This window comes from Catellatospora sichuanensis (genome assembly GCF_007483665.1).
Lineage (GTDB): Bacteria > Actinomycetota > Actinomycetes > Mycobacteriales > Micromonosporaceae > Catellatospora > Catellatospora sichuanensis.
Genome location: NZ_VIQO01000047.1, coordinates 1 through 57,671, shown reverse-complemented (window position 1 = coordinate 57,671; position 57,671 = coordinate 1). Strand labels below are relative to the sequence as shown.

The 57,671-nt window shown below is 68.1% G+C and carries 42 protein-coding genes (1 of these 42 running past the window's edge); 16 read left to right on the top strand and 26 right to left on the bottom strand.

The genetic code is table 11. The annotated features are described in order from the left end of the window. The 7 genes from FLL47_RS40320 to pglW all read right to left on the bottom strand — a co-directional run. On the bottom strand, positions 1-583 hold the 5' portion of the coding sequence (locus FLL47_RS40320) for a hypothetical protein (RefSeq protein ID WP_144127962.1). The gene continues 581 nt to the left of window position 1, outside the view; only the first 583 of its 1,164 coding nucleotides appear in the window; the start codon lies at positions 581-583; its stop codon lies off the left edge, out of view. A 209-nt stretch (positions 584-792) separates the two neighbouring features. Beyond that, positions 793-2,916: a DEAD/DEAH box helicase gene (locus FLL47_RS40315; RefSeq protein ID WP_144127977.1), complete on the bottom strand. Its 2,124-nt coding sequence runs from the start codon at positions 2,914-2,916 to the stop codon at positions 793-795. A gap of 5 nt (positions 2,917-2,921) precedes the next feature. Then, positions 2,922-4,235: a BREX system ATP-binding protein BrxD gene (brxD, locus tag FLL47_RS40310; RefSeq protein ID WP_144127961.1), complete on the bottom strand. Its 1,314-nt coding sequence runs from the start codon at positions 4,233-4,235 to the stop codon at positions 2,922-2,924. Between the two features lie 25 nt (positions 4,236-4,260). Next, positions 4,261-6,981, bottom strand: a complete 2,721-nt coding sequence (gene pglZ, locus FLL47_RS40305; protein WP_144127960.1) for a BREX-2 system phosphatase PglZ — start codon at positions 6,979-6,981, stop codon at positions 4,261-4,263. Then, on the bottom strand, positions 6,963-10,631 hold the full coding sequence (locus FLL47_RS40300; RefSeq protein WP_144127959.1) for a BREX-2 system ATPase PglY family protein: 3,669 nt from the start codon (positions 10,629-10,631) through the stop codon (positions 6,963-6,965). Before FLL47_RS40300 ends, pglZ begins: the two co-directional genes overlap by 19 nt. After that, positions 10,628-14,155, bottom strand: a complete 3,528-nt coding sequence (gene pglX / locus FLL47_RS40295) for a BREX-2 system adenine-specific DNA-methyltransferase PglX (RefSeq protein WP_144127958.1) — start codon at positions 14,153-14,155, stop codon at positions 10,628-10,630. The genes FLL47_RS40300 and pglX overlap by 4 nt, the downstream gene beginning before the upstream one ends. Further along, positions 14,155-18,309, bottom strand: a complete 4,155-nt coding sequence (pglW, locus tag FLL47_RS40290; protein ID WP_144127957.1) for a BREX system serine/threonine kinase PglW — start codon at positions 18,307-18,309, stop codon at positions 14,155-14,157. Before pglW ends, pglX begins: the two co-directional genes overlap by 1 nt. A 503-nt stretch (positions 18,310-18,812) precedes the next feature. On the opposite strand from pglW, the gene FLL47_RS40285 reads away from it, so the two are divergent. After that, positions 18,813-22,205, top strand: coding sequence for an AAA domain-containing protein (locus FLL47_RS40285; protein WP_144127956.1), 3,393 nt, complete (start codon positions 18,813-18,815; stop codon positions 22,203-22,205). A gap of 133 nt (positions 22,206-22,338) precedes the next feature. Continuing rightward, positions 22,339-23,637, top strand: a complete 1,299-nt coding sequence (locus tag FLL47_RS40280) for a phospholipase D-like domain-containing protein (RefSeq protein ID WP_144127955.1) — start codon at positions 22,339-22,341, stop codon at positions 23,635-23,637. A 734-nt stretch (positions 23,638-24,371) separates the two neighbouring features. On the opposite strand, the gene FLL47_RS40275 is transcribed toward FLL47_RS40280, so the two are convergent. From FLL47_RS40275 to FLL47_RS40250, 6 genes are all read right to left on the bottom strand, one after another. Beyond that, complete coding sequence (locus FLL47_RS40275) at positions 24,372-25,088, bottom strand: hypothetical protein (RefSeq protein WP_144127954.1); 717 nt, start codon at positions 25,086-25,088, stop codon at positions 24,372-24,374. A 404-nt stretch (positions 25,089-25,492) separates the two neighbouring features. After that, on the bottom strand, positions 25,493-25,933 hold the full coding sequence (locus FLL47_RS40270) for an SRPBCC family protein (RefSeq protein ID WP_144127953.1): 441 nt from the start codon (positions 25,931-25,933) through the stop codon (positions 25,493-25,495). Between the two features lie 2 nt (positions 25,934-25,935). After that, positions 25,936-26,415, bottom strand: a complete 480-nt coding sequence (locus FLL47_RS40265; protein WP_144127952.1) for an SRPBCC family protein — start codon at positions 26,413-26,415, stop codon at positions 25,936-25,938. Next, positions 26,412-26,735 carry an ArsR/SmtB family transcription factor gene (locus tag FLL47_RS40260; RefSeq protein WP_186316215.1) on the bottom strand — a complete coding sequence of 108 codons (324 nt, stop codon included), beginning with the start codon at positions 26,733-26,735 and terminating at the stop codon, positions 26,412-26,414. The genes FLL47_RS40265 and FLL47_RS40260 overlap by 4 nt, the downstream gene beginning before the upstream one ends. A 158-nt stretch (positions 26,736-26,893) precedes the next feature. Then, the gene (locus FLL47_RS40255; protein WP_144127951.1) at positions 26,894-28,165 is read right to left on the bottom strand and encodes an MFS transporter; all 1,272 of its coding nucleotides are present in this window, start codon (positions 28,163-28,165) and stop codon (positions 26,894-26,896) included. Beyond that, positions 28,162-29,520, bottom strand: coding sequence for an MBL fold metallo-hydrolase (locus FLL47_RS40250; RefSeq protein ID WP_144127950.1), 1,359 nt, complete (start codon positions 29,518-29,520; stop codon positions 28,162-28,164). The genes FLL47_RS40255 and FLL47_RS40250 overlap by 4 nt, the downstream gene beginning before the upstream one ends. A gap of 68 nt (positions 29,521-29,588) precedes the next feature. Here FLL47_RS40250 and FLL47_RS40245 point away from each other — a divergent pair, with 68 nt between their 5' ends. From FLL47_RS40245 to FLL47_RS40235, 3 genes are read left to right on the top strand one after another with little or no spacing between them, the layout of a single operon-like run. After that, positions 29,589-30,254 (top strand): ArsR/SmtB family transcription factor, encoded by a 666-nt coding sequence (locus FLL47_RS40245; RefSeq protein ID WP_144127949.1) that lies wholly within the window; start codon positions 29,589-29,591, stop codon positions 30,252-30,254. 26 nt (positions 30,255-30,280) lie between these two features. Continuing rightward, positions 30,281-31,390 (top strand): cysteine desulfurase family protein, encoded by a 1,110-nt coding sequence (locus FLL47_RS40240; RefSeq protein WP_246159304.1) that lies wholly within the window; start codon positions 30,281-30,283, stop codon positions 31,388-31,390. A gap of 50 nt (positions 31,391-31,440) precedes the next feature. Continuing rightward, on the top strand, positions 31,441-31,680 hold the full coding sequence (locus tag FLL47_RS40235) for a sulfurtransferase TusA family protein (protein ID WP_246159303.1): 240 nt from the start codon (positions 31,441-31,443) through the stop codon (positions 31,678-31,680). A gap of 305 nt (positions 31,681-31,985) precedes the next feature. Here FLL47_RS40235 and FLL47_RS40230 read toward each other — a convergent pair whose 3' ends face one another. From FLL47_RS40230 to FLL47_RS40220, 3 genes are read right to left on the bottom strand one after another with little or no spacing between them, the layout of a single operon-like run. Next, a complete protein-coding gene (locus FLL47_RS40230; RefSeq protein WP_144127946.1) occupies positions 31,986-32,798 on the bottom strand; it encodes a phosphotransferase family protein in 813 nt (270 codons plus the stop codon). After that, complete coding sequence (locus FLL47_RS40225; RefSeq protein WP_144127945.1) at positions 32,795-33,457, bottom strand: class I SAM-dependent methyltransferase; 663 nt, start codon at positions 33,455-33,457, stop codon at positions 32,795-32,797. The genes FLL47_RS40230 and FLL47_RS40225 overlap by 4 nt, the downstream gene beginning before the upstream one ends. After that, on the bottom strand, positions 33,454-34,086 hold the full coding sequence (locus tag FLL47_RS40220) for a TetR/AcrR family transcriptional regulator (protein ID WP_222106418.1): 633 nt from the start codon (positions 34,084-34,086) through the stop codon (positions 33,454-33,456). Before FLL47_RS40220 ends, FLL47_RS40225 begins: the two co-directional genes overlap by 4 nt. 79 nt (positions 34,087-34,165) lie before the next feature. Here FLL47_RS40220 and FLL47_RS40215 point away from each other — a divergent pair, with 79 nt between their 5' ends. The 3 genes from FLL47_RS40215 (at position 34,166) to FLL47_RS40205 (ending at position 37,656) form a co-directional block, all read left to right on the top strand. Continuing rightward, positions 34,166-35,116: an ATP-binding cassette domain-containing protein gene (locus FLL47_RS40215; protein WP_144127943.1), complete on the top strand. Its 951-nt coding sequence runs from the start codon at positions 34,166-34,168 to the stop codon at positions 35,114-35,116. Further along, positions 35,113-35,940 (top strand): ABC transporter permease, encoded by an 828-nt coding sequence (locus FLL47_RS40210; RefSeq protein ID WP_144127942.1) that lies wholly within the window; start codon positions 35,113-35,115, stop codon positions 35,938-35,940. The genes FLL47_RS40215 and FLL47_RS40210 overlap by 4 nt, the downstream gene beginning before the upstream one ends. Before the next feature lie 171 nt (positions 35,941-36,111). Further along, entirely contained in the window at positions 36,112-37,656 is a 1,545-nt protein-coding gene (locus tag FLL47_RS40205; protein WP_425457825.1) for an ISL3 family transposase, read from the top strand. A gap of 799 nt (positions 37,657-38,455) precedes the next feature. Here FLL47_RS40205 and FLL47_RS40200 read toward each other — a convergent pair. Beyond that, positions 38,456-39,409, bottom strand: a complete 954-nt coding sequence (locus tag FLL47_RS40200) for an alpha/beta fold hydrolase (protein ID WP_186316213.1) — start codon at positions 39,407-39,409, stop codon at positions 38,456-38,458. Between the two features lie 125 nt (positions 39,410-39,534). After that, positions 39,535-41,010: a thrombospondin type 3 repeat-containing protein gene (locus tag FLL47_RS40195; protein WP_144127939.1), complete on the bottom strand. Its 1,476-nt coding sequence runs from the start codon at positions 41,008-41,010 to the stop codon at positions 39,535-39,537. 845 nt (positions 41,011-41,855) lie between these two features. Here FLL47_RS40195 and FLL47_RS40190 point away from each other — a divergent pair. Together FLL47_RS40190 and FLL47_RS40185 are read left to right on the top strand one after the other, a co-directional pair. Beyond that, entirely contained in the window at positions 41,856-43,121 is a 1,266-nt protein-coding gene (locus tag FLL47_RS40190) for a sensor histidine kinase (protein WP_144127938.1), read from the top strand. Next, positions 43,118-43,765: a response regulator transcription factor gene (locus FLL47_RS40185; RefSeq protein WP_144127937.1), complete on the top strand. Its 648-nt coding sequence runs from the start codon at positions 43,118-43,120 to the stop codon at positions 43,763-43,765. Before FLL47_RS40190 ends, FLL47_RS40185 begins: the two co-directional genes overlap by 4 nt. A 547-nt stretch (positions 43,766-44,312) precedes the next feature. Here FLL47_RS40185 and FLL47_RS40175 read toward each other — a convergent pair. Beyond that, positions 44,313-44,555: an alpha/beta hydrolase fold domain-containing protein gene (locus FLL47_RS40175; RefSeq protein WP_222106417.1), complete on the bottom strand. Its 243-nt coding sequence runs from the start codon at positions 44,553-44,555 to the stop codon at positions 44,313-44,315. A gap of 239 nt (positions 44,556-44,794) precedes the next feature. Here FLL47_RS40175 and FLL47_RS44940 point away from each other — a divergent pair, with 239 nt between their 5' ends. Beyond that, positions 44,795-44,917, top strand: a complete 123-nt coding sequence (locus FLL47_RS44940; protein ID WP_281286791.1) for a hypothetical protein — start codon at positions 44,795-44,797, stop codon at positions 44,915-44,917. Positions 44,918-45,465: 548 nt separating this feature from the next. On the opposite strand, the gene FLL47_RS40170 is transcribed toward FLL47_RS44940, so the two are convergent. Further along, complete coding sequence (locus FLL47_RS40170) at positions 45,466-45,861, bottom strand: hypothetical protein (protein WP_144127936.1); 396 nt, start codon at positions 45,859-45,861, stop codon at positions 45,466-45,468. A gap of 292 nt (positions 45,862-46,153) precedes the next feature. Between FLL47_RS40170 and FLL47_RS40165 the strand changes: the two genes are divergently transcribed. Continuing rightward, entirely contained in the window at positions 46,154-47,122 is a 969-nt protein-coding gene (locus FLL47_RS40165; RefSeq protein ID WP_186316212.1) for a sulfotransferase domain-containing protein, read from the top strand. Here the strand turns inward: FLL47_RS40165 and FLL47_RS40160 are convergent. After that, the gene (locus FLL47_RS40160) at positions 47,117-47,296 is read right to left on the bottom strand and encodes a hypothetical protein (protein ID WP_144127934.1); all 180 of its coding nucleotides are present in this window, start codon (positions 47,294-47,296) and stop codon (positions 47,117-47,119) included. The two genes, FLL47_RS40165 and FLL47_RS40160, sit on opposite strands and share 6 nt — an antisense overlap. Before the next feature lie 250 nt (positions 47,297-47,546). Then, complete coding sequence (locus FLL47_RS40155) at positions 47,547-48,809, bottom strand: ferredoxin reductase family protein (protein ID WP_186316211.1); 1,263 nt, start codon at positions 48,807-48,809, stop codon at positions 47,547-47,549. Positions 48,810-49,100: 291 nt separating this feature from the next. Between FLL47_RS40155 and FLL47_RS40150 the strand changes: the two genes are divergently transcribed. Together FLL47_RS40150 and FLL47_RS40145 are read left to right on the top strand one after the other, a co-directional pair. Beyond that, positions 49,101-49,274, top strand: coding sequence for a CBS domain-containing protein (locus tag FLL47_RS40150; RefSeq protein ID WP_186316210.1), 174 nt, complete (start codon positions 49,101-49,103; stop codon positions 49,272-49,274). A gap of 322 nt (positions 49,275-49,596) precedes the next feature. Next, positions 49,597-50,394: a hypothetical protein gene (locus FLL47_RS40145; protein ID WP_144127932.1), complete on the top strand. Its 798-nt coding sequence runs from the start codon at positions 49,597-49,599 to the stop codon at positions 50,392-50,394. An 821-nt stretch (positions 50,395-51,215) separates the two neighbouring features. Here the strand turns inward: FLL47_RS40145 and FLL47_RS40140 are convergent. Together FLL47_RS40140 and FLL47_RS44935 are read right to left on the bottom strand one after the other, a co-directional pair. Continuing rightward, complete coding sequence (locus FLL47_RS40140) at positions 51,216-52,643, bottom strand: hypothetical protein (protein ID WP_144127931.1); 1,428 nt, start codon at positions 52,641-52,643, stop codon at positions 51,216-51,218. A 546-nt stretch (positions 52,644-53,189) separates the two neighbouring features. Continuing rightward, entirely contained in the window at positions 53,190-53,315 is a 126-nt protein-coding gene (locus FLL47_RS44935; RefSeq protein WP_281286790.1) for a hypothetical protein, read from the bottom strand. A 118-nt stretch (positions 53,316-53,433) separates the two neighbouring features. Between FLL47_RS44935 and FLL47_RS40135 the strand changes: the two genes are divergently transcribed. Together FLL47_RS40135 and FLL47_RS40130 are read left to right on the top strand one after the other, a co-directional pair. Next, the gene (locus tag FLL47_RS40135) at positions 53,434-54,768 is read left to right on the top strand and encodes a hemolysin family protein (RefSeq protein WP_144127930.1); all 1,335 of its coding nucleotides are present in this window, start codon (positions 53,434-53,436) and stop codon (positions 54,766-54,768) included. Next, positions 54,765-55,853, top strand: a complete 1,089-nt coding sequence (locus FLL47_RS40130) for a hemolysin family protein (RefSeq protein ID WP_144127929.1) — start codon at positions 54,765-54,767, stop codon at positions 55,851-55,853. The genes FLL47_RS40135 and FLL47_RS40130 overlap by 4 nt, the downstream gene beginning before the upstream one ends. Positions 55,854-55,995: 142 nt before the next feature. Here the strand turns inward: FLL47_RS40130 and FLL47_RS40125 are convergent, their stop codons facing one another. Then, positions 55,996-56,967, bottom strand: a complete 972-nt coding sequence (locus FLL47_RS40125) for a universal stress protein (protein ID WP_186316209.1) — start codon at positions 56,965-56,967, stop codon at positions 55,996-55,998. A 117-nt stretch (positions 56,968-57,084) separates the two neighbouring features. Next, positions 57,085-57,671 (bottom strand): cation:proton antiporter regulatory subunit (locus FLL47_RS40120; RefSeq protein ID WP_144127927.1); only part of this gene is annotated, 587 nt, incomplete at its 5' end.

Sequence of the window (57,671 nt, the reverse complement as noted above, 5' to 3'; positions counted from 1 at the left end):
GCTTTCGCTCGCGGATATGGTTCAACCCGGCCAGCTGGGCGTCGAACGCCTCGCCCGCGAGTTCCTCGCGAGGTCGGGGGCCTGAGACGCTTCCGGTCTCATCGACGAACTCGAACCCGATCCGCTCACCGAGCAACGCCCATAGCGCGGAGTGGTACAGCAGCGGCATTGGGACATGGCTGGCCGGAATGTCGTACATCTTGTCGAGGCCAGCAGCGATCTCCATCCGCACCAAGTACGGACGGCCGAGCAGGTAGGCGAAGTCGGACAGCTCTTCCATGACGTCGGTGACGTGGCCGCGCTGACGTGGGCTCGGCACTGCGTGCGCAACCTCGATGAAGTGGACGCCTGAGAGCGGAAACCGTGCTCGTCCTTCAGCCTTAGCGCGACGAGCTGCGTCCAACAGGTCTGCATAACCGGGTAGAACGGCGATTGGCCGGCCACCCTCACCCGCGTGGCCAGCGGCAGACCGGCTCGCCTTCGCCAGCTGGATGTAGTGGTTCAAGTCGAGATAGACGAGCGGAACCGGCGGACGAGTGACACTCGCCCACACCAACTCCTCAGCGACCGGTGCCTTCAACATAACGGGACAACCGTACGACCCCCTCATGGCGGACGCCTAACACATTTCCCGGCACGGAGTAACCCGGCGTTGGCGGCGCAGCTGGCATCACCTGTCCCGCGGCGGCCGAGAAGCCCATGCCTCAGAAGGTGAACGCATCCCGCGTTGTGACGCGTGGGGGGACCGCTGATCTGAGCACACCGGCCCTGTACAACTACACCTGAGCCAAGTCATCCGCTGTATCTGACGAGAAAGCGATGATCCTCTAGGAGGATCGCTCGGGCAGCGTCGACGTCGGCCAGTCGGGCGGCGATCGTTGCGATCGCCAGTCGCTTCGGCAAAGCATCGCTGAACTTCAGGCCCACTAAAGCCTTGTCGTTGACCTCCGGCAGGCAAACCCGTTCCGCCGCGTCGGCGATCCCGTCGCGCCACATGGCCGGGGTGAGGTCGTCCCGCAGCCGAATGTGCCGGTCGTCGAAGCGCTGCATGGGGTCGACAACGCCGCCCAGCGTGGCGGCCAGCGTCGCGTTGGCCCGGTACCCGGCCCAGGTCCACCAGCGGACGTCATCGCCCTGGCGGTCCCGCACGATGACGTTGCCGCCCGGGTGCACGACCGAGGACTGCTCGTCCCGGGCATGCGCCAGCCGCTCCAAGGCACGTTTGGTCAGCCGGACCGGCGGGTCGGCACCCAGCAGCACGTCCCGCATCGCCCGGGTGAGCGCAAAGGACAGCCCAGCCCACCCCAGGTTCGTCCAGCGGGCGCGGCCGCCGCCGTCGGCCGGTTCGACAAAGCACCGGCGCCGCCGCCAGTCGATGTAGGTCACCGCCCAGCTGCGCCCGCCGAGCAGAAGCCGGCGCTCACCCTGAACCTCCTCCGTGAGCAGGCTGGGGTCGATGCGGCCGAGCTCGGTGCGTCCCGTCAAAACCGTGAACTCCGGCGGCCCGGTGAACACCGCCGTCATGTCCATGAAGTTGCGGCGGCCGAAGCGCAGCTCGGCGGCGGGACCGATGAACAGCATGCCCTGGTCGGTGTCGAGGTAGCCGTTGTCGACCAGGTAGCGCACGATCGGGGCTGCGCTGGTGTCGAATGGCACCAGGCCGTTCCAAGACCGCTGCCAGCTTTGGTTGCCGACACGGTGCTGTTGCAGGCACAGGGCGAGGACTTGTTGGGCGACGATGTGGCGCGGCTCGGGCGGCGCTGTCACGGGCTCGACCCAGTGCCTGCCCCATAGCACCAGTAGCGCGGACGCTTCGACCAGCGAGCCGGTATCGACAGCCAAGAACAGGCAGTTGCGGATACTGCCAGGACGCCGTCCGGTCCGGCCTAGCCGCTGCAGGAAAGACGCGACGGTCGACGGTGTGTTGATCTGGATCACCCGGTCGAGGTCACCGACGTCGATGCCGAGTTCGAGGGTGCTGGTCGACACGATCACACAATCACGCGCCTCGGCGAACGCCTGCTCGGATCGGCGGCGCTCGTCGGCTGAAAGCGAGGCGTGCGACAGGAAGACAGTTAGGCCGCGTTCGCGCAGCAGCTGGCCGAGTTCCTCAACTGTCTGCCGTGACTCGCAAAAGACCAGCCGTTTCTGCCCGGCGTGCAACGAGGCGATGATCGTGGCGGCGTTGTTCAGTGATCCCACGTAGTCCAGCTCGATGTCACCAGGTGGCGGCCCGGCCGGTTCGGCGCTTGCCGTATGCAGTTCGGGCGCGACCACGCGTGCCTGGCGTTGCCCAGCGTTGGAGCCCTGCAGCCAGTGAAGCAGCTGGTCGGGGTTGCCGACGGTCGCAGACAGGCCGATGCGTTGCAGTGGCCGACCGACCAGCGCGGTGAGCCGTTCGAGCACGGCGAGCAAATGCCAGCCCCGGTCGTCGCCGGCGAAAGCGTGCACCTCGTCGACGACCACAGCTTGCAAGCCGGAGAAGAACGCAAGGTGGTCGACATTGACGCTGACCAGCATCGATTCGAGGGACTCGGGTGTGGTCAGCAGGATGTCGGGGCGCTCGGTGAGTACATTGCGGCGGGCGCTGCCGCGGACATCGCCGTGCCAGACGGCGGCGCGGCGTCCCACCCAGCCCGCATACCGCTCCAGCCGCGGCTCCAGGTTGTTGAGCAGCGCTTTCAACGGGCACAGGTAGAGCACCGAAGTGCCCTGCCAGCGCTGCGCGGTCATCCGGGACAGCAGCGGGAACATCGCGGCCTCCGTCTTGCCGCCGGCGGTCGGCGCCAGTAGTAGCGCGTCGTCGCCGCCGGTGAGGGGCCCGATCGCATCCTGCTGCAGCGGGCGCAGGTCAGGCCAGCCGAGCGAGTTGACGATGTGGTGCACGAGTACCGGGTCGAGCCTGTCCAGCGACATGGCGCTCACATCGGCAGCTGGATGTCGTCGGCCGAGGCGGCGTTGCGTTCGATGTCGGTGAGTTCGTCGCCGCGGATGGTCAGCTTGTAGTCGCGGCGCGGGTCGAAGTCGGGGAACTGCTCGACGCGGTCGAGCACGTCGGCGACGAGCTTCTTGAGGAATACGCGGGGTGCGACGCCTACCTGCCCGCCCAGCCTGCCGGTCACGGCCGCGGCGAGATCACCGATGTAGGCCGCGTCGACGACCTGGGTCACGCGTGGAGCGGCGTAAGCGTCGGCGTAGAGGCCGGTGACCTTGCCACCGAGCTCCACCAGGGTCTCGATGGTGAAGCCGGGCAGGCGGATCTGCGTGGCGCGCGGGTTATCGAAGCGCGGGTCGGGCCCGAAATCGGTGGCCAGCCGTTGCGCCAGCGGGGCGAGCCGCTGCATGCCCTGCTGGCCGTCGTAGAAGGCCGGGGTGCCGGTGATGACGAGGTACAGGCCAGGGAAGCGCCCGGAATACACCTCGTCGACGAGCTGGCGCAGTGCGTTGAGGGCCTTGTCGCGGGCGTCGGAGCGTACGCGCTGGAGGGTTTCGACCTCGTCGAGGACGAGCAGCAGTCCGGGGTGGCCGCTGTCGCGCAGGACGGTGAGCTGGCCTTGCAGGAAGCTGAGCGCACCGAAGTGGTCGAGGTCGCCTTTCACCCCGGCATGACGGCGGGTCGCGGCGGCAACGTGCGGCTGCCCGCCGAGCCATGCCGCCAGGCCGTCGGCGGTAGCCTGATCGCCTGCGGCGTTGGCGCCGCGGTATCCGCGCAGCGCCGCGGCAAAGGCCGGGGTACTGCGGGAGATCTCGGCCAGGCGCCGTTCGAGGAGCTCCCCGACGGCCTTGTCGAGGCCTTCGGCGTCTTCCTCGGCCACGGACCCGCTGGCCAGCACGTCCTCTTCTAGGGCGAAGATCCAGCCGTCGAGGATGGGGCGCAGCGCGCTGGGCGGGAACTGCTCGGTCGACAGGTGCTCGACCAGGCGCCGGTAGACGGTCTCCATGCGGTGCAGGGGCGTCTCGGTCTCGGAGATCTGCACCTCGGCGGCGGCGAAGCCGCGGCGTTTGGCACGTTCGGCCAGCCAGCGGGTGAAGAACGTCTTGCCGGCACCGTACTCGCCGCGGATGGCTTTGAAGACGCTGCCGCCACCGGCGACCCGGTCGAGGTCGTCGTCCATAGCGGTGGTGAACCGGTCGAGGCCGACAGCAAGGACGTCGAGCCCGTTGCCGGGCACGGCACCGCGGCGCAGCGCGTCGATGATGTCGCGCCTGCGCCGGGCCGAGACGTCTGGTGTCATGGTGCGGGCTCCTGGTGGTGCGGGTTTACTGCGGGTCGAGTTCGAACTGCTCGGTCAGCAGGCTGGTGTCGAGTTTGACGGTCTGCCCGTCGGCGTCGACGGTCAGGACGGGGTAGCCCTCGATCTGCAGCAGCTTGCGCAGGGCAGTGATGGTGCCGGCGATGCGGTGGGCGGGGACGTTGGCGTGCGCTGCGAGCGTGTCCGTAGTCGCTCGGCCGTTGCCGGCCATCAGGGCGGTCAGTAGTGCGGCGACGCGTTCGTCGGGCAGCGGTGCGCGGGTGTCCTTGCGCTGCTGGTAGACCTTGCTAGCCAGTAGCCGCTCGACCAGCGGCGCCTGAAAGGGGACCGGTGCGGCCGGTGTGGCGGCTGGTGCCATGGCGGGTGTGAGGTCGAACAACACCGTGTCCTGAACCGGTTGTTTCGGCTGCTTCGACCCCGAACGCGGCCGGACGCTCGCCGCGGGCGCGGGCGGCTCAGGGTCGGGCACGGTTTCGCGCCACCACGCGGGGCTTGCGACCGGGGCGCCGGACCAGCCGGGGATGGCGGCCTCGTCAGTGGCCAGGACGATCAGCGGGATGACGGCCTCGGCTGGTGCGGCGCCGCCGTGGTAGCCGGCCTTGCGTGGCCCGTAGCGCAGCTGTTCGCGCCAGGGCAGCACGACGCTGCCGCCGCCCTTGGCCACGCGTGCGCCGTTGACGGTGATCTCGCCGTCGCCGGGTGCCGGGTCGGCGGACCGCCATCGGTTGTCGCGGTCGGGTGTTGTTCGGATGATGGCTTCGGGGCCGCGGTCAATGACGTGCCCATGGTCGGACACGATCACCACGACCCGGTCTTGTGCCAGGGTGAGCAGGTCCTTGACGGCGAGGATGGTGTCCTCGCCCCACACGATCGTTCCGGGGTCGCTGCGGTCGAGTGCGTCGTCGACCGTGTTGATGACGGCTGCGACGACGGACGTGGATGCGTCGCCGACTGCGGTCCGGACCTCGGTGTCGAGCGCGGCGCCGGCTCCGGCGCGCAGGTCGGCTTTATGCAGCAGAACTCCGTCGGGGAAGCGTTTGCGGAAATTCGCCTGCTCTTGGGCTTGGCCGCCGACCGCGATCCGGCCGGACAGCAGACTGCACCGGCTGACTTCGGTGATGGTGGGCAGTGCGGCAAGTACGCCGGTGCGGACGCCGCCCGCGGGGGTGAGTTCGAGCCACGAGCCTGAGCGGGTCAGAGACTCGGCGAGTTCGGTGGAGGCGGCGACGCTAAGGCCGTCGAGGATGAGCAGCAGGACCCGGCGCTCGTTGGAGACGATCGGTTGGACAACCCTTGCTAGCACGTCCTCGACCCGCAGCAGGGCGCCAGGCTCGGCGTCGGCGGCGGTGTCGGCTGCAAGCAGCCGGGCGAACTGCTCGTCATGGCGGGCCCGGCGCGTGTCGACGGCCCGGTGAAGCCGCCCGTATGCGTCAGCGACGTGCGGGTCGACGTCCCCGGCGAACACATCAAGGCGGGCACGGTCCACCCAACCATCGGTGGTGACCTGCCGGTCGAGTGCAGCGAGCAGCGTCGCAGGTGCGGCGCTGTCGGCCTCGGAAAGCCAACGCAGCAGCCGCACCGCCATCCGGGCGGCCTCGACCCGGCTGGGGGTGCCGGCACGATGCTGCTCGACCGGGCCGAGTGTCCTCTGCGCGGCGGCGACCATGTCGGGCATTGCGGTGTCGGAGGCGGGCACGGCCAGGCGCACGGCATCGGCAAACGCCCGCAGCCGCTGCGTAAAACCTGCCGGCAGCAGGTCCGAGCCGCCAAGCAGCGCGTCGGCGTCGATTTTGGCAGCGAGGGACTCTGCTCTAGTCAAGATGCGCCCTACTTCGGTGCGGGCACCGGAGTCCAGCGCCCGGTCGACCCAGGCCTCGGCCGCGGCGGCGAACGCGCGTGCCTGCGTGTCGGTCAGCCGGTTGCCTCCGAAGTACGGCTCCAGCCGGGTGCGCGCTACGACGACCTGCGTGTTCGGCTCGGCCGAGGCGCGTTGCGGCCACAGCGCCGAGGCGAGCAGGCCCAGCGCGATGGCGTCGACGCCGTGGCTGGCGCGGACGGCGCACATCACCGGTGTGGCCGCCGGTCCGGCCGCGTCAGCGATAAACCGGGTCACGCCGTCGATGACCGGGGCTGGCAGCGCGATGAAGTCGAGCTGCGGCTGGGGCAACGTGGTCCACTGCAGCAACCCGGCAATGTCGAGGTCGTCATCGCTCAGGCCCAGCAGTTGGGTGGTCAAGCAGCGCAGTGCGAAGTCGCGGGTCAGCACCGTGCCCGGGGGCACCGGCCAACCTTCCGCCGGGGCGTACTCGGTGAGGGCGTCGGCGATCCACCGGCCGCCGCCACGAGCACGGTCGGTGAACGTCGGGTCCAGGTGCTTGAGACGGAACATCTGCCGTACCAAGTCCCACTGGTCGATGCTGCGTACCGTGTGGCGGCTGAGGTGGGCCAGGATGCCGTCACCGAGTTCGGTGTCGTTGAGCTCGGTAAGTAACACCACCCGCTCGCCGTCGGGGATCTCATGCAGTGCCGACCGTGCGGCCAGTGGCGTCGGACAAGGCACTACCCGGGTGATCGCGCCGCCGATTGTCAGCAAGGGGTCGCCGTCCCAAACGGGCCGGGCGCGCAGGGCGATCGCTGGCTGCTCGTCGTTCTCCTGTAGCCAGCCCTCGATCTTCCGGCGCACGGCGGCCGGCCGCACCGCCTCCTGGCTCACCTGAGGATCTCCCATGTCACACGGATGGTGCCGCCGTCTGTAAGGTCGCCCTGCAAGGCGCTAAGAAGGTCGTCGAGGTCGGCCCGACGCCTGACCTCAAGCACCTTAGGCGGGTTGACCGGATCATCGCCGTCTTTGCCATCGGGAACCGGATCCGGATCGGGGTCCACCACGACCGACGGCAGGTCGGCGAGGAAAGCCGTCGCGGCGATCGACGCCTCGTGCAGAGCCGCAACGAGGTCACCGGCGTGCTGGTCGTTCGCGGCGACGATGCGCAGCTTGTCGACGATCACCCGAGCGCGTTCGTTGGCGGCACTGTGGCTGATGACGGCGTCCACCAGAGGCCAGTTCATCCGGGCCAACGCAGCCGTCACCGCGCTGGCCTTCTTGTAGGCGACGCTCGCGGCCAGGTCGTCGATGTCACCGACCTCGGCCTCCGCGACGTAGCTGACGAGCACGACGTCGTCGGTCTCATTCGAGATCTGGTGGAGCAGCTTGGCCACCCGCCGAGCGGTCGCAAGCCGGCCGGATTTCGCTTCCTGGTCCAGCCCGAGCACCTTGGCATGCCCGGACAGCTCCTTGAGTAGCACCTGCGCGTCCGGGGCGTGGGTCTTCGCCTCGCCTCGGACCATCGCGGCGAACTCCGCCAGCGCGGCCGGGCTGCGCCACTCCGGCACCTGCTTGCCGAACAGGGGACGGGCCCGTTTCACAGCCTGGTCCCATACCTCCGGCTCCGGCATGGGCGGATGGCGCAACTCCAGCTGGTCGCTGATCTCTTGCAGCGAGCTCAGCTCTAGCTTCCCGCCCTGGCGATACCAGGCCAGCTGCTGCTCCAGCGCGAACACTGCAATGACCATGTTCTGTAAGTCCCGTTCGAATCCCCGGGGAGCGGGCTCGTCGAGCAGGTCGCGCAGTACATGCACGGGGAAGTGGTCGCGGAAGTCTTGCTTGGCGGCCTCCTGCAGCAGATGCTGACTCCACCAGCAAGTCGCGTTCGTGAGCACGTAGCGGTTCTCGACGAGCTCGCCGAGGCGCAGGTGGTTGCAGATGCGCTGCAGGATGCGCCGGTCGGCCTGCTCAATGGTGGCGGCCCGGTCCGGGGCGGCCGCGGCGATCTTGGCGTAGTGCCAAACCTTCGCCAGCTCGGCCTTCGTGACGGGCTTCTCGTCTTCGGGCAGCGCAGGCGTTCCAGGGTAGGACCAGCGCAGCACATCGGCCGTGAGGTGTGCGAACGCCGAGTCCATGGTCCCGCCGCGTGGATCGCCCAACTGCAGGCCGTCGGCGAGAGTGTGGAACACAGGTATCTGGTCGAGCTCTACATCCGCGGCCTGCGACTTGATCACGCCATATGCCTGTTTGAGGCTATCGGCCAGCGAGGAGCGCAGCTGCTGCTGGCGCTGCTGCAGGTAGATCCTGCCCTGCTGCCGATCAGCCTGCGACCAGTCCGCGGCGAGGCTGTTGAGCTTCTCACCGGTGCCCGTAACGCCCAGCAGATAGTTGATCTTAGCGAGCTGGGCTACGCGCCCCATCAGTTCATCGGTGAGGAAGTACGGTAACCAGAACACGGTGCGCGAACCACGCTCGAGCCCCTCGATGCGGGCCAGGTCGTCACGCCGGCTGTGTCCCTGGGTGTCGAAAGGGTAGTCGACGACAATGCGCCAGGTGTCGCCCTCGGCGTAAAGGGCGCTGTCGGGCATGGTCTCCCGGTTGCGGATGTTGCCGAACTTGACGCCGATGCGATGCCGTCGGCCCCGCCATTCACGCTGGTGGACGTACTCGCCGAGTACCTCCTCGCTGTCACGCAGACCCAGGGCCGACGTGGTCAGGTCTCGGATGAGGCCCTGCAGCACACCTGCGGTGGTCTCCTCGTTGCCGACGAGTTCGAGCAGCTTGTCGTAGTCGACCGAGGACAGCTTCAGCGAGAACACCGGGTCCGCGCCCTCGGTCTTGTGGATCTCGCCCGCGTCAGCCGACAGCCGGGTCAGCCGGTCGATGACGATCTGGTTCTCGTACCCCGGCACCGGCGAGCTGATGCTGCCGAAGTTCAGCGCGTGTAGGCGTGACGCGGTCAGGTTGTGCAGCGCGGGTACGTCGGGCACCAGCGCGCCCAGCAACAGCGTCTTAATCAGCTTGTCGTCGAGCTGGAACTGCTCGTGCGATGCGGCCTGCTCCTCGGCGATGCCGTTCTTGGCCAGCAGCAGCGGCCGCAGCTTAGACGTGTACGTGTCCCGGGCGGCGCGGAACTGCTGGCGCAGCTTCGGCCGGTCGGGCAGCTCGCCGTGAAGGACCAGCGGGTCGAACAGCGCGGACACCCCGATCAGGTCGTTGACGGCGAGGGTGTCGCGGCAGGCGACGAGCAACTCGGTCATGACCCGCAGCGCCGTGCGCTCGCGCTGCAGCGCCTGCGACAGCGCCACCAGCGTCGCGACGAGCGCAGGGGAGAACGGGTAGAGCCGCCGGAACGCCGCCGCGTCGGAGCCGATGCCGGCGTCGCCGTACTGCGCGCCCAGCAGCAGCGTGTCCCACACCTCGCGCCGGTTGCGCACGGCAGTGAACGCGTCGTCGATGGTCCGCCGGGCCTCGTCGCTGACGGGACGCAGCAGCCGCTTCTCAGTGATCTCGGGCAGATTCGTGTCGGCGAGCACGATCTCGCCGAATCGGCCCTGCACGCTGCGCATCACGTGCGCAAGCGCCTCGCGCTCGGTGCCGCCGACCTGCGGGCCGAGGAACTCCTCCAGGTTGCGCTGCCGGGCGACGAACGACACAAGCGGCAGCGGCCGCGCCGCGTCCGACGACTCGACCAGCTTGTTCAGTTTCGCGCCCTCGGTGTTAACGAAGGTGTGGTCGGCGATCTTCGTCGACAGCCACAGGATCAGCTCGTCGAGGAACAGCACGGCCGCGTCGTAGCCGAGGCTCTTCGCGTGGCGGGTGATGACCTGCAGGCCCGTGTCGAGATCGAGGTACTCGCCGCTCTGCACCGCCCCGGTGAAGAACGTCCTGGTCAGTGCACTGACTAGGCTGTCGCGCTCAGCAGTGCCGGGTGCCGCGGCGGCAGCGGCGTCGTAGGTCTGCGGCGTCCAGCCCTGAGCCCGCGCCATCATCGCGGCCAAGCCCTGCCCGGTCGCGGCGGGACCGGTGTCGTCGCCGAGCTTGCCGAAGAACGCGTCGTCGCCCATGGCCTGGCGCAGGTTCGCCGCGTCTCTGAGCAGAGCGTCCGAGCGGTGTACGGCCGGGGTTGGCGCGTCCGGATGCAGGGCTGCGATCTGGCGCAGGTAGCCCTCCAGGACGGCCTGCTCCACCGACCGGGCGTCGAGCATGTGGAAGGTAAGGCACAGCAGCTTCTTGCCGGGCAGCCAGGCGTCCGCCGAGGCGACAGGCTCGGCCAGGCCGCGGATCGCGCGGGCTTGCGGGTTGTGTTTGAGGATCTCCCGCAGCACCGACATGAAATGCGACTTACCCGCGCCGAACGAGCCGTGCAGGAACTTTGCCTGCGACCGGCTGGTCGTTACCGCATGCCCGATGGTCTGCAGGGCCTCGGTGAAGTTGCCGCGCAGGTCGTCAGTCACCACATAGTTGGCGAGATCGGCGCCCTCGGACGCGCGGACGACAAAGTCGCCCTCGCTCACCGACGTCGGGATACGGATCAGGTCACGCATCAGGGTCATGCGAGTTCCTCCACACCACGCAGCTTGGTCAGGGTCAAGCGGTCGGCTCCGAGGGAGCCGAGCTCGGTGTCGATGAGGCCGGAGAAGAACTTGGCCGGGGTGCCCAGGTAGCCGGGTTTGGGCCCATCGTGCCACTGCTCGAGCCACGGCTCCAGCTCAGCCAGGCCCGCGAGCAGCGGCAGGAGCCGGTCGGTGGGCCAGCCAGCCTGTTGCTTGCGGTCTAGGTAGACGGCGGCCAGGGCCTGGGCCTGCTGCAGGTGGTCCCAACCCGCCCAGCCGAGCAGCTCGCTGCTGTCCTCGTCGCGGCCCATGCGGGGGTATGAGATGAAGCGTTCCTTGGGTACGTCGAGTTTGCCGCGGTTGCGCCAGTACGACGGCTTAGTGAAGTCGGCCGAGGCGTAATTCGGCGGAACCGCGATGTCGACCTTCACACCGGTGCCCTCGCGGCGCTGCAGCGACCAGGTCCGCTCCCACTGGACGCGTTTACGCAGCCCGGAAGGCTTGTAGCGGTCGGCGGGCAGGAACGGCACGTGCGCGTCAGTGATCAGCGTGGCCAGAGTTTTGACTAGGTCGTGGTGGTCCGTGCCGACCCACAGGTCGAGCACGGCCCGGAAGCCAGCGTCGTGGCGGACGCGGTCAGCGATCTGCGCCACCGAAAGCGGGGTCGGCACACCGCCCCACAGCGAGGGAGCCTCCAACCAGTCCAGCAGCCAGCCCTCCAGGGCGGCTTTCTCCAGGTCGTCCCAGGCGGAAGTGTTCCAGCGACGTTTGCATTCCGGCCGCTCGATAAGCTCAATGTTGCGGTCGGCCTCGATCACTGCGATCCGCTTTTCCACCAGCGCCCGATACTCGGCGGGCCAGTGTGTGGGCAGGTCGGTGATCGGCGTCGCACGATGCCGATCGAACCACTGCGTCTCGGCATCGCCCGCCGCCATCTTCCGAGCCAGCACGATCTCGAAGGCCCGCTCGCCCAGCGCCAGCTCGGGCGGATTTGCTGCGGTCAGGTCATCATCGATAAACCCGTAGAGCCGGTAGACCTGCCAATCCAGCTCCTCCTGCAGCGAAATCATCCGTGAGCGGACCGTGGCGTACTCGGCGCGCGCTTCAGCCAGCCGTGAATGCGTCGCCACGTCCGATGCGACGACCGCAGACGGAGTCAGCTCAGCCAGCCGCTGGGCCAGGGTATCCAGCTCCCGACCCAGCTTGGGCGGATACGCCGAGGGCAAGGGGAACTCCTGTAACTTCGTGCCGGTGAACTCGTAGCGCTCGTACCAGGGCTCAGGGCTCCACCGGTTGCCTCCGCCGCTGGAATTGGCTGTACCTGCCTTAGGCTGGCTGACCTGCTTGAGCCAGAAGCAGGTGGTGGAGCTGTTAAGCACCGCCAGCAGCTGCAGGTGATCGTCTTCCGTGGTTCCCACGGGCATTTTGATCACGGGCGCAGATCGGTTGAAGACCTTTCCGCCCCGATCCAAAACAAAGTGGTTATGCGTAGCCACGAACGCAAACGTAATCGACAACGGCGTGCGGTAACGCTCTGGAACCCAGCGATACCACGTCCACCAGGGATCGTCGGAGGCTGCGCGCGTCTGGCCGCCGAACCCAGTAGTTGAGCCGAGCGTGCGGTGGAGAGTCCAGAGGTGGCGTGCCCAAGGCGCGTTCAGGTCGAAGGGCAGCGGCAGTAGGTCTTCGCCATAGGGAACCAGCGCGTTATCGCCGCGACGGCAGTCCCAGTCTCGAACCAACTCGCCGATGATCAGAGGCCGATGAAGATCGCCAGACATACACCTGCGTTCAAACCAGCTTCGGGGGGCGAAGAAGGCTTCATCCTGTCCGGGAAAACTGGCAAACCCGATGGCACCCTCGATCGTGGACCCCAACCTCCTAGTCGACTTGTTCAGATGATTGAGCACATCAGATGCGCCACCGCCAGAAAGACTCCAAGGGTGGGAAGCCAACTGGTCGCGGGCAGAGTCGTTAACACTGATCCACTCTGAGTCGGTGCCGGGTTTTTCGATCTGCTTGATGATCGCTGTCCAAACGTGTCCCTTAGAGGGTTGTACTGGCTGGCCCGGCTCGCCACGCACGCCGAGAACCATGCGAATCTCGCTGCTGTAGCGCCGACTCACGTAGCGATTGTTGCCGATGAGAATCACGGTCGGGGTGCCGTGGCCCGGGATATATGCGCCCGATGTGTCGATGACCTCCGTCAGTTCGACCTCGCCGGCGAAGTACTCATTGATGAGTTTCTTGCCGAATTCGCGTTTCATGAACGAGTTTGCTGTGATCTGGCCGACGCGACCTGCTCCGTCGCCGTCTTCATCGCCGCGCTTGGCTAACTGGAAGAACCGCTGCGCGAACGGTACTGACAGCGCGTACTTGCCTGAGCAGGCCGAGTACATGTCACGGTATCGCTCGTTGAGGACCTTGTCTTTGACCGTGATGTAGGGCGGGTTGCCAACTACAACGGTGTACTGGCCGGGGCGGAGGTAGTCGACGAGTAGGTCGGCGTCTTCGGAAATGTATGCGAAGGTGGGACGTCCTTCGAGTTCGGCGAGGAGGTCTCCCTGGTGGCGGGACGTGACGCCCCAAGTGAGCAGCGAATCGCCTGTCGCTACCCGTACCGGATAAGTGTTGTTGAGGTTGGTGCGACCAGTGGCACGCAGCGCGGCGACGACTAGCCGAAAGCGGGCGATGGCGACAGCAAAGGGATTCAAATCGACGCCAGTGACCTGCCCCAGCGCGCGTTCGACAAGGGTGTCGACGGCGGTGGCAGGTTCACGTTCACGCCACTTGGCCAGCAGGCGCTCGAATGCGCCGAGCAGGAAGTGGCCGGAGCCGCACGTCGGGTCGATGACGGACGTCTCGGGGAGGCCGAACTGTTGGACCGCAGGTTCGAAGGTACGGTCAAGGATGAATTCTTCGACAAACTCCGGCGTCTGCAGCAATGCGTACGTCGACCGGGCGTGGGACGAAAGGTCCTGGTAGAGGTCGCCGAGGAAGCGCGTGTCGAGAGTCTCGGTGTGCAGTGACCGGTGCCCATCGCCACGGCGGAAGAAGTCAGAAAGGGCCTCGGCGGCGTCAGCGGAGATGTCGAAATGCCAAACGGGGTTGTGCTCGTCGAAGATCTTGGCGGTGGCGCGTAGGCCGCGCATGTGCGCGAACGCGCCGTCGCGCAGCCAGTGCCGGTCATTGTGAGTGGGGTTGCTGATCAGGTATGCCTGCCGCGCCTGCAGCGCCCACTCGACCGACGCACTCGTGTCGGGCCCCCCTAACCACTGACGGTCGATGAGCTGATTGTCCTCGCAGAATCGGACGAACACACAGCCCAGCACCCACGCTACGGCTGCCTGGTCCAGCACGTCCTCCAGCCACGTTTCGAACGTGACACCGACCCGGTCGGCTGCCTTTGCCTCGGCGTACTCCTTCTGCAGCGCTGATTTGCGCCCGCTATCGGTCGTGACCTGAATGCGGAGGTCTTCGACGAGGCACCTGACCTGGCCCTGTAGAGCCTTGACGTCGATCATCAGCGGAGCGCTCCTTTGAGGGTGCCAGCGAGCCGGGCCTTCGGTGCGGCGTGGTTGGCGTCGAGCCAGGTGTCGGGCAGCCACAGGGACTGAGAGGCTGGCGAGGTCAATGGGACCTGTGCCTGGTCAAGCATGACGGGCTCGGGACGCCGGGCGGGCAGGAGCAGCAGCCTGGCTGCAGGTCGACTCCGGGTCGGATCCGTAAGTTGCTGCAGCACGTGCATCTGGCCGTACCTGGCCAGCGGCGCCGGTTCGGTGATGAGTAGCGGACGGTCAAGCTCCAGCGCATCGGAGATCGCAGGCACGACATGGTGCTGGAACAGTTCTGTGAGACCGCGGAAGTCGGCGTCGGCGGCTTTGCCGCTGTCGGCCGCGACTATGGCCTCCCACGGGAAGCCGAGCGCCTGCAACTTCTCCAGCATCACCGCGGTAACGTCAAGCTCCACCAGCCCATGCCTGTTCATCAGCTTGACGCGCGCCTTGGCGAGGTTGCGCAGGGCGGTCATGACTGCGAGGTACCCGCGGCGTTCGATCGTCGCCTCCAACCGTCGGTCCGCCTCCGCCGCGTCGTTTGCCGTGGGCAGCGGCGCGTAGTTTGTGACAACACGGGTTGACGTGGGTTGGCTCTGCCAGGTTGGCGGCACGAAACTCTGCGACACGCCGTCCCACAGCAGCGGAACGCCGCAATCCTGCACTAGACGCTCGAGCGCGGGGCGGCTCGGCAGCGGCTGCGCCTGCGGGAAGCGCGCCTGAATGCGCTCGCGCAGCGCGTCCTCCGTCAGGCGCTGACCGGTGAGCGCGCTCGCGGACAGGCGCAGCGCTCGCTCGGCGGGCATACCGACCGGGTAGATAAGGCCCTGTGCACTGACGGCGGCCATCCCGTTGCTGGCCGCCGCAGCGAGTTGTAGCAGCCGCTGATCAGCCAGGGCAGGCATGCCGTCGGGTACCGCGACAGCGCGCAGCTCTTCGATCGCGCGCTGCCGTGGCAGCAGTGGGTCCTCCGCCGCGACCTTGCCGGCGCGCTGGCCGAGCTCGACGGCGTGGTCGAGCAAGTTCGCGGCGGTGATCAGGGACGCCGGATCGTCGGGCTCCAGCCCGACGAGTACCGTGTCGGAGCCCTTGCGGAAGCGGTGGATGGCCACGCGCGCGTCGCCGCCGCGGGCGAGCTCGACCTCGACAGCTGCACGGACCAGGCCTATGGCCTGCGGCAGGCGTCCCGGCCCCGTGGTGAACGAGCCGCGGGCAGCAATCAGCGCCTCGGCAAGCTCGTCGCTGCTCATCACCGCGCCACGAGTCTTCAGCAGGGCCACGATCTCGTCGCGGACCTGGCAGAGCGCTGCGTTGTCGAGCCACATCCTGGCGTGCTTGCGCAGCAGCACCGAGATCTGCGGTTGGGTCTGACCGGTCCCGCGGGCGGCCTCGGACTGGGCCGGCCAGCGTAGGTACATGCCGTCCGCCGTTGCGGCCTGACCGAGCAGAACCTTCATAGGGCCGCGGTCTTTGTCGCTGGTTTCGGCGAGAAGGTTCGCGCAGACCGCCTCGACGCCCTGCGCAATCGGCTTGTCCGCGGCGACCAGCGGGGCGGCGGGGATGGCTCCGAACTGCGCCTGGAGGGTACGCGTCACCGCGCGGATCTCCTTGCGCGTGGCGTCGGGTACACCCTGTGCACGGGTCAGATCTGCAGGCTTGTAGTCGAGCAGGTCACCGACGGTGTGTACGCCCAGGCGCTCCAGCGCCGACCGAGCCCGAACGGTGAGGTCAGTCGCGTCCAGCGGCGTGTCACGGGTGATCGAGGTCGGGCCGGTGACCGGGATGGCGGGCAGCTTCGGAATGTTACGGAAGATCGCCCGCCAGGCGTCGGCCATTTCTTCGACGGTGTCGAACCGCTGGGCGGCGTCGCGGGCAAGAGCCTTAGCGAAGAAGGTGATCAACCGGTCGGCGATCGCCGGGTCGAACGCGGTCGGCTCAAGCGCCACCTCGTCATCAATGGCGGCCGGGTTCGCGTTGTCTCCCCACCGGGGCAGCTGCCCGGTGGCCATCTCGTACAGGGTCACCGCGGCGGCGAACCGCTCGGCCGCGGCGTCGTAGCGCGGCCGCTTGCCGCCGAGGAACGGGTCGAGGTACGGGGGAGTGCCCGCTGTGAGCTGGTCGGCCGAGGCAGAGGCCAGGGAGAAGTCGAACGCACACAGGTGCAGCTGCTTGTCCTTGGTGCGGGGCCGAGCGGCCAGGTTCGCTGGCTTCAGGTCGCGGTGCCACACACCCTGGCTGTCGAGGTAGGTAAGGATGTCGAGCAGGTCGCGGCCGTAGCGCTCCAGCATCTCCAGGGCCAAGCGCCCGCTCTGAAGTTCCTCGGCCAGAGTGCGGGGGCCGGCGCTCTCCAGCAGCAGCGCGGTGCGCCCACCGACCGTGACCGGCCCTTCGACCAGTGAGGCGATGTGGGCGTATTTCAGCTTGCTCAGGCTCTCGGCCTCGGCGGCCAGCCGGTCGGCGTGCTGTTCGTCGCGGGCGACCTTGAGTACCAGTTCCTGGCGCTTGTCGCCGTCGCCCCGCCAGACAAGCAGCGCGGTCGCGGTCGCTCCCGACCCCAGGCGGCGCAGCACAGTCAAACCACCGTCGAGCACGTCATGCTTGGCCGCGGACAGCGGATCGGTGACGGCTTCCGGCTCCGGAGCGGTGATCTCCTCCCAGACTTCCTCCAGCTTGCGGCGGAACTCGCTGATGCTGCGCAACCGCTGTCCCGGATCGCCGTGGGTGGCGTCGTAGATGAGGGTGACCAGCGAGTCGGGCATCCCGTCCACCACCGCAGCCAGGTTTAGGCCCCTGTTGCGCACCGCGGACAGCAATTCCTCGGCCGTCTCCGCGGGAGCGTTGCCGGCGAAGATGCGGTACGCCGTGGCGCCCAACCCGAACACGTCAAGCAGCACACCCGACGCCTGCGCGCTCACGGTGCTCTCCGGTGCCTGGTAGCGGCGAACCTCGTCGTCGAAGAACAATTCCAACCCGGCGCCGTCTGCGGTGGAGCTCAACCGGGTCACCTGAGTCGCCCCGGCGATGCTGCCGCCGGTCTGCCAGTCAATGACCGACAGGTGGGGACGTGGCTTGTCCGCGTTGGCCACCACGACAGCGCGCGGGTGCAGGGCGCGATGCGACAGCCGCCGGGAGTGCGCGTACTCGACGATCTCGGCGAGGTCCTGGACAAGGTCGAGTTTCTGAGCCAGCGTCAGCTTCCGCTCACGCTGAACCAGCCACTGATCCAGCCGCACGGAGTCCGCCGTGTGGTCGAACACCACAGCCGGACCGAACGAGTGGTCGACCAGGTCCACCGGATGGGCGATGCCGGGGTGGTTGATGCCTTGCAGCAGCCGGAACTCGCGATCGGCGGCCCGGCGGATGATCGGCACATCCTCCTCGGCGGCCCGGCTGGTGAGGTAGAACCGCACCCGACGAACCACACTCGTGTTCATCGAATGTCCCGCGAGGAAGTCCTGCCAACCGACGCCCTCCGCGAATGGCCGCGGATGCAAGATCAACTGTCCGATGCGGCGGTCAGCGACCGACGGTCGGATCTTGGCACCCTTGACGAGCTCGATGATCTGCCGGCCACGTTGGGCGTCGACCAGACGCTGCTGCTGCACCGGGCGAGCCAGCACGAACTGCTGCAAACTATCCAGCCCGGCGCTGTTGGCATGCAGGCCGTACACGCCCTGTCGGCCGACCTCGTCGAAGCGAGTACGCAGGTCGCGGGCGTGCAAGAACACCGCCGCTCCGACATAGGGCGTAAGCGCTTCCTTGCCCTGCTTGCGTGCATAAAACCTGATCAAGCCAGCCAGACGCTTCGCCTTGCGGTTGGCAAGTATGTAGGGGTTGTCCTCAGGAGTCTGACGTCCATTGGGCATCCGGCGCACCCACTGGATCCCGTCACCCCATATCTCGCCCTGCCAGTGCTTGAGCTCGACAACGAACAATCCGCTGGGCGTCAAGACGAGAGCATCTACCTCGTTGATCGAGCCGTCGGTGCCGACGAACTCGACATTTGCCCACACATGGTACGGGTCGGCGTCAGGCAGATACGAGGCCAGCTCGTGTAGCCCATCCTGCTCGTGCGCGAAGGAGCTGGGATTCAACTGCTCCCAGCGCGGCGAGTCCACGCGCACTGCAACCCTCCCAAGGTCAACGATGACGAGGCGTTGTCACCCGCTCGCGGATGAATGTTCAGATACTACGGCGGTGCACGCTGCGCTGTTTGACCCCGACATGGCTACTTGCGTTGGCCCAGTCGACGAGATCAAGTAGCCCATTAGCCTGCGGCATGGCCAGCTTGGCGCCCACGTGTGGCGACACCGCTCGCCTGTCTGGCTGACAAACTGTCAGGTTGCTGCTGAACGTAGCGCTGTATCGGTCGGAGTCGCACACCTCGGAAGCGCGAGGGTGGTTGCCGGAAGTGGCCGCTTATCGTCAGATCGGCGCAAGCTGCTCCAACGATCCGAAATTAGTGGCCTCGGCCGCTTGCCGTGGCTGCACGACCAGGCTGACATCCGCGTCCGCCGGTGAGACCCGTTGAAATGGCACAGCCGTTCGACGCCGCACGGCCCGCGCGGGCCCGGTCCGTTAGGCTACGCTGCGCCGACTACAGCGAGGAGGCCTAGCGTTGCGTGTGGTGGCGGAGCGGTACGTCGTCAAGACCGACAAAGAACGCAGTGGCGGCCAGGCAAAGATCCTCAAAGCGATCGACACCGAAGGCGACGGAGCCGTCGTCGCCCTGAAACTGATCTCACGCGCCGACGCAGACGAGATCCAGCGGGTCTTTTTCCGCCGCGAAGTCGACGCTCTCTACCTGCTCGACCACCCCAACATCGTCTCGTTGATAGCGTTCGGCGAAGATGAAGCCGAGGACGCGTTCTACCTAGTCATGCCCTGGTTCGACCGGAACCTGCTCAGCGTCCTGCCCGCTGACGGAGACCTGGGCTGGGACGACTTCGCCGAGCAGTGGGGACTTCCGCTGGTCGAAGCGCTGGCGCACGCCCACGAGCGCGACGTGGTCCACCGCGACGTGAAACCGGCCAACATCCTGATCGCCGAGGACGGCACGCCCAAACTCGCCGACTTCGGCATCAGCAAGATCCGCAGCCAGATGCTGTCGGAGCTCACAGTCGTCGACCACTTCTCGCGCCCCTACGCACCGCCGGACTTGTATGGCATGGGCAGCGCCAGCCGTGACGTGTGGGGCTTCGCCGCGACAGCGCTACGCTGCCTGACCGCCGGCCCATTCGACGACTACCCCGACATCGACAACGCGCTCGCCGACGTCGACGTGCCGCCTCAGGTCAAGGCGTTGCTGGAGAGGTGCACGAACAGGGACCCGCAAGCCCGCCCGCAAAATGCCGTCGTGCTGCGCAGCATGCTGCGCGAGATCCAAGTCGGCCGTCAGCGTCGCTTCTCCGATTTCGTGCGCCCAGCGCAGCTGCGCGTCAACGAGGATGCAGCCCGGCGCCTGGTCAAACCGCCGCTCGATCGCGATGCCGACGCCGTGGAACAGGAGCTGGGCCGCGAGTTGGCCCACGGAAGCCACCTGGTCCGCTACACAGACCGTGCAGGCAACATGTCGGCGGACACGCTGGAGCTGATCGGAAGCACCCGCCGCCTCCGTCTGGCGGTCGCTGCCGGCAAGCCCGAGTTCTTCGTGACCAGGGTCAACGACGCAGAAGACCAGGTTCTGGAAGGCATCCGCCGACGGGGCTGGGCAGTCGGCGAGCAGATCAAGTGGACGTCGCGCCAGCAGCCGCACGTCACGGCGCTGGACACCCAGCGCATGATCCTCGCAGCAGTTGACGACCATTACCTGCGCCTGGACGACGAGAAGCACCGCCAGGCCGAGGACGCACTGTTCGGCAAGTGGATCAGCCTGCTTGAGGCGAAAGAGGACCTTGAGCGGGAACGGGAAACACCACTGGAGTACAAGGCCGTCGATATCGACCGCAAGCGGGTGACGTTCTACCTGCGCCGTAGTACCGACGGCGACATCGTCGGCCAGGACCGGGTGTGCCGCACTCCCACCGGCAAGCCCGTCGGCGGGCCCGGCGTCGTCGTGGCGCAGGACGACTCGACCATCACGGTCGCATACCCCCGCAAGGTCAAATCCTTACCGCCTGTCGGTGACCTCGCCCTGCACATCGGGCCGACCGCCTCGTCGCTGCGGCGTCAGCGTGATGCCGTCGTCAGCGTTCGGGCCGGGATCTCGGTCCGTCCCCAACTTCGCCAACTTCTGCTCGACCCCAGCCGGATCGCCGCCCCCTACGCCCGCGACGTAGCCTCCTGGTTCAGCGCGGCGCTCGACGATGACAAGAAAGCGGCTGTGACCGCCGCGGTCGCCAGTCCCGACTTCTTCCTCCTGGAAGGCCCACCCGGTACCGGCAAAACCAGCTTCATCGCTGAACTCGTACAGCAGGAACTGGCGCGCAAGCCCGACGCCCGGATCCTGCTGGTCAGCCAGACCCACGTCGCGGTCGACAACGCGCTGGTCCGTCTCGCCGAAGCCGGTGTGCAGAACCTCGTCCGCCTCGGCAAAGAAGACGACCCACGCATCGCCGCCGAAGCTCGCCAGCATCTACTCGACCAGAAGATGCCGGCCACGATCCGTCAGGTTCGGCAGCGGGCAGCCGCCGAGCTGCGCAAACGAGCCCAGGAAACAGGCGTCGACCACGGACATGTACAGGGCGCGGCCTTGATCCTGGAGCTGATCGAGGCTATACGCGACCTCGACGCCGCCAAGGCGCGGCTGAACAGCCTTGCCGACTCGCCGACCGGCTCGACCGGCAAGCTGCCCGACTTCGGCGAAGAAGAAAACGCCTCGGAGACGGCCGTGCTCAACGACCGGGTCCAGGCGCTCACCGAACGCATCGAGCAACTGCGCGGCCAGGCCAACACGGCGCTCAACGGCGACCTCGAACTGCCCACGGAGCCGACCCTAGACGTCGCCCGAGGCGCCTTCGACGCCGTCGTGGGCACCGACGAGCACCTGCGCAAACTCGTCGGGCTGCTCACACTGCAAGCCGAATGGTTCCAGCGGATCGAATCCGGCAGGGAGCTGGAAGGCGTCGTCCTGCGCGCCTCACGGGTCATTGCCGGCACCTGCCTGGGTTTCCTGTCGCACCCCGCCGTCCAGGACCTCAAGTTCGACCTGTGCATCCTCGACGAGGCATCCAAGGCCACCGCCACCGAGACCCTCGTTCCGCTTGCCCGGTCCAAACGATGGGTACTGGTCGGAGACCCCAACCAGCTGCCGCCGATGCAGGAGGAAGTCCTTGACCATCCTGAGCTGATGCAGCGCCACAACCTCGAGCGCGCCGACGTCGAACACAGCTTGTTCCAGCGGCTGCTCGACCATGCGCCTGCGGCGGCCAGGCACCGGCTCACCCACCAGTACCGGATGCATCCCGGCATCGGTGACCTCGTCTCCGCGTGCTTCTACGAAGGCCGGCTCGTCTCCAAGGCGACGCGGACGCTGCCCGGCTGGGACGTGCTCTACAAGCCGGTCACGTGGATGGACACCGGCGCGATCGCCGACCGACGTGAGCGCAGCGACGGCACAAGCTGGGTCAACCACCGCGAGGTCCGTGTGATCCGCCGGGCGATCATGACGCTACGCACCGCGCTGGACAAGGGACACATCAAGACGCCCGACGGCAAGCCCCTGCGGGTGCTCGTGCTGACCGCATACGACAAGCAGATGGAGCAACTACGCCGCGCCGTCGCGGGCCCCCCGTCCGACCACCTGGACATCGAGGTCAAGACAGTCGACGCGGTACAAGGACGAGAAGCCGACATCACCTTCTACTCGGTGGTCCGCAGCAACGACAAACGCGCCTTCGGCTTCCTCGACGCCCGCAACTGGCGGCGCATCAACGTCGCACTGTCGCGCTCCCGCTACGGACTTGTCATCGTCGGGGACGCTCCATTCTGCGAGTCAGCGCCCGGTCCGCTCAACACCGTGCTGACCCACATCCGCCGCAACAGCGATAACTGCGCGATCGGAGCCGCAAGCAATGGCTGACCCCACCGTCATCGCCGCACGCCGCTACAGCGACCAGCATCCCGGATACCACCTGGCCTACGCCGGCGAGGTAGCCGTACCCGTCTCACTGCTGACCCTCGACGTACTGGCCCAGGAACGCAAGGACCTGCCTTTGGTCGACGAGTTCGTACTGCGACTGGCCGACCACGGCATCCACAAGGTCGACAACATGGCAGCCGTCCTTGGAATCGACGCACCGACCGTATCCGACGCCGTCGCGGTCCAACTGTCGGCCGAAACCATCGAGTACCGTCCCGACACGCTCGGCGCCCACAAGGTCCTACTGACCCACCGGGGCAAGCTAGCCGTCACGGAGATGTCCACCACCACACCGCAGCGCACCGAACACCAGCGGGCCTTCGACCGCATGCTCTGGAAACCAGTCCCGCACAGCAGGCCCGACCTGATCACTCGTGCCGACACCGAAGCTCGAAGCATGGTGCTGCTGCCGTCGTCGCGCACCAACGAGGTCGCCACCTCGGACGTCACACCTCGAATGCTCAACCAGCTACTCGACCGCGGCAATTCCGACGAAAGCCGACCGACAATCGAGGTGCTCAGCGTCGAAGCGGTCACCCGCCAACCACGCCTGTTCCTGCCAGCCGTACTGCTGGTCTACGTCTCGGAAACAGCCGACGACCACCGCTTCAACGTCATCGTCGACGACACCCTCAGCGAAGCCCACGACAACGCCCTACACCACGCCGGCGGACTCAGCCGGACCAAGATCCAGCTAGCGCCAGCAGTACGCGAACCCGAACTACCCGACCCGCTCAGCAGACAACGTGCATCGTACGACGTCGTCCGTGACCTGCAACGCCGCGCCGACAGCACGCCATCCGAGGAGTCACGGTCCCCGCGAGCCGTCACTGGCCCGCACCGCAAGGACAGTGACACCGCTCGCGCAGAACTCGACGCACTGACGGTGCGAAGCGTGCCGCTGTTCGAACACCGGGAGCTGCTAACCACGGCCCTGGACACCGCACGCCGCCGCTTGCTTCTGGCCGCACCATGGGTACGCGACGCGGTCGTCACCGACGGCTTCATCGCCAAACTCGAGGTCATGCTCCGGCGGGCGGACATGACAGCCCACATCGGCTACGGCCTCGGCCACGACACCACCCATAACGACAGAGCGGCGCTGCATAAGCTGCAGATACTCGCTCGCCGCTACGACCGCCTCACCGTGGCGCACGTCCCGGACCCCTATCCGAACATCCTCATCTTCGACGACGTCTGGGTGAGCACCGGATTCGACTGGCTGTCATTCCGCGACCAGCCGACCCGCACCTACCGCCCGCACGAAGGAACACTCGTGCGGGAGACTGCGCACATCGAGCAGCAGTATCGCCGCTACGCCGATCTGATCGGCGCAGCGGCCAAACGCGCCAGCCAGCACCCCCAGGCCTGACCGCCGGCCCAGGCCACCCAACCTCAGCTAGCGTGCAGCCGCTATGACACAGCCGGCGGTGCGTGAGACCTACTGCTTACACCTGCCCCGCCCCGACGGCACACAAGCGGACACCCGTCGGTCGACGCAGCCGGCAACCGCGAAGCCCTCGGCTAGACGCGAGCGACGCCACGCGGCAGGCTTCAAGCCAGCAGGAATGCGCGCCGCTGACCGCATCCGGCCGTTGCCCACGAGACCGTCAGACCCAGCCGGTCCCGGTGGTCCACCGCGAAGGCGCGTCGCAAGGGCTCGCTGCCCTACATCGAGAGCGGAGCAGCACCAGAAGGGTCGTCTAATGTTACTGTCCGTGCGGGTAGTCCTTCACGAGAACGAATTTTCGGTTTGATCGCGTGCTGATCATGGTGTAAGTTCCGCGCATGAACACCGGTCTCCGCACCGGTGCGGGCCGTGGGGGTTCAAGTCCCCACTTGGACACGCGAGCCTGGTCAGGCCTACCGCCGCAAAGGCGAAATTCCCCTCGTTGATCACTTGATTGAACGTCAAGGTGTCGGTGTACAACTGGCCTGTTTGGATCTTCGTCGCGCAAGTGTGTGCCCGCCAAGCTGCAGGTGTTTCAGGCTTGCGGGCGACATGCGATTGCGCAACCGCCGGACTGGCGCGATGTCGCGGGCAACGTCGTGCTGGTGAACCCTTTGACTTCGCGCGGCGGCGAGTGGCCCGGCTGTCTGTTCCGCCTACGGGAGGTCGGTCAGTGCCGCAGCTTCCGACTCCCAGCGACGGACAATCTCCGGCTTGAGGCGCTGGCTTCGTCGGTAGTTGTGTCCCTTCCGTAGCCCGTTAGCCACCTCGTGCATCAGTAGTGCCTCGTCGCCTTCAGCGCCGGCCTGCAACGCGAACTCATATACCCCCGCGGGGTCGATCTCATAGCCGCCTGCCTTGAGGTGGCAGAGCGCGTCGATCACGGTTGGCCTGTCAAATGATGAACTGAGCCCGTTGAGCTTGGGAACGAGTGACTTAAGCGCAACGGCCACAACTGCTGACACGAGGTCGGACCTGGACTCCAGACGTTCGCCGGTGGCGAGATCGATGGCCCGCTGGGCGCGAAGCCACGGCTGCTGTAGGACGTCGCCACCCTCGATGACGCAGATCGCAGTTGCCTCATCAGCATGCTGTAACTGAGAAAGGTTCTCTGCCGCGGGCCATGCGACCAGCAGAGGCCCGCGGTGGGAGACGGAGGTATGCCGCCCGAGCTTCTCGACCGCGGTACGCGGGAAGTCGTCGGCAAGGGTGCTGTTGCCGAAGTCCCGGATGGCGCTTACGAGGATCATTGGCGAGCCAGGCTGCGCCCTTAGCCAGTTCGCAGCGAGCGCTTCCTGATCTTCGAGCGGGGTGCGTCCGTCACGCAGGGCTGCGTAGAGCGGACGGCGCACGTGTGCGGGAGTGATGCCCATGAAGACGAGAGTAGAGCGCAGCTCCGACAAGCGGGATGTGCCGTTCGCTTCCTCGGGCGCAGTCCCCACATGGCGACGGGTAACAGACCCACGGACAACGACGAACCCAGGCCCGCGGCGGAGCGCAACTGCGCGCTGCTCTGTCGGCTTTACGGGCGGGGTCTGCGTCGTGGCGGACGCGCGGCAGGTACAGCGCGGTGTCCACGAAACCGATCAGGAACAGCCCGGTGATCAGTGCCACCGCGGCGACGTGCACACGCAGCCACGGCGGACTGGCGTCGCCACGGCGCCTGCACCATGCGGGGCCAGGCATATATGGCGTAGGGCAGGTTGGTCTCACCACCTGCGCCGCGACCATGTGATTTGTCGGGCCCATGGTCGCGGCGCTGTGCCTTGGTGGTGCGTCAGTGTTCTTCGAGGTTGCGTTTCAGCGCCGCGAGGTTGTTCGGCATCGCCTTGCGGGCCTCGGGTCGCACCATGAGTGGGACGAGGATCTTGCCGATGCCGTGTCCGGTGAAGTCGACGCTGATAGTCAGCTGAGAGCTGCCGGCCGTGATCGGTTGGACCGTTAGGTCGACGGTGGCGCGAATGGGTCCGTCGATGCCTTGGACAGCCCACCTTTTCGTCGGGTCGATGCGGGTGACGGTGGAAACACTGGACCGGTTCTTGCCGCCGATCCGCCGCGTGGTGACGCACCGGGTGCCGACAGTGGGCTCGGCTGCGGTGTCCATGTGTCCGCCGACGACGCCCTGCTGCCATTCGTGGAAGCGGGTGGGGTCGGTGACATAGCTGAACACGTCGGCGGCGGGCCGCTCGACCTGGATCGTGGTGGTGATCGCTGCCATGGTTATGCCTGGTCGAACAGCGCGGTGTACCGGTTCAGGTACAGGGGCCAGCCCTGGTCGTGCTCGACGCCGTCGCGGACCGATTCCCAGCCGGGTCCGTGCCGGTCGAGGTGGCGGTGTTCGAGATCGACGCGGGTGCGGTCGCCTGTTTCGGCGGTGAAGGTCACTTCGACTTCACTGGTGAGGGCGGGGTTGGTCTCGATCTGCCAGGTGGGGCCGATGTCCCAGGTGAACACCACGCGGTGCGGCGGGTCGTAGGCGAGGATGCGCGCCCAGCGGCATTCGCTGCCGTCTTCGCCGCGGTCGACGATGTTCCCGCCGACTCTGGGTTCGAACACGGTTTCGGTGATCGGCACTGCCAGCAGGTTGTGCTCTCGCGGTTTGAAGTCGCCGAACCGGTCGGTGAACACGCTGAATGCCTTGTCGATCGGCGCGTTGACCACGACCTGTCGACGGACCACCGTAGAACCTGCCTGTGTCATGACTTCTCCTCTGGTTTGTGCTCGACAGCGTTCTGAAAGCCGTCCAACGCGCGGCGCCAGAACGTGTCGAGCTGGTCTTTTAGTGCGGTCACCCCGGCCGGGTTCAGTCGGTAGATCCGGCGCGTGCCCACCGGCTCGGCTGAGACGAGCCCGGCCCCTTTGAGCACCCGAAGATGCTGCGACACGGCCTGGCGGGTGATCGGCAACTGACCGGCCAGCTCTCCGACGTCTCGGGGCCGCTCGGCCAGGCACTGCACGATGGCGAAGCGGCTGGGATCACCCAAGGCCTCCCAGCCCTCATGTGCTTTGAAAGTAGCCACGAACGAAAGCTACGACTTTCATAAGGCGAATGTCAAGCGCACCAAACGTGCTCTGAACTGGGCAACCTGCTGACATCGCCAGGTGCGGTGTGCGCTTTAGATGCGCGGGGGAGATCAGGGGGCGCCCTTAGCTCGACCTACGTCGACGTGGCCTCTGGTCAGGTCGCGCTGGGCCGGTGGGTTTCGTACATGCGCATGGCGACGATGAGGCCGGAGGCGGCGGTGATGGCGGCGATGGTCCAGATGGCGGGGCGGATGCCGAACAGGTCTGCGGTGATGCCGGCGATGAGCGCGCCGACGGCGTAGCCGAGGTCGCGCCAGAGCCGGTAGACGCCGACGGAGCGGGCGCGCCAGGCGGGGTGGGCGACGTCGCCGATGACGGCGAGCAGGGTGGGGTAGACCAGGGCGGTTCCGGCGCCCATGAGGATCGCGGCGATGGCCCATGGGGTGAAGGTGTGGGCGGCGGCGACCAGGCCGATGCCGGCGGCTTGCAGGAGCATGCCGGCGGTGATGAGCCATTTGCGGCCCCAGTGGTCGGACAGCCAGCCGGTGAGCATCTGCCCGAGACCCCAGACGGCGGGGTAGAGGGCGACGAGGACGCCGATGCGGGCGACGCCGAGGCCGGAGGTGGCGAACAGGATGGGGTAGAGGCCCCAGGCGAGGCCGTCGTTGAGGTTGTTGACGAGCCCGGCCTGGCTTGCCGCTGACAGGGCCTTCTCCCGGAAGGACGTCAGTGTGAAGATCTGCCTGCTGGTGAGTTCGTCGTGGTGGTCGCTGTTGGCTGGTACGTGGTTGGCGGCTTCGTGGCGGGCGTAGTCGCGGGTTTCGCGTACGAAGATCGTGGACAGTCCCAGGCCGAGGGCGGCGAAGGCGAGGCCGAGGTAGAACGGTGTGGGTCGTAGGCCGTGTTCGGCGGCCAGCCAGCCGGTGGCCAGCGCGGTGGCCGCGACCGCCATGTATCCGGCTGCTTCGTTGAAGCCCATGGCCAGGCCGCGTCTGGCGGGCCCGACGAGGTCGATCTTCATGACGATGGTGGTGGACCAGGTCAGGCCCTGGTTGATGCCGAGCAGGATGTTGGCGGCGATGACCCAGCCCCATGACGGTGCCCAGATCAGCAGCAGCGGCACGGGAAGGCCGATGAGCCATCCGGCGACGAGGACGGGTTTGCGTCCGTAGCGGTCGGACAGGCTGCCGGCGGCGAGGTTGGTCAGGGCTTTGGTGACGCCGAACGCGACGATGAAGGTGAGCGTGGCGGTGAAGGCACTGAGGGCGAAGATCTGGTCGGCCAGCAGCGGCAGGACGGTGCGTTCCTGGCCGATCATGCCTCCGACCAGGGCGTTGACGGCGACCAGGAGGGTGAACTGGGCGAGGTTCTCGCGCAGGCCCAGCCGGATCGGCCGGGTGGGTGCGGCGGTGGTCGTGGTGCTCACTTGCCCTCCTGCAGGGAGACGCCGGTGGTGCGGGCCCAGTCGTCGGCGCCGCCGTCGAGGACGGCGACGTCGTGGCGGCCGTGGCGTTGCAGCAGGGTGGCTGCGGTCATCGCGCGTTCGCCGTGCCCGCACATGACCGTCACCGGCCCTGCCTCGACGTCGCTGGTGCGTGCATGGAGCTCGCCGAGCTCGATGTGTATGGCTTTCGGCAGGTGCCCGGCCTGGTATTCGCTGTCCTGGCGGATGTCGAGCACGTGGCCGCGGATGTCAGTGGGCGCGACAAGGCTGGTGGTGGTCGTGGGGCGTCCGGTGGCGGTCCAGGCGGGCATGCCGCCGGCCAGTTCGCCGACGATGCGGGTGTAGCCGATGTTGAGTGCGGGCCAGAGGATGTCGGCGGCGGGCTGGTCGGGGTTGCGGACGATGACGATCGGCGTCTCGGGGTCGATGACCCAGCCGAGCCAGGTGGCGAACGCCGGGCGAAGCGCGATCGAGACGGCGCCGGGGATGTGTACGGCGGCGACGTCGGTGATCGGGCGGACGTCGACGGCCACTGCCCCGTCGCGCAGCAGGGCTTGGACATGGTCGGCGGTCAGGGCGGGTAGTAGCGGCTCGGCGGATAGCACAGGCGGTCCCTGCCGGTTGATGTCGGCTAGCCAGGTGAAGTAGGCGGGGTAGCTGCCAAGGCTTTCGGTCAGCTGCCGTGCGAAGGCGTCGGCGTCGGCAGCTGCCAGCAGCGGGTTGGTCGCCTTCTCGGCGCCGATGGTGGAGGTGCGGGCGGCGCCGGGAGGCGACGAGCAGAACGATCCGGCGCCGTGGGTGGGCCACACCGCGGTCGCGTCGGGCAGCGCGGCCAGCCGCTGCAGCGACGCGTGCTGGGCGTGGGCGAGTTCGACGGTGCGGTCGGCGCCGAGCAGGTCGGTGCGGGCGGCCGCGCCGACGATCAGCGATCCGCCGGTGAACACCCCGACCGGGGTGCCGGCGTCAAGGAGCAGGAACGACAGGTGCTCGTCGGTGTGCCCCGGTGTGGCCAGCGCACGCAGGGTCAGTCCGCCGAGGTTGATCTCGTCGCCGTCGTGCAGGCCGCGGTGGTCGAAGGCGCGCATCCCGGCTGCGGAGGCCAGGATCGTCGCACCGTCGTCGGTGGCGAGTTGGACGGCGCCGGTGAGGAAGTCGGCGTGCAGGTGGGTGTCGGCGGCGTAGGCGATGCGTAGTCCGCGTCGGTCGGCGGCGGCGCGCAGGGCGCGAAGGTCGCGGGGCGGGTCGACGGCCAGTGCGCGGCCTTCGCCGAGGTCGAGCAGGTAGGCGCTGTTGCCCAGGCCTTCGTCGACCAGGGCGGTCAGGTGGTCGTCGATCATCGTGTGCTCCTTCGTCGGCACCGCCACATGTCTGATACTATTCCATGGAAGTTTGGAGGATGGCGAGCATGGGTGACACGAACCGCAAAGCAGCCCTGTTCGAGCAGCTCGCACGGGTCGGCAAGGCCATCGGCCACGGCAAGCGCCTCGAACTGCTGGACCTGCTGGCCCAGTCCGAACGCACCGTCGATGCCCTGTCTGCCGCGGCGGGCCTGAACCTCACCACCGCGTCAGCACACCTGCAGACGCTCAAGCAGGCCGGCCTGGTCACCACCCGCCGCGACGGGACCCGCATCTTCTACAGCATCGCCGGACACGACGTGCTGGACCTGCTGGTCCGTGCCCGCGAGCTGGCCGCCTCCCGGCTGCCGGACGTGCGCTCGGCCCGCGACGCCTACCTCGGCGAGGACACCACCATCGCGGCCGTCGACCGCGACGACCTGCTGCGATGCATGCAGGCACAGGAGCTGACGCTGGTCGACGTGCGTCCGGAGGTGGAGTACAACGCTGGGCACCTGCCTGGAGCGGTCAACATCCCCATCGAGGAGCTCGAAGCACGCCTGGACGAGGTGCCCGCCGACCGGGAGGTTGTGGCGTACTGCCGCGGCCCGTACTGCGTCTTCGCCTACGAAGCCGTCATGGTGCTGCAGCGGCACGGCCGCCGAGCGGCTCGGCTGACCGACGGCGTCACCGAATGGCGACTGGCCGGCCTGCCGCTGGCCCCCCAGGCCTAGAAGGGTCAGTGGTCATGGAGCTGCCGGTGTATCTGGATCACAACGCCACCACACCCCTGGCCCCGGGCGTGCTGGACACGATGGTCGCCTACCTCGGCACCCAGTTCGGCAACCCGTCCAGCAGCCACCAATACGGACAGGCTCCACGCCAAGCAGTCGCCACCGCCCGCACACAGCTCGCGCACCTGCTGGGCGCCCGACCGCAGGAGATCGTGTTCACCGGCTGCGGCAGCGAAGCTAACACCCTGGCCATCAACGGCACGACCGCAGGCCGCACCGGGCACGTCATCACCCAGGCCACCGAACACCCCGCGGTCCTGGAAACCTGCCGCGCCTTGACTCGCCACGACCTCCGCCTGACCGTGCTGCCCGTCGACGAGTACGGCCTGGTCCGGGCCGCCGACCTGGCCGCCGCGCTCACCCCCGACACCATCCTGGTCACGGTCATGCACGCCAACAACGAGACCGGCACCATCCAACCCATCGCTGAACTCGCCGCGCTCACCCACCGTGCCGGGGCGCTGCTGCACACCGACGCCGCCCAAAGCGTCGGCAAGATCCCATTCGTGGTTGATGAGCTCGGCGCGGACCTGCTGACCGTCGCCGGGCACAAGTTCGGCGGCCCGAAAGGCGTCGGCGCGCTCTACATCCGCGACGGTCTCACCGTGCAGCCACTCATCCGCGGCGGCGGCCAGGAACACGGCCTGCGATCCGGGACCGAAAACGTCGCCGGGATCGCCGGCCTGGGAGCCGCCGCCCAGCAAGCGACCACCACCGGCGGGCACACCCACGTCACCGAGCTACGCGACCAACTGCACCGCCTGCTCATGACCGCGCTCGGCGACCGGGTGGCCCTCAACGGCCACCTTGAACAGCGGCTGCCCAACACCCTCAACATAAGCATCGAAGGAACCGTCGGTGCCCAGCTGCTCGCGCAGGTGCCACAGCTGGCGGCATCGACCGGCTCGGCCTGCCACGACGGCAGCATCAGCTCGCCGGTGCTGGCCGCGATGGGCCTGGACGTCCAGCGGGCTGCGGGTGCGATCAGGTTGTCGCTGGGCGCGAGCACCACTGAAACCGACATCCGCCACGTAGCCGACCTGCTGACCGACGCCGCCGGCGGCGGTCGCCGATGAGCGGTGGGCCCGTTTCGTCGGTGGTGTTCGATGGCGGCGACCAGACGTGCGTGGTTTTGCTTTTGCAGCTGCGCCGGTCCATCACCGGGCTGCCGGCCGCCACGGTCGTGCATGTGGTCGCCACGGACCCGGCCGCGCCGCTGGATCTTCCCGCCTGGTGCCACCTGACCGGGCACGAGTATCTCGGCCCAGTCGCCGCCGACCGGCCCACCTACGCGCTGCGGCTCACCTCGACCCCGCCGACGACGCCCGGCACCAACCCGTGGCGGCCCGAACCGACCCGACACTGAGCCCATGCCCATGCTCCCGGGCGGACGTCAACGCCGCCTTAGCCCGGTGCACCGATGCGGGACAGGTCGTCCAACTGCCGACCCCGACCACAGGCTGCGGGATCAGCAGAGGAAGGCCGACGGGTTCCGGCTGATCAGCAAAGCGTGGCGCTGAAATAACCAGGCCCAAAACAGCTTTGCGCTACCTCGGCCACGCCGACCAGTGCCGCGAGGTCGATGGCTACATGCTGGAGCTGACCGCCAATCGGTCCGAGCAGTCGCCGCCGGCCAGCGCATCAACACGAGATGACGCGCAGGCCGGCGGCTCAGACGGTGTTGTGCTGTGCTCGGCGGAGCCGGCGCAGCAGCATGTCCCGCTCCGCGGCGATGCCCTCGCTCAGCCGTGCCGCCAGGTGCACCGTCAGCCATGACTGGGTCTGCTGCAGCGGTGCCGAACCTCGCCGGTAAGCGCGGGCGTACGCCGAGGCCAGCAGCCGGCGGCCGGTCGCGATGACCGCCCGTGACACCAGCGGTGTGTCGGGCAGCGGGTCGGCCCAGCGCAGCAGCAGAAGCGTGCGGGCATGGTCAGCCCCGGGTGCACCGCGGGTCGCAGCGCCCCAGTCGATGACCGCGGTCCGGTCACCGGCCCGCAGCACGTTGCCCGGGTGGTAGTCGCCGTGGCACAGCCGGTCGCCGTCAGGCAGTCCGTCTAGGACCCGCGAGACGAAACCGAGCAGGTGCTGCGGCAGTCCGGCGTCGCGGATCCGGGCCGCCATCACCTCGCGCAGGTCGGCCAGGTCCGCCGGTGCCTGCACCTGGTGGACCGCCAGGTGTGCTGCCGCCAGCGAACGGGCGACAGCGCGCACGTGCCACGGCTGCCGCTGCAGATGTGTCAGCATGTCCGACCCGGGCACGCGCTCGACTATCAGGCCGGTGCGGCCGTCGTGGACCACGACGTCGACGAGCTTCGGCGCGATGCCCTGACTGTCGAGGGCCCGCAGGGCCGCGGCCTCGGTGCGGTGGCCGCCGAACCCAGGCCGGTAGAGCTTGAGCACCGCGTCATCACCGAAGCCGTAGACCTCGGCCTCACGGCCGACCCCGAGTGCCGGCCCGAGCGTCGTGCCGTCAGCGAGGTTCACGCGTCGGCCTGCGCAGCGGGTTTGCGGGCACGGATACGTTCGACCGTGCCGGCCTTGAGCCGCTCGGACTCCTCGACCTCGAACCCCGCGGCCTGCACGAGGGGCAGCTGGCGGCGGGTGAAGTGCTCGCCTGCGGCACGTACGGTGATCTGCTCGAACAGCCGCTGTGCGGCGTGCAGCGGCAGCCAGCTGCTACCGATGTGGTCGACCAGCAGCAGCGTGCCGCCGGGCACCAGGACCCGGCGCATCTCAGCGAGTGCGGCGGCGGGCTGGGGGATGGAGCACAGCGACAGGGCGCACACCACCGTGTCGAACGACGCGTCGGGAAACGGCAGCTGCTCGGCGTCGCCTTCGCGCAGTTCGGCGGCCAGGCCCAGCGCGGCAGCCCGATCGCGGGCCAGGGCGAGCATCGCCGGGCTCAGGTCGACACCGGTGATGGTGACGCCTGAACGGTAGTGGGGCAGGTTGCGGCCGGTGCCGACCGCAACCTCGAGCACCCGGCCGTGCGCCCGCTCGCCGAGCCACTGGCGCGCGCCGGGAAACCACACCTTCTCCACGAAGGTCATCTGCTTGTCGTAGCCGGGGGCGGACTTGTCCCACACCCGCTTCTGCCGGGCGGTCGGGGTCTCACCTGTCTCCGGTTTTGCTGTGCTGGTCATGGGTGGTCCTCCGTGCGTGCGGGGGCGGGAAGGGAGCAGTCGACCTCGGAGGCGACGGCGGCGCCGATGACGCCCATGACCGCCTGCCGCACCCGGGCGGCTGCCCGGGACGGTTCGGGCTGGCCTGCGTCGAGCCAGGCGATGATCGCCTCGATCGCGACCACCGGCGCCAGCTGCGCAGCCCAGCGGGCCAGGGCCTTGTCGGGAACTACTGCGGCGATCTGCAGGAAGGCAGCGGCGGTGATGTCGGCGCGGAACTTCTCGATGCGCTCCTTGAACTCCGGTTCACGCAGCGCGTGCTGGAACAGCAGCCGGAACCCGGCCGGGGACTCGATCGCCGCGGCCAGCAGGCCGTCGACGCTGGCGTCAGAGAACCCGCCGACCGGTTCGTCGACGTGGGCATCAAGGCGAGCGCACATGCGGTCCAGGACCGCCTGGTACAGGTCGGTCTTGGAATCGAAGTGCCGGTACAGGATCACCCGGGTAACACACGCCTCGGAGGCGATGTCGTCCAAACCCGTGGCCGCGTACCCGCTGCGCGCGAACGCCTCGGTTGCCGCAACCAGGATCTGCTCCCGCCGCTGCGCGCGAGGCAAGCGCCGTACGGGCTCCGGTCTGTCTGCGCTCACCTGTAGCCTCCGAACACTTGTTGACGTCGAAGTGTACTTAGCCTTATGTTGACTTTCAAGTACACAACTGGAGGTGCCGATGAACGACCCGGCCATCGCAGTCGATGGGCTCACCAAACAGTTCCGCGGCGGCACCCGTGCCCTCGACGGCCTGAGCCTGCGAGTCTCACGCGGCGGCATCTACGCCCTGCTAGGCCCGAACGGCGCAGGCAAGACCACCCTGATTCGCATCCTTGCGACCCTGCTGCGCCCCGACGGCGGCACCGCCCTCGTCGCCGGCCACGACGTCGTCGCCGAAGCGGGCCGGGTACGGCAACTCATTGGACTGGCAGGCCAGTTCGCCGCAGTCGACGACCATCTGACCGGACGCGAGAACATCACCATGATCGGCCGCCTCTACGGCCTTACCCGCCGGGCCGCCACCAGCCGCGCCGCCGAAATCCTGACCCGCATCGGCCTCGACACGGCCGCCGACCGGCAGGTGAAGACCTACTCCGGCGGCATGCGACGGCGCATCGACCTGGCCGCCAGCCTCATCGGCCGCCCCCAAGTCCTGTTCCTCGACGAACCCACGACCGGCGTCGACCCCGCCAGCCGCCACGACCTCTGGTCACTCGTACGCGACCTAGCCGCCGACGGCACGACAGTCCTACTGACCACCCAATACCTGGATGAAGCCGACCAACTCGCCGACCGCATCGCCGTCATCGACCACGGCCGCCTGCTCACCGAAGGCACCGCCACCGAACTCAAGGACCGCACCGGTGCCGCAGTCGTCGAACTCGACCTACCCCCGCACCAACTGGACGCAGCCATGACTGCACTACAGCCCCTGGCCCCACGGCGCGACCGCGACCGGATCCTGCTGCCCGCACCCGATGGACCGCTCACGCTGCGACACGCGATGGGCTTGCTGGACCAAGCCGACCTGACGCCCACCGACATCGCACTGCATGGGCCGACGCTCGACGACGTCTTCCTCGCCCTCACCCGCCACAACACCAGCCGCTCCGCCCGGAGCACCGCATGAGCGCCGCAGCCGCATACGCCCTTGGCATCAGCCGCGCCGCCATCCACACCGGCGTGATCACCCGCAGGAACCTGCTGGCCAATCTCCGCCTGCCCGACGTGCTCATCCTGTCGACCATCCAGCCGGTCGTCTTCATGCTCATGTTCCTGTACGTCTTCGGCGGCGCCATCCAGACCGCCCTACCACCCGCAGCCCACGGCCAATACATCAATTGGCTTATCCCCGGCATCCTCGCCCAGTCCGCAGTGTTCGGGTCCGCGCCCGCCGCCTACGGTCTGCACAACGACCGCACCAACGGCATCCTCGATCGCTTCCGCTCCCTGCCCATGGCCCGCTCAGCCGCACTAACCGGCCGCACCCTGGCCGACCTGATCCGCAACACCGCCATCCTCGGCCTGCAACTCGCCGTCGGCATCACCCTCGGCTTCCGCTGGCACAACGGCCTGACAGGACTGCTCTCCGCACTGGGTGTCGCGCTCATCTTCGGCTTCGCATGCTCATGGCTGATGGCCTACCTCGGCCTGGCCGTCCGCAACTCCGAAGCCATCCAAGCCGCGATCTACATGGTCGTCTTCCCCATGACCCTGACCAGCTCCGTATTCCTGCCCACCCAAACCATGCCCGGCTGGCTGCAGGCCTTCGCCGAACACCAACCCGTCACCGCCGCCGCCAACGCCCTACGCGGACTCACCCTCGGCCAAGGCGCGCTACCCGCCGGACACACCGTCACCGCAGACGCCCTGCTCGCAATCGCATGGGCAGCAGGCATCTGCGCCGTGTTCGCGCCACTGGCCGTACGCGAACTGCGGCGCGGCCTCGACTGAAACCCCACGGCATAACGTTGCGACGAGGAGCCGTCAGCCGAGCGGGGTGGGCGGTGATACGCCGGACACGAAAAGGGCAGCACCTACCTGCCCGCAACGGCGCCGCGGGGTCTGTGTAACTAACGGCTCTGGATCACTTCCGGTGGTGACTGTGCGTCGCGGTCATCCATATTGGATACTGCTGCCGGGTGTGATGCTGCTGGTCTTGCCCGCATCGTGTTCGCCGGGTTGTCGCCGCTGGTCGTGGAGGAGGTGACGGACGAGGGCGAATGGATCCTGGTGCGTGGGCGAACCACGGGGCAGGCGGTGCTCTGCCCGGACTGCGGCGCAGCCACCGCACGTGTGCACGGCTATCACGAACGGACCGTGAGCGACGTCTGCGTCGACGCCCGTCGGGTACTGCTCGTGGTGCGCATGCGTCGGCTGGTCTGCCCGACGTATGGCTGCCGTCTGACGTTCCGTGAGCAGGTGCCCGGTGTGCTGGAGCGCTACCAGCGGCGGACCATGCGGCTGGCCGGGCAGGTCGGCGCGGTGGCCCGGGAACTGGCCGGGCGCGGCGCGGCCCGGTTGCTGTCGGAGCTGGGCATCCGTCTGTCACGGCACACCACTGTCCGGGCGCTGCTACGCGTGCCGGTCGCCCGGCTGCCGGTTCCGAGGGTGCTGGGCGTGGACGACTTCGCGTTACGCCGGCGCCACCGTTACGCCACGGTTCTGATCGACGCCGAGACCCGTAGGCGCGTGGACGTACTGCCCGACCGTAGCGCGGACACCCTCGAGGCATGGCTGCGTGAGCACCCCGGCGTGCAGGTGGTCTGCCGAGACGGTTCGGGCGCATACGCCGAAGCGGTCCGGCGCGCACTGCCCGACGCGGTGCAGGTCGCGGACCGCTGGCACCTGTGGAGCAACCTCGGCAAGGCCGTGACGAAGGAGGTCGCCGCGCACAGCGCCTGCTGGGCCAAGGCCAGCCTGCCCCAGGACGGCCCACGCGCCCAGACCACCCTGCAACGCTGGCATCAAATCCATGACCTACTCCAGCAGCGGGTCGGCCTGCTGGAATGCGCACGAAGGCTGAACCTGTCGCTCAACACCGTCAAACGCTACGCACGCGTACCCGAACCCGAACGCCTGCAACGCGCACCGCAGTACCGGCCGACCCTGGTCGACCCCTACCGCGACCATCTACGGCAACGCCGCACCGACGAACCCGCCGTCAGCGTCCTGCGACTTTTCGCCGAGATCAAAGACCAGGGCTACCAGGGCAGCGTCAACCTTCTCTACCGCTACATCACCCAGGGCCGAGTCGAAGGAGACCGGCCCTCCATCTCGCCCCGCCGCCTGGCCAGACTCATGCTCACCCACCCGGACAACCTCACCGACAAACAGCGCACCACCCGCGACGATCTCACCGCCACCTGCCCCGAGATGATCGACCTCGCCGAACTCATCCGCTCGTTCGCCGGCCTACTGCGGCCGCAGGACGGCAACAGTGAACGCCTCGACCAGTGGATCACCGCCACCCGAGCGGCGAACCTACCTTGCCTGCACTCCCTCAGCCGCGGTCTCGACCAGGACCGGGACGCCGTCCACGCGGCCGTCACCCTGCCCTACCACAACGGCGGAACCGAAGGCGTAAACACCAAGACAAAGCGGATCATGCGCCAGATGCACGGCCGAGCTGGCTTCACCCTGCTACGCCACCGCATCCTGCTCAGCTGACCTCACGCACGGTCACCACCGGAAGTGCGCCTGAGCCGTTTGTGTGTGGTCGCACAGTCCCCGGCCGCGTCCCCTGGGGCGCCATCTTCGGGCGCCGGGGCTGCGACTGCGATCGAGCGGACAATCGGCATCGGCGCCGCGTCGGCCGCCGAGAACCCGGTCGGCCGGTGCGGCGGGTGCAGTTCTGTTCGCGAGCGCTGCGATGTCAACGGCCAGGGGCCGCGCTGATCTGACCTGATTATCAAGATCACCATTTGCGGCCAGCAACTGTCCGTCGGCATACCCTCGGCTTCGCTGGCGCAACGGCTGTCCGGACTCGTGCCCATTGCATCTAAGGCGTCAGGTTACGTCATCTATTAGCCCGATCTGGGCGATGTGGTGGAGCGCCACGAAACGGAGGTGGCTCGGCAAGATGTCCAATGCCAATACCGCTGGTGCGTCGACCGCGCATCGCGTTCTTCGGTAGCCGGTAGCCACGCTACTGGCAGCCTGAACGTCCCGCATGGCCAATGTTCGCCGAGGACTTGCCATGAGCTGTTGAGATGACTGGATCCCAGATTATTGTCACGGGTTGAGGTACCGACAACCTCGTGTCGTCTTGTTGAAGATTCCTAGTGGGAGCTGGTCAACGCCGGCTGAACGAGGCATCCAGCCGATCCATACCCGGACGCGCGGGCGTGGTGCCCCGGCCACGGCTGGGCCCACGACGCGTGGCTGGATGATGTCTCTTTCGATGTTGCTGAACGGCGACTCGTTTTGATAAGTGAGCGCCGTTGTCGTGCCATCTGATAGGAGCCGGTCACTCGGTGCCGGCGGCGGGTCCCGCACTGGTGGCACTGCCCGAGCGGTGCACGCCGGTGCAGTAAGGCAGGTCGGTGAGGTCTGCGTCGCCAAAGAAGCGGGTCATGAGGTCGACGACCTCTGCGCTGCGTTCCATGTGCACGAGGTGGTCGGCGTTGCGGATCACCGCGAACCAGCTGTCGGGGCAGGTGCCGGCGAGTTCCCGGCACATCCGTGGGGTGGTGAACGTGTCGTGCTCGCCGGTGGTGACCAGAGCCGGCTGTGTCGGTGGCCGCGTGAAGTCGACCAGGGTGCCGTTGAGCAGCCGCCGGGTGTTGGCGGCGTACTTGGCGATTTCGTCGGCGGTGGCGGTGCGGACGCGGTTCAGCAGGATTCTTCGCAGGACTTGGCGCCGTATGGTGATGTCGGCGTCGATGTCGCGGGTGAGGCTGAGGTCGACGGTCGTCGTGGCGAACTCGTCCATCTGGCCTGCTGCCAGCAGGTCGAGGGTGTGGCGGAAGGCGTCGGCGGCGTCGTCGGGGATGGCGGTCATCGTGCCGATGAGCACCATCCGGGCGACTCGGCCGGGGTGGAGTTGGGCCAGGCGGTAGGCGATCGCGGTGCCATACGAGCCGCTGGTGACGTTGACCTGCGCTAATCCGAGTTCGCCGAGGATGTGGTCGAGGGCTGCGGCGAGGAAGTCGACGCCGTAGGTTTCGGGCAGCAGGTCTGCCGTGCCCCATCCGGGCAGGTCCACGGTGACGACATCCGCGTAGGTCAGCAGTCCCTGCTCCAGGCGGCCCCAGTCCTCCTTGCGCTGGAAGGCGCCGCCGACCAGCAGCACCGGAGCCAGCCGCGGTCGGGTGGAGCGCACGATCCGCGAGTGGCACCGGTAGCCCGCCCAGTAGTGTTCCCTTACCGTCGCAGCCCGTCCGGTGTTGGTGGCGGCGACCGCGGTTACGTGCAGCGGCACTGAGTTTCCCCGATCGGCTAGATGAAGCGATTTCAGTGGCGGCCATCGTGGGCGCCGTCGGCAACTGCGGTCATGCGTCCCTGCTCCGGCAGAACCGCTGCGGGGACGCATGACCGCAGGACTGTTCAGGAGGGCCAGGACACCGGGTCGGTGTCGTTGTTGGGCGGGTGGATGCCGGCGAGGTCGACCATGACGTTGAGGTCGTTGCCGTACCTGGGCTGGGTGCGGTTGAAGCTCGGGGTGCCGCCGACCGCGATCGTCACCACGCCGTCGGGGTGGACCAGCGCGATCGTCGGGTCATATCCGCCGGCCGGAACGATGACGTCGCTGATGTCGATCTCACCGGTGCGGGGGTCGACGCCGCCGGAGTCCGGGTCGGGGTTGCGGGTGCTGTTGAGCCGGGCGATGACGCGTGCCATGTCCTCGGCCGTGATGACCGGCACGCCCGCGTAGTCGGGGTCGGGCGTGTAGCCGGCTTCGTCGGTGCCGTCCCCCGCGTCTTCCGGGCAGTCGTTGTCCTCGACGCAGCCTTCGGTCGTTTCGGTCCCTTCCTCCTCGCCTTCCTCGTCGTAGGTAATGGTGATCGTCGCCGTGCTGCTGGTGCCGTCGGGCTCGGTCGTCGTCGTGGTCTCGGTCTCTTCGTCGACTGTGTCGTCGTCACCGTAGGTGGTCGTACCCGTCGTGGTGGTGGTAGTGCCGTCGGGGTGCGTCACGACGGTGGTGGAGCTGGTGGTCTTGTCGGTCTGGCTGCCGTCCTTGTCGTAGTTGGTGGTGACGCTGACCGTGATGTCGAACGTCGAGCCGTCGGCGTTGTTGGTCACGGTGTGTGAGGCGTGGGTAACCCCTGACGCCTCGACGTTGCCGTCCTCGTCGCGTGCCTCTGACCCGATCGTGGTCTCGGTGCGGGTTTCGCTGCTCTGGGTGACGATGATCGTGGTGCCCGCCCGTTTGCCGTTGCCGTCGTAGCTGTCGACGCCGGTGCTCATGGTGGAGTGGTCGCGTCCGGGCGGCCCGGTGGAGGTGAAGACGTCGTCGCGGCTGCCGTCGTCGTAGGTGACCGAGTACCGGTGCCCGAGCACCCCGCCGTCGCCGAACGTGAACCCGCCGTCGGTGAAGCCGTCGGGTGTGCTCCTGCCGTTGGGCCCGTAGTTCGTCGCACCGTAGATGCCGTCGACGTCGAAGATCCCGTCGGTGGCGGCGCCCCACAGCGCGAGGTTGCCGCGTCCGGCGAACAGCACCCGTTCCGCCCGGGTGATCGATGGCTTGCGGGGCAGCCGCAGGGTCATGTTGGTGCCCACGTTGAAGCCGTTGGCTTGCAGGTTCTGCAGCAGGCCGTCGACGGAAGCCAGGTACGTGCCCTTGGCCGGGACGTCGAGCAGGCCGAGCCCGGTGGCGAGCTTTTCGCCGCCTGCGGTGGTCTGCGGCAGCGCGACGAGCTCGGTCAGGTGCTGCTCGAACGAAGGCAGCTTGCGGGCGATGGCGTGTTCGAAGAGTTCCTTCGACTCAGGGCGGCTCGCGGGGTCGTGCGGGTCGCTGCCCAGCGCGGTCTCGTCGGCGTCGGTGATGCCGTCGCTGTCGCTGTCGCTGGCCTCCTCGAGCACGAGCAGGCAGAGTCGATGCTCACACACCGCCATGAGCCGGTCCGGTGCTTGCGCCAAGGCGGCGCTCGGTAATGCTCCGACCAGGGCGACGCAGAGCCCGGCGGCACCCACGGCCGCGAGCAGTCTGGCTGTCCGCCCGGTGCCGGCCGGCGCTGCCCGACGGATCCAAGGCTGTGTGTCGCGGTCTGGCGGCCCGGCTGGGGGTTCGATCGGTGGGTGATGCATGGGCTGCTCCTGTGGAGTGATCGGCTACTCGGCGGTTGGCCGTTTCCACGCTAGGAACCTGCTGATCACAGGGCATCCGTGCTGGCACGTACTTTCTGTCGCGGACGCGTCAGGCGCACGGCATTCGCTGCGGGGCGATGGTCCAGGAATTCCGCCGCGAGGGCCTCAGTGCGGTCGCTTACCGCCGTGGAGTGCGAGGTGCGCAAATCCCTCTGCGCATGATCACGAAACGGCACATTGGGCTCATTGAAGTGCCGGAGCCTCGTGGTAGCCGGCCGCCATGTCGGTTGCGCCGTGCTACGTAAATGCACGCCGCGGTAAGCACCAGGCGGGTGGGGCCGATCGGGATCGGCCCCACCCGCCTTCTATGTCGCGCCCACCTGCCGTCCAGGCAGGCGGAACGCCGCCCTCGACTGCAACATACCTGCTCAGCGTGCGGTAGACGCCGTCATCGCTAGCCGCGGGCTAGCCGCGGCCAGCATCCCTCGGCGGGCCGGGAACGGAACCTACCAGTCAGGTAATGCGATTGAACGGCCTCGTTATGCGGCTGTCGGCGCCACGACAGTCGGCCTGCCGACGGATGCTGGCCCGTGATCGTGGCCGCGGCCAGCATCGGTCCCATGGTGGATCTTCTCCGCTGGCCGGTGCGGGTCGCCGCGGCGGTGCTTGTCTGCGGCCCGCTGCTGGCGGTCTACTGGACGACGCCCTGGGAGCTGACCTGCCTTGCTGTCGCCGGGGTGCTGCACGTCGAGGTGGGCCTGCGGCTGTGGCGGCAGCGACCGGACGGCCGCATGGGGCCGCTGTTGGTGGCCTGCGGCCTGGTGTGGCTGCTGGACGCCTGGGGCCGTGTCGCGCTGCCCGCGGTCTTCGCCGGCGGACTGATGCTGAGCATCGTGCACGATCCGATGCACCTGCACGCAGGTCTGGTCGTCACCTCCGGTCGGCTACGCAGCCGGTGGGACCGCACGGTCGCCGCGGCCGGGTACGCCTACTGGCCGGTGCTGGCCTGCGGCATGCTGGCGGCCGGGCACCTGAGCCTGGCGCAGCTGCTGCACCTGCGGGCCTGGACCTATCCGCTGGTGGGCGTGTTCCTGGCAGCTGTGTTCATCGTGCGCTACCGCCGCGCCGGCACCGACGACCGGCACATCTACGCCCCATTCTGGGCCGCGCTGGCCGCCAACGGGCTGTGCACCGCAGCGTTGAGCACCGTCACCTACGGCCCCGGGCAGTGGCCCACCGTGCTGTATGCACTCGGCGCGGCGCTCATACCGATGGGCGCGACTGCCAGCAGCCAGCGCGCCGAACACCGCCGGCTGCGCGACGCTCGTGACCGCGAGCGCCGCCGCGTGGAACGCGACGTACATGACGGTGTACAGCAGCGGCTGCTGGCCGCGGCGATGATGCTGCGCCAGGACGACCCGACGCTGATCGCTCGCGGCGCGGCAGAGGTCGACAACGCCATCGCAGACCTGCGTGACCTCGTTCGCGGTATGAACCCGGTCGCGCTGGTGTGCCACGGCCTGTCCGGGGCCGTGGCCGCCATCGCCGAACGCGCCCGCGTCCCCGTGACGGTCGACGACCGCGTCGCGCACCTCACGCTGCCCGAGCCGGTCGCGGCGACCGCCTACTACGTCACCATGGAGGCCGTCGCCAACAGCGAGAAACACGCGCATGCCGGATTGGTGACCGTGACGATCACGACCGAAGACGACCGCATCGAAGTCACGGTCCGAGACGACGGCGTCGGTGGCGCACTGGCGGTGCCCGGCGGGGGACTGCAGGGCCTGCGCGAGCGTGTCGAATCCTGTGGCGGGACGCTGCGAGTGTCGAGCGCCCGTGGCAGGGGCACGGCGGTGCGCGCCGTGCTGCCGCTGGGAGCGTCATGACCACCGCCGTACTGGCCGACGACTCGCTGCTGTTGCGCGGCGGCCTGAAACTACTGCTCGAGAGGCATGGCATCACCGTGGCGGCCGACGTCGGTGACGCCGAGCAACTGCTGGCAGCTGTGGCCGAACACCGCCCCGACGTCGCGATCGTCGACATCCGTATGCCGCCCACGTTCTCCGTGGAGGGCGTGCGCGCGGCGCTGAGCGTACGCCGCAACCATCCCGGCGTCGGTGTACTGCTGCTGTCACAGCACCTGGAGCACCGTGAGGCGCTGGCGCTGCTGCAGCAGCCCGGCGGCGGCATCGGATACCTGCTCAAGGACCGGATCACCGACATCGCCGCGTTCACCGGCCACGTGCGTGAGGTAGCCGCGGCGGGCACCGCAATCGACCCGATAGTCGTACAACGACTGCTGCGCCGACCCCGAGCGGCCGACGGGCTGGGTGTGCTGTCGCCACGCGAACGCGAGATCGTCGCCCGCATGGCTGCCGGTCGCTCCAACGCCGGCATCGCCGCCGACCTGCACCTGGCCGAACGCACCGTCGAGGCCCACGTCCGCAGCATCTTCACCAGACTGCACCTGGTCGACGAGCCGCAAACGCATCGGCGGGTGCTGGCGGTGCTCAGCTACCTGGCGACATAGTGCCTCACCCGTCAGAGCAGCGGATCGAGTCGTGACACAATCCTGTGGTCGGCTCGGTGGGACCGGGGCGGCGGCCTTGTGGCCGAGCGCGGCATGTGGGCGGGGACTTCGGTGAGCACACTCCAGTGCTCGGCGATCATCGTATGTTCGAGTCGGAACAGGTCGTAGAAGGTCACTGCGTCGCGGGTGCCAGTGCAGGCGGTGAACGCGAACTCGCCTTCCGCCACGGTCAGCTTGGCAAACTGTGAGACTCTGCGGGCGGCCTGGTGGTCGCTGTCAGGCTAGCTCTGTGGTTCGGGATGACTCGTTGACAAACTGGCCGCCTGAAGGCGTGCCTTGCCCATGGGAGCACCCAAGCTCCAGCCGACGGTGACGGCTACCGGCGGCTACTCGAGTTCGCTCGGCACCATCTACCGGACCGGCGGTGCTGGGCGGTGGAAGGAACAAGCAGCTACGGAGCCGGGCTCACCGAGTTCCTGACTGGGCACGCCAGGTGCCTCTACTCGACCAGCACGCAATCGACCTGGCCAGAGCAGCCGGCACCGCGCTACCCGGAGCGTCGGTACACATCCTCGCCACCGCCCAGCCGGCGCCCGGCGAAGCCCGCACCCCCTAGTGGAGGGACATCGTGTAGAGGCAGCGGCTGGCCGAGCAGGGGCGGACACGCCCCCTGGAGGTCGCGGGCGCGAATCGACGCCGCGGCGGCCAGTCCGCCGCCGGAGTCGTCACCGAACAACTCGATGCGAGCCGGGTCGATGCCGAGTTTGGCCAGGCGTGTCCGTGCAGCCATACCAGGCCGGCGTAGGCGTCTTCGAGTGGCTACTACGACCGGGTCGTGACGACCCACCTGAACTCGAACGGCGTGCTTCCGACGGCCACCGTGGGGTGAATTCCGGAGGCGGGGTGCCCCGATCAGGGCGACCGGACCCGCATCTCGACGACCTTCGCGAAGGAGCGAAGGAGCGACGACCTCGGCCGTTCGGACTAGCCGGGTTCACACGCTCAGCTGCTTACCCCTATCCTCGCAGGGTGCTCGAACACCTCAACACCGCAGAGATCCTCCTTCTACTGCCAGTCGCGGCCGTGACGGTCGCGATCCTCGGCTACTTCGCAGGCCGGGCCTTCCGGCGACGCTCACAGGCCCGCCGGTGACCAGACGGTAAACATTCCGGCACCCGGGCTGCCCAATGCTCGCGAAGCGAGCAAGCTGGGCTTGCGGTTATCCTGCCCACAGGCGGCGACCGATGCGGCACCGTGGACGTCGGCAAGCGGCCCGTGGGCGGTGCCCGGTCCCGCGGCTCCTTACGCCGGTGTCACGAATGTGCCCGCCAGCATCGCCCGGCGATGTGTCGTCTCATCGATGTCTGGACCAGTGGCGCCAGACGGCGTCGAGCAGGGGGCTGCCGTACTGGGCTCGGCTTACCGATACCCCGTGACGTGCTACGGCTCGGCATTCGCGGGGCGACGGGCGGCAGGCAATCCTGCCGCAGGCTCCTCGCATCCTGGCGAGATGCCGCTGACCGTCCATCGGCTTGCAGCCGATGAGCAAGCCGACGGCGAACGCGGCGCCGCAGAGCACGGCCGCGGCGGCGGCCGGCGCGGCACGGGTGGGCCGAGTGCGGCCGCCGGCCGACGTCGAGATTGGCGTCACCATATCGCTGGGCGGCAGGTCTCCGTGGTAGTCGCTGATACCTGCGGCCCTACGGTGCGGGAGTGCTGGCAAATGGCTCCCAACTGAACCGGCATTCTTCAGATGGCAGGGTGCTGATCAGCACGGACCAACCGCGTCGGGTCAGGCGCCTGGGTTCGACCCGGCGGGTTGGTGTGGCGCCGGTGGAGATGACCTGCACCAGCTTGCCCATCTGCAGTTCGTGGACACGGTCACCGCCTTCGGTACGGGACGCGAGCCATTTTGTGCCGGTCTTCTTGGCCCGTCCCCGCTCGTCTAGGTCGGAATTGCGATCCGGCCGGACGACGGAAGGGGACGACGCGCAGCCGCAGGGCAGGAGGGTCAGCGAGGTCATGCGCGCCGGGCCGGCGCACAGCACGGCCGCCAGCTCGACCACCACCGCAGCCGGCAGGCGCACCTCGAGCACGCCCGCGTGGCCTGGGCGCGGCGCCGAATGCGTCGCCGGGCCCGAACACCACCCCCGCGTTGAAACGGTTGACGCCCTGGTCGCGGCCGTACGGCAGTAGCCCTGAAAGCACCATGCCGTTGGTCTGGGCCGCTGCCGGGTCGGCGATGATCCTATGACAGCGCTTCTGGCCCATGCTGAAGTCGACCGTGGGTAGCGTGGCATGTACGTTGGGCAGAGAAGCCGAGATTGTCACGGAATTGTCAAACGGGATCTTGACCGTGTTCTGACATTCGCGAAGCATCCTCGTCGGATGGCGAAAGTGCTCTACCTGGCCGGGTGGGGACGTAGCGGCACCACGATCATCGACAACGTGCTCGGTTCCCATCCCGGCGTGTTCACCGCAGGTGAGCTGTGGTTTCTGTTCGAGCGGGGCCTGCTCGGCGGGCGCAGCTGCGGTTGCGGGCAGCCGGTGCGCGCGTGCCCGCTGTGGCGCGACGTGCTGCGGTGCGCGTTCGGCGACGACATTCCCGACCCGCGCCACGTGAAGAAATGGCAGCGTGACACGGCTCGTGCCCGGCACGCGCCGCGCCTGCTGCGGCGGGGACACCATCTGGTGGGCGTCTTCACCCGGCTGTACCGGGCGATCGCCGAGGTGACCGGCGCGGAGCTCATCATCGACTCGTCGAAGCTGCCCTCGGGTGCTGCGGTGGTGGCGCGCCAGCCCGCCGACATCACGCCGTACCTGTTGCAGGTGGTGCGGGACCCCAGGGCGGTCGCGCACTCGTGGCGGCGCCGTAAGAAGCAGCTGGACAGCTCGGCTCCCGACATGATGCTCGGACACCGCCCTTACGACAGCGCGATGAAGTGGGTGTCGTGGAACAGTTTGACGGAGTGGACGTCGCTGGCGTTTCCGGGGCGCTACCGCCTGCAGCGCTACGAGGACTTCACCGCAGACCCCCGCGCTGCGGTCGACGAGCTGCTGCGGTTCGTCGACGTGACGCCGGCGTCGAGCCCGTTCCTCGACGACCGGACCGTCGAGCTGGCCCCCAATCACACCGTGTCCGGCAATCCCGGCCGCTTCCGCACTGGCACGGTGGAGGTGCGCACCGACGACGCCTGGCGCGATGAGCTGCCGGCCACGACCCGGCTGGCCACCACGGCGCTGACCCTGCCGCTGATGCAGCGCTACGGCTATCCGGTCACCGCCTGGACCGGACGCACTGACGCCGAAGGCCCAGGGGTTACGGGACCTTCCGCGTTGGGGGAAAGCACTCTATGACAGGCACGCGAAGGTTTGGGGCGTAATGACGATGACCATGTAGAGCATGGTTGATGGCAACTCGTCGCGGAGGGACGCGAGCGTGCCCAGCGGCACGCCCGTCGCCGCCAGCAGCAGAGTTCTGTCGCGCGGCGCATGCTCGGTGACCTTCGTCGCAGGCTCCGCCATTGTCATGTCATCCCCCTGAGCGGACCGAGGTCCGGTCGCAGACCACAGACCGTGTTTCCACCACCGCCGGGCACTGCAGTCCGCTGACGGACGAACACCCGGCCAGGACGCCGAGCACCGATCGTCTCGCCGAGAACCTGCAGTCAAGCCAAATGCGGGGCCGTCCAGGCGGCGGGCCAGATCCGCGGTGGCCCGCCGGTACTCGCAGGAGGAAGCGCTTTTCAAGCTCAGGTGTGAAGCAGCCGCAGTTGCACGTTTACCGGAAGCTGAACTCCTCGAAGTGGATCGCTGCGGCCGGGAGCCCTGCGGTGCCCAGGTCCTTGGCGAAGGTACTGAGCATGGGCATTGGGCCGCACATGTAGACCTCGGCGTCGCGGACCGGCCCGGCGACGGCCTGAACCCGGGTGGTGGTGAGCGTGCCTTGGACGCCAGAGATGTTGAGGTGCAGCCGTATTCCGAGGCGGCCGGCGTGGATGAGGATCTCGTCGTGGAACAGCAGGTCTTCGGGCCGGCGGACCGTGTAGAAGAGGTCGACGTCATGCGGGCAAACCGGTGTCATGTCGCGAAGCCAGCTCAGGAACGGGGTGATGCCGATACCTCCGGCGATCCAGATCTGGCGATATGCCCCGGCACGGTAGTCGAGCATGCCGTAGGGCCCCTCGAGCGTGGCGACACTGCCGGCGAGCAGTTGCTGCACGAGTCTCGTGGTGTAGTCACCGGCTGCTTTTACGGTCAGTCGTAGGACGTTGTCGGTCGGCGCGCTGGAGACGGTGAATGGGTGTGGTTCGCGCAGGGCGCGCTGGTGGATCCTGACGAAGACGAACTGCCCTGACCTGAACTTCAGGCGCTTGCTGCCGCGCGGCCGCAGGGTGACCTCGGCGGTGGCCGGGCTCAGCCGCCGGACCGTCTGTACCTCGTACCGAAGACGTGGCCGGATGAAACGGGCGAGCAGCACGGTGTAGAGGAACGCGGCGATGCCGATGACGTATGCGGCGACGAGGACCGCGAACTGAGCCGGGGCGGTGCGGGTTACAGGGTCGACGAGCAGGGTGTGGGCGAAGCCGATGATGAAGAAGACGCCGACGAGTTTGTGGGTGTTCCGCCATGTTCCGTAGCCCAGCGTGATGACGCGGCGCAGTACTGGTGTGCGTGGTGCGACGGCGAGCAGCACCAGCACGAGCATGCCGACGAAGGCGAGCAGTCCGGAGGGTGTGCCGCCGGGGGAGTCCAGCGTCCACGGGATCGTGGCGACGTGCGCTGCCAGCAGCATGAAGCCTGCCGTGCCGGTGCGGCGGTGCGCCCGGTACATGCGGTCGAGGCCGCCGAAGAAGGGCTCGAGCGCGCGGGCGCGGGTGGCGAGCACCAGCGTGGCCGTGAACAGCAGCACCGCGCTGACGGCGAGCAGTTCCGCCGCTGCCTGCCGGCCGACCCCGTCCGGGGGCGCGAACGCCAAGGACAGGAAGGCGTTGGCGATCACCGCCCCGTTGATCGTCGCTTCGCCGGTGTGTCGCCTACGCATACGTCGCGCGATCATGCGCCGCGCTATGGCAGCGTGCGTCGGCGGTGAATGAGGCATTTGTGCGGATCCTCTCGGCGGTGTGCCCGCTGCTATCTATACGGCCGAGAACGGAGCTACCGGTGATGTTCGCGCGTCAGCGCTGTCGCGGTCGTCAGCACGCCGGCGGCTTACTGCGTACGTCACGCGACGTAGGTGAAGGATCGCCTATCTGGTCTCGGACCGCGGGGTTGGCCGTCAGTCCGGTCTGGCCGTGTCCGGCGCGGATGCTGCGGCGAGGCCGTGGTTGGCGTGGTGCACCTGCGTGACCTGCTCGGCAAGTCCGGCACTGCCGGGGACTGCGCACGGTCGGCGGTGTTCCTGCCCGAGACGTTGTCGGCGTCGGAGGCGATGCGCCGCCTGCGCGCCCAGCGTGAAGGTGTGGCTTCCGCTGACCGCGGCAACGGTACCGACAAACGCCAGGCATAGCGGCCCGCGGCGACGACGAACGCGATGCGGGCGCCGCTGCCTTCGGGCGGTGCGCCTGCAGACGCCCTCCTGGTGAGGCAAGTATGAGGTCGGCTGCCGGGGTGTCTAACATCGCCGTGCCGACCTGCGCCAACGTCCGGGTCTGGGTCGCGGTGCAGGCTAATTCGGCAACGGACACGACGACGACGCCGCGTGCGCAAGGGCGTGCCTGGGCCGACACGCCCGCAGAAGAACGATCGGTGTGGGATTGAGCGGAGAAGTCGACTTTTAGGAATAAAGTGACGCTCGGTCCATCGACGGGCCTGCGACCGGGGAGTTGCTGATGACCATTGCGATGCCGGAGATCCGCGTCCTCGCCCAGCGCCTGATGTGGGCACTGCTGGCCATCCACGTGCTCAGTTTCGCCACCAACTTCCTGCACCACGGATTGGGCGTGGGCCGCAAGGTCCACGTCGCGGTCTGGCTGGCGACGTTCTTCAACGTCGACGAGCACCAGAACCTACCAACATGGTTCTCCTCCGTGATCCTGCTGTTGACGGCATGGATCCTTTGGGAGGTCGCGGCCGCCGCCGGCGCCGCCGGACAGCACCGTTACGTGCGCCATTGGCGCATCCTGAGCGTGGTGTTCGCGCTGCTGTCGCTGGACGACATGACCGAAGCACATCGGGTACTGCGCACCGGACCGCTCGCCACGATCGGCAACGCCTCATCGTGGATGCTGATCCTCGCGCCGGTGGCACTTGTGTTCGCGATCTCGTACCTGCGGTTCCTGTTCCACCTGCCGCCACGAACCCGCTGGTCGATGCTCGCGGCGGCGGCCGCGTACGGGGCCGGTGTGACCGCGGTGGAGGTCGCGGGCGCGGTGACCGGCCGCAATCTGCTGGCTCACCTGCCCGGCGAGGACCTCACCGGTGCGGCATACGTGCGTTACCTCCTAGCCGCCTCTGCCGAGGAACTTATCCAAGGGCTGGCCGTCATCGCCTTCCTGTTTGCCATGGGCAGCTGCTTGCAGCGGTACCAGGACCTCGCAGCCGTCACGGCGCCGCCGGTACAGGCGGGCGGGCGTGGCGGCCGACCTGCGGTGGTGACTCCTTCCAGGCGTCTGCACCGCGAGGGCTGAATCGTGCCGGAAGACAAGTCGCGGATGACCGCGCACGGAGTCGCCATGGCCGGGAAGGCAGCACTGGCCGTCGTGGCAACCGCGATCGCTGGCCTGCTCGTGTTCATCGGCCCTGCGCGGCCCGCCGCTGAAGCGTCCATTCCGCCACTTCCGCCGTCAATCAGCAAGCCGGCATTCGACGGGCAGCAGCTCGACGGTGCGAACGTGCAATTGCAGGCACAGCTGTTCGCCGACCCGGACGCCGCTGACGAGCACGTCTGCACCGGCTGGGAGATCTGGAGCTCGCGCCGGAACCGGTCGAACTCGTGTGGACCGCAATGTGCGTGCATGGTGCCACCCGGCTGCACGCCCGCTCAGCGACGGGCTCTTCGCGGGCTTCCTGGTCGGCGAGGCAGAGCTGCCGCCGGGCAGCAACCTCGAAGTCCGCAGCCGGCATCGCTCGTCCTCGGCGGCTCCCGCGACACAGTGGAGCCCGTACACGATACGTACGTTCATTACCGATGCGGCAGCTCTAACCGCTGTCCGCAGCTGAAGAAGGACCGCCGGGTGCCCGCGGGTCCGCTTCGGTGGTCGGGGTGTACGAGTTCTTGACCCGGGTCGGCAGCGACTTTAGCGAGCCCGTGACGATCATGCTGGGATGGCCAGCGCGGGCCGCGGCCGAAGGTGCCGGTGGCAGTAGGCGAGTCTATCGAGTTCATCGCATCGACCCGGGGCGACGCCGTGGTGTGTGACTGCTGGCCGCTCACGGATGCGCGTGCTCAAATGGCGTGCGGCTCGCCGCGAAGGCGACAGCAATTGCCATCGCCAGCGCGACGGGCCGTTCAGACGCGCACGAAGCCGACCATTGCCATGCCTACCGCGGCCTGCAGCGCGGTACCGGTCACGAGGACCGCGACGGGCCACAGCTTTGCCGTGCGAGCGCAAAGCCATGCTGCGGTGAGCTGCAGGAACACGGCAAGGAAGATCCACAGCCGGACCGTTTCGCCGCGGTTGACACCGAACAGGTCCAGGAACACGAGCACGCCGACCCCGGACAGAGCCAGCGCGGCGATGGGGCTGTTGCGGGGCTGGCGGAGCGCGGCGAGGGTTCCGGCCGCGATGGCGACGGTGGCCGCGAGCCCGGCGCACAGCGTGAAGTCCCACAGGTTGCGTACCACCCACACCTGGTAGGGGCGGTGGCCGTTGCCGTTGAACGAATGCGCGTCGGCGAAGACGTAGGCGAAGTTGGCGATGGTGTCGTACCCGAAAACCATGTGCATCCCGACGTGGCACGCGGCGAGCGCAGCCGCGGTGACGGCGATCAGCCGCAGGGCCGCCGGCCACGTCAGCAGCTTGGTGGCCACCGCCCAGCCGAGCAGGGCGGCGAAGATCAGGCCCATGGCAAGGGGCAGCGGCTCGAACAGCACGGTCAGGTACAGCACCGCACCGACGGCCGCGGCATAGGCCCAGTGCGGCCGGTGCAGGAAGCGCACGAGCAGCCACAGCGCGAGCAGGATCGGCACGGGGCTGACGACGTTGAGGATGGGCAGGAAATACAGCTTGCCCGGCACAAGCACCGCGAGAGCCAGGGCGTACAGGGCGGTGCGCGGATCGTGCAGCAGGTCCCGGGCGATCAGGTAGATCAGCAGTGCGCTGATACTCGACACTGCGATGATCATGACGCCCATGGCCTGGGCCGAGTCGGTGAACGCGTTCAGCAGGTGGTACAGCAGGGTCTTGCCGGGCATGTTGGTGCGGGCGTGGGTAGGCAGGTCCGCGGCGATGTCGCCATGGGCGCGCAGAAACTGCCCGGCGGTGAGCTGCTGCGCCGGGGCGAGGAAGCCATTGGCCCGATTGCTGGCGACCAGGCCTGACAGCGATACCTCGTCATAGGTGCGCAGCAGCAGCTGCAGCGGCACCGCAAGCAGCAGCCAGCCCGCGACGGTGGCCCATTCGAACCGTCGGTGGGTCCGCCGCGACAGCCACAGTGCACCGATCACCACGGCAGCGGCTATCACGAACGGCCACAGGATGTCGGGGGAGAACGAACGGACGTAGCGGTAGCTGTAGTTGCCGGCGCGTGAGCCGACCGGGACCACCCGCGCCGCCATGCCCGCGGCGACCAGCACGGTGAGCACCACCCCGCCGATGACAGCGGTCTTGAGCAGCACAGGAACCGCGGCAGATGCAGACTCGACCGGATCACGGCCGTGTCCCGGCGCTTCGTGGTGCGGGGTCTGCGGGTCGAGGACGGCGCTGTCAACGCTCACTGGTGGTCCTCCTGCTTCTCGCGCGGCAAGCGAGACGGCTTCGCCTTGCGCGTCGTCGGCTGGGTTGGTCTTGCTGGTCGTCCAACGCGCGGCCGGTAGCTGCCGTAACGCGCCCATCCCTCTGCTGGCGCCCTGGGCGCCAGGCAGACGGGCGCGAGCGGGCCGCGTACCGCCGCGTCGAGCGGATCAGGCCGATGCCTGCACTACGCTCGGTGGCGAGCCCTGGTCGGCGGCTCGGTCACTTGCCAAAAGGGGCCGGGCCTGCGTACCTGCATCGATCCAGCAGCCAGCTGTCGGCCGGGCTCGACGGCCCTGCGATGAAGGCCATGCCGATGGCGGCGCACCGCGGCGGGCGCAGACCGATCACGGCGCTCAGGCATCGGCAGCGCGGTGAGCAGTCGGCCGTGTCCGCGACAGCCGATGCGCGTGTACGGTCAGCCTGCCGGCCAGGCCGTGTGCCGAGTGCCCGGCGGACTCGGCCAGCAACGTAGCGCGGCGACGTCGTAGTCGAGGCAGGCCGGCGATCTGCTCGACCGTCGTCGGTCCCTAGAGCCGGAATCCGCCCGAAGTGCGCTCGAGACAGGTGATGAGCCCGAAGTGGCTGAACCCGGCCGCGACGTCGAGTTCGCCGATCCGCATCAACACCATGACCAGCATCTTTCCAGCAACCATACAGCTTAACGTGTTAATCTCCGCCTGTGGTTGATCATAGACCCGGCCGCCGGTCCCAGCACCGGTCCAAACCCGGGGCGACGCCCCAGCAGCTGAACCAAGGGGTGCTGGCACCACCGTGCTGATCCTCATCGGGATGGCGCTGATCATCGCGCTGACCGCCGCCACCGCCTACTTCGTCGCACAGGAGTTCGCCTACGTCGCAGCCGACCGCGGCAAACTGCGCCAGCAGGCAGACGGCGGCGACCCAGCCGCCGCGCGTGCGCTGAAGGTTACCGGCCGGCTGTCGTTCATGCTCTCCGGCGCGCAGCTGGGCATCACCGTCACCGCACTACTGGCCGGCTACGTCGCCGAGCCCTACCTCGGCGAGGGCATGGCCCCACTGCTGGCAGCCGCGGGCGTCCCCGCCGCAGCGAGCCTGTCGGTCTCGGTGGCGCTCGCGCTGCTCATCGCCACCATCGTGCAGATGGTCCTCGGCGAGCTCGCGCCCAAGAACCTGGCCATCACCCGCCCCGAAGCCCTCGCCCGCTCACTTTCACGATCCACGCTCATCTACCTGGCCGTGGCCGGGCCGTTGATCCGGGTGTTCGACGCCGCCGCCAACCGGCTGCTGCGCGCCGTAGGCATCGAACCGATCGAGGAACTGCCCCAGGGCGCCACCCGCGAAGACCTGGAACAGATCGTCGCCGAAGCCCGCGAACGCGGCGAACTCGACGACGACAACGCCACCCTGCTCGACTCCGGCCTGGACTTTCGAACCCTGACCGCCGGTGAGGCCATGGTCCCGCGCGTCGACGTGATCGTCATGGCCGCCGCCGACCCGGCCATCCGGCTCGTGCAGCTGCTCGACACCGGCCGCTCCCGGTTCCCGGTCATCGGCACCGGCGTCGACGACGTCATCGGCGTCGTGTCGATCTCCGACGTCCTGGCCGTGCCCACCGACCGCCGCGCCAGCACCCCGGTCGGGGCCATCGCCGCGCCGCCGGTGGTCGTGCCCGCCTCGATCACCCTGCCCGCCGTGCTCGAGCGGTTGCGTGCCGAGCATCGGCAGCTGGCCGTCGTCGCCGACGAGTACGGCGGCTTCGCCGGGATCATCAGCCTCGAAGACATCGCCGAGGAGCTCGTCGGGCCGATCCGTGACGAGGACGACCTGCCCGAACCGCAGGCACACCGTCAACCCGACGGTTCCTGGACCGTGCCCGGGCGCTGGCGGCTGGACCAGATAGCCGACGCCACCGGCATCGAACTGCCCGAAGACGGCGTCTACGACACCGTGTCCGGGCTGATCCTGCACGGGCTGGGCCGCATCACCACCCGCGGCGACAGCGTCGAGGTCACCGCGCCCGACTCCGAAGACCCCCGCCCGCGTCGGGTTCGCCTGACCGTCCTGGACGTGGACCGCCACGTCCCGGTCAGCGTCCGCATCGAGACGATCGAGGAGCACCGGCGATGAACACCGCCACCGCGCTGCTCGTCTCCGTGCTCCTTCTGGCCTTCAACGCGTTCTTCGTCGCTGCCGAGTTCGCGCTCGTCGCGTCCAAACGCCACCGCCTGGAACATTTCGCCGCCGCCGGCTCACGCGCCGCGAAGGCCGCGATTGCCGGCACCCGGGAACTGTCGCTGATGCTCGCCGGCGCGCAGCTGGGCATCACCTTGTGCTCGCTCGGACTGGGCGCGCTGGCCAAACCGGCCCTGGCCGACCTGCTTGACCCGCTGTTCGTCGCCGCCGGGATACCACCACAGGCCAGCTACGTCGCCGCGTTCCTGCTCGCGCTCGCAGTGGTGGTGTTCCTGCACATGGTCGTGGGAGAGATGGCACCCAAGTCGTGGGCGATCAGCCACCCCGAACGTTCCGCACTCGTGCTCGCGCTGCCGTTCCGAGCATTCGCCCGCGTCGCCCGCCCCGCCCTGGCCGTCCTCAACGCCATCGCCAACGCCTGCCTGCGCCTGGTCAAGGTCACCCCGCAGAACGAACTCGCCCAGGCCCACGGCCCCGCCGAACTGCAGATGCTGCTGGCCTCCTCCGCCGAGCACGGCACCCTGCCATCGGCCGACGAACGGCTGCTGTCGGCGATGCTCACCCTCAACAACACCACCATCGACACCGTCATGATCCCCGCCGAACAGATCGTGTCGGTGCCCGGCACCGCGACCGCCGCACAGATCGAGCAGACCGCCCACGCTCGCGGCCGCTCCCGCCTGGCCGTCACCGGCCCGCAGGGCATCCTCTGCGGCATCGTGCACGTGCGCGACGCACTCAAGGCCACCACCGCCGGCCTGCACACCACCGCCGCGGACCTGGCCACGGCACCATACGAACTGCACCCGCACCAAAGTGTCATGTCGGCCATCCGCGGCATGCGCGACCACCGCGCCCAGCTCGCCCTGGTCAGCCGGTACGACACGACTGTCGGCCTCGTTGCGCTCGAAGACCTCCTTGAACAGGTCATCGGCCAGTTCGATGATGAGACCGACCCGATCATCGCCACCCACCTTTCCGCCCCACCGACCGCCACCCACCGCCAGCGCGGCCGGTGACAACGCTTACCTGGGGCCGGCGCGCACGCTCACCTGAGTTCAGTTCCGGCTGGCTGACGTCACCCTCGGCGAGTGGACAATCGGGGCAATGAAGGCGTTCGGCACCAGTGGGCCTTGACGGGACTCCTGATCTTGGCGGGCGTCAGTACTGCGGGTGGCAATGGGTCGGCACGATGAGCACGGGGCAGTGTGCGTGATGGACGAGCGCCTTGCCGGTGGATCCGAGGAGGCGTTCGGCGACGGTGCCATGGCCGCCGGAGCCGACCACCAGCATGCGTGCGGCTGACGACAGTTCGGTCAGGGCCGTGGCGGGTTGCCCCATGACAGCCAGATGCCGAACGTCAACGTCGGGATGGGCGAGTCGGCCCGGTGCCGTCACGTGTTCCAGCAGTGCCAACGCGTCGGGCTGAGGCCCCGGATTGCCTCCCCAGGCCACCTCGGCAGTGATCTCCTGGGGCGTCGCATACCAAACGTGGACGGCAGTGAGGCCGATGTCGCGCAGGTGTGCCTCCTCGAACGCGAGTGCTGCAGCCACAACTGACGATGCCGATCCGTCGATGCCGACCATCACCCGGTCGTCGTGTGCGCTGGGGTGCGGGTCCCGGGGCCGCGCCCTGACGACCGCGACGGGGCAGCTTGCATGCTCGGCGGTGCGTAGCGCGGACGAGCCGAGCAGCAGCGCGCGGATGCCAGCCGGCTCATGGTCACCGACGACCATCATCGTCGATCCTGCGGCCGCACGGGCCAGACCGTCGACCGGGTCGTCCCAGCCCAGCGCCACCGTTGCGGTGACGTCAGAGTAGCCGGCGAGATCGAGCCGTGCGGCGCAGCCGCCAACCTCGTCGCCGGCTTCGCTGAGCAGATGTTGGACGTACCCGGACGGGTGGTCGAGCGCTTCGCCGAGGGGCGGTGGCAGATGCGGCTTGGCGATGAAGACGACGTTGAGGTGCACCCGTCGCAGGCGCGCTTCCTGCGCTGCCCACAGCAGCGCGCGATGGGACGCAGCCGACCCGTCGACGCCGACGGATACAGGGCCCGGCACGGTGCTTGGGAGCCAAAGGTCTGGTACAGGCGCCTCGCTATGCGCCGTATCGGGTCGTTCAGAGGTGTTCACCAGTAGCCAACCTTCACCTCGGCTGCGGCACCGTTTGGCGTACCCATCCGGGCGGAGCCTCAAACCGGGCGGCCGGCCCGGGCGGCCCCGGGAGGCGACATCGACCCAGCGCCTGCATCACGTCGGATCACCGGTCGCCAGCTCAGCGGCAACGACTTCGAGTAATACGTGGTTACCCGCTGCGATCACTATGTCACCGCTGTTGATGACGGCACGATCGCCGTGCACGGCGACGATCTGACCAGCTCGGAGTAGGCCCAGGGCTCTGACGTCTGCTGGCAGCCGGGCGTCCAGGTCGGCGAGATTGCTGCCGACGTAGCGGGATCCGGCGCCGACCGGCAGAGTCACTACCCTGCTCGCCGCACCCGTACCCGGATCGGCCAACCTGTTGACAATGGCATGTGGATGTAGCAGGTCGGCGACGTCGTGGGCCTGGTCGGTTGTCAACGGCACGTAGCTCTGGGCGGCATCGGCGCCGACCGACGCGAAGACGGCCAGGTCGCGGCGGCCCGAGGAGTGGCAGATCACCGCCAGGCGCTGCCCGTCTGCGGCAGTCACGCTGTATCTCACCCCGATGCCTGAGCTTCCACCTTCGGGCCGGACACCCTGATCCCTGGCAGGATGGCCAGGAGGAAGGATGTCCTGGTGGCACGCCCTTCGCAGTACACCGAACAGTTCCGTAAGGATGCTGTGGCGCTGGTCCA

What these genes read in the sequence shown, in the direction of transcription:
- FLL47_RS40315 (WP_144127977.1), bottom strand. Translation starts at nt 2,916, where the DNA reads ATGTCGCTGGACAGGCTCGACCCGGTACTCGTGCACCACATCGTCAAC.
- brxD (WP_144127961.1), bottom strand. Translation starts at nt 4,235, where the DNA reads ATGACACCAGACGTCTCGGCCCGGCGCAGGCGCGACATCATCGACGCG.
- pglZ (WP_144127960.1), bottom strand. Translation starts at nt 6,981, where the DNA reads ATGGGAGATCCTCAGGTGAGCCAGGAGGCGGTGCGGCCGGCCGCCGTG.
- FLL47_RS40300 (WP_144127959.1), bottom strand. Translation starts at nt 10,631, where the DNA reads ATGACCCTGATGCGTGACCTGATCCGTATCCCGACGTCGGTGAGCGAG.
- pglX (WP_144127958.1), bottom strand. Translation starts at nt 14,155, where the DNA reads ATGATCGACGTCAAGGCTCTACAGGGCCAGGTCAGGTGCCTCGTCGAA.
- FLL47_RS40275 (WP_144127954.1), bottom strand. Translation starts at nt 25,088, where the DNA reads ATGGGCATCACTCCCGCACACGTGCGCCGTCCGCTCTACGCAGCCCTG.
- FLL47_RS40270 (WP_144127953.1), bottom strand. Translation starts at nt 25,933, where the DNA reads ATGGCAGCGATCACCACCACGATCCAGGTCGAGCGGCCCGCCGCCGAC.
- FLL47_RS40265 (WP_144127952.1), bottom strand. Translation starts at nt 26,415, where the DNA reads ATGACACAGGCAGGTTCTACGGTGGTCCGTCGACAGGTCGTGGTCAAC.
- FLL47_RS40250 (WP_144127950.1), bottom strand. Translation starts at nt 29,520, where the DNA reads ATGATCGACGACCACCTGACCGCCCTGGTCGACGAAGGCCTGGGCAAC.
- FLL47_RS40245 (WP_144127949.1), top strand. Translation starts at nt 29,589, where the DNA reads ATGGGTGACACGAACCGCAAAGCAGCCCTGTTCGAGCAGCTCGCACGG.
- FLL47_RS40225 (WP_144127945.1), bottom strand. Translation starts at nt 33,457, where the DNA reads ATGACCAGCACAGCAAAACCGGAGACAGGTGAGACCCCGACCGCCCGG.
- FLL47_RS40215 (WP_144127943.1), top strand. Translation starts at nt 34,166, where the DNA reads ATGAACGACCCGGCCATCGCAGTCGATGGGCTCACCAAACAGTTCCGC.
- FLL47_RS40210 (WP_144127942.1), top strand. Translation starts at nt 35,113, where the DNA reads ATGAGCGCCGCAGCCGCATACGCCCTTGGCATCAGCCGCGCCGCCATC.
- FLL47_RS40190 (WP_144127938.1), top strand. Translation starts at nt 41,856, where the DNA reads ATGGTGGATCTTCTCCGCTGGCCGGTGCGGGTCGCCGCGGCGGTGCTT.
- FLL47_RS40185 (WP_144127937.1), top strand. Translation starts at nt 43,118, where the DNA reads ATGACCACCGCCGTACTGGCCGACGACTCGCTGCTGTTGCGCGGCGGC.
- FLL47_RS40175 (WP_222106417.1), bottom strand. Translation starts at nt 44,555, where the DNA reads ATGGCTGCACGGACACGCCTGGCCAAACTCGGCATCGACCCGGCTCGC.
- FLL47_RS40165 (WP_186316212.1), top strand. Translation starts at nt 46,154, where the DNA reads ATGGCGAAAGTGCTCTACCTGGCCGGGTGGGGACGTAGCGGCACCACG.
- FLL47_RS40160 (WP_144127934.1), bottom strand. Translation starts at nt 47,296, where the DNA reads ATGACAATGGCGGAGCCTGCGACGAAGGTCACCGAGCATGCGCCGCGC.
- FLL47_RS40155 (WP_186316211.1), bottom strand. Translation starts at nt 48,809, where the DNA reads ATGCGTAGGCGACACACCGGCGAAGCGACGATCAACGGGGCGGTGATC.
- FLL47_RS40145 (WP_144127932.1), top strand. Translation starts at nt 49,597, where the DNA reads ATGACCATTGCGATGCCGGAGATCCGCGTCCTCGCCCAGCGCCTGATG.
- FLL47_RS44935 (WP_281286790.1), bottom strand. Translation starts at nt 53,315, where the DNA reads ATGGTTGCTGGAAAGATGCTGGTCATGGTGTTGATGCGGATCGGCGAA.
- FLL47_RS40130 (WP_144127929.1), top strand. Translation starts at nt 54,765, where the DNA reads ATGAACACCGCCACCGCGCTGCTCGTCTCCGTGCTCCTTCTGGCCTTC.